The sequence below is a fragment of the Pseudomonas sp. 30_B genome, assembly GCF_017491605.1.
Classification (GTDB): Bacteria; Pseudomonadota; Gammaproteobacteria; order Pseudomonadales; family Pseudomonadaceae; genus Pseudomonas.
In genome coordinates this window covers 55,508-110,948 of sequence record NZ_JAFGYY010000016.1, presented here as the reverse complement: position 1 = coordinate 110,948, position 55,441 = coordinate 55,508, and the positions used below count along the sequence as shown (strand labels likewise).

Annotated in this window: 54 protein-coding genes (2 of these 54 cut by a window edge); 27 read left to right on the top strand and 27 right to left on the bottom strand. The window is 65.6% G+C overall.

Going from position 1 to position 55,441, the window contains the following annotated elements; all coding sequences use genetic code 11:
* On the bottom strand, positions 1–494 hold the 5' portion of the coding sequence (gene recG / locus J5M67_RS18455; protein WP_207886779.1) for an ATP-dependent DNA helicase RecG. Its footprint begins 1,582 nt before the window's first position; the window shows 494 of its 2,076 coding nt (coding positions 1–494); the start codon lies at positions 492–494; its stop codon lies beyond the left edge, outside the window.
* Complete coding sequence (gene oxyR / locus J5M67_RS18450; RefSeq protein WP_015479567.1) at positions 491–1,423, bottom strand: oxidative stress transcriptional regulator OxyR; 933 nt, start codon at positions 1,421–1,423, stop codon at positions 491–493. The genes recG and oxyR overlap by 4 nt, the downstream gene beginning before the upstream one ends.
* A 93-nt stretch (positions 1,424–1,516) precedes the next feature.
* On the opposite strand from oxyR, the gene J5M67_RS18445 reads away from it, so the two are divergent.
* The 3 genes from J5M67_RS18445 to J5M67_RS18435 all read left to right on the top strand — a co-directional run bounded on the left by J5M67_RS18445 (position 1,517) and on the right by J5M67_RS18435 (position 3,884).
* Positions 1,517–2,392 carry an NAD-dependent epimerase/dehydratase family protein gene (locus tag J5M67_RS18445; protein ID WP_207886778.1) on the top strand — a complete coding sequence of 292 codons (876 nt, stop codon included), beginning with the start codon at positions 1,517–1,519 and terminating at the stop codon, positions 2,390–2,392.
* A 1-nt stretch (position 2,393) separates the two neighbouring features.
* A complete protein-coding gene (locus tag J5M67_RS18440) occupies positions 2,394–3,194 on the top strand; it encodes an AraC family transcriptional regulator (RefSeq protein ID WP_207886777.1) in 801 nt (266 codons plus the stop codon).
* A gap of 66 nt (positions 3,195–3,260) precedes the next feature.
* Positions 3,261–3,884 carry a LysE family translocator gene (locus J5M67_RS18435; protein ID WP_207886776.1) on the top strand — a complete coding sequence of 208 codons (624 nt, stop codon included), beginning with the start codon at positions 3,261–3,263 and terminating at the stop codon, positions 3,882–3,884.
* Between the two features lie 161 nt (positions 3,885–4,045).
* Here the strand turns inward: J5M67_RS18435 and J5M67_RS18430 are convergent, their stop codons facing one another.
* From J5M67_RS18430 to J5M67_RS18405, 6 genes are all read right to left on the bottom strand, one after another.
* Complete coding sequence (locus J5M67_RS18430; protein ID WP_207886775.1) at positions 4,046–4,780, bottom strand: hypothetical protein; 735 nt, start codon at positions 4,778–4,780, stop codon at positions 4,046–4,048.
* Positions 4,781–4,838: 58 nt separating this feature from the next.
* Complete coding sequence (locus J5M67_RS18425; RefSeq protein WP_152227352.1) at positions 4,839–5,219, bottom strand: RidA family protein; 381 nt, start codon at positions 5,217–5,219, stop codon at positions 4,839–4,841.
* A gap of 20 nt (positions 5,220–5,239) precedes the next feature.
* Positions 5,240–7,351, bottom strand: coding sequence for a bifunctional GTP diphosphokinase/guanosine-3',5'-bis pyrophosphate 3'-pyrophosphohydrolase (gene spoT / locus J5M67_RS18420; protein ID WP_207886774.1), 2,112 nt, complete (start codon positions 7,349–7,351; stop codon positions 5,240–5,242).
* 60 nt (positions 7,352–7,411) lie between these two features.
* Positions 7,412–7,678 carry a DNA-directed RNA polymerase subunit omega gene (rpoZ, locus tag J5M67_RS18415; RefSeq protein WP_043256481.1) on the bottom strand — a complete coding sequence of 89 codons (267 nt, stop codon included), beginning with the start codon at positions 7,676–7,678 and terminating at the stop codon, positions 7,412–7,414.
* 99 nt (positions 7,679–7,777) lie between these two features.
* Positions 7,778–8,389 carry a guanylate kinase gene (gene gmk / locus J5M67_RS18410; RefSeq protein ID WP_207886773.1) on the bottom strand — a complete coding sequence of 204 codons (612 nt, stop codon included), beginning with the start codon at positions 8,387–8,389 and terminating at the stop codon, positions 7,778–7,780.
* Between the two features lie 52 nt (positions 8,390–8,441).
* Positions 8,442–9,305, bottom strand: coding sequence for a YicC/YloC family endoribonuclease (locus J5M67_RS18405; protein WP_207886772.1), 864 nt, complete (start codon positions 9,303–9,305; stop codon positions 8,442–8,444).
* 196 nt (positions 9,306–9,501) lie between these two features.
* Here J5M67_RS18405 and rph point away from each other — a divergent pair, with 196 nt between their 5' ends.
* Complete coding sequence (rph, locus tag J5M67_RS18400) at positions 9,502–10,221, top strand: ribonuclease PH (RefSeq protein WP_207886771.1); 720 nt, start codon at positions 9,502–9,504, stop codon at positions 10,219–10,221.
* Positions 10,222–10,270: 49 nt separating this feature from the next.
* Positions 10,271–10,642 (top strand): DUF4870 domain-containing protein, encoded by a 372-nt coding sequence (locus J5M67_RS18395; RefSeq protein WP_207886770.1) that lies wholly within the window; start codon positions 10,271–10,273, stop codon positions 10,640–10,642.
* A gap of 78 nt (positions 10,643–10,720) precedes the next feature.
* Here the strand turns inward: J5M67_RS18395 and J5M67_RS18390 are convergent, their stop codons facing one another.
* Positions 10,721–11,500 (bottom strand): exodeoxyribonuclease III, encoded by a 780-nt coding sequence (locus J5M67_RS18390; protein WP_207886769.1) that lies wholly within the window; start codon positions 11,498–11,500, stop codon positions 10,721–10,723.
* Positions 11,501–11,581: 81 nt separating this feature from the next.
* Between J5M67_RS18390 and pyrE the strand changes: the two genes are divergently transcribed.
* Positions 11,582–12,223: an orotate phosphoribosyltransferase gene (pyrE, locus tag J5M67_RS18385; protein WP_207886768.1), complete on the top strand. Its 642-nt coding sequence runs from the start codon at positions 11,582–11,584 to the stop codon at positions 12,221–12,223.
* Between the two features lie 73 nt (positions 12,224–12,296).
* Positions 12,297–12,857 (top strand): DUF4124 domain-containing protein, encoded by a 561-nt coding sequence (locus J5M67_RS18380; protein WP_207886800.1) that lies wholly within the window; start codon positions 12,297–12,299, stop codon positions 12,855–12,857.
* Between the two features lie 10 nt (positions 12,858–12,867).
* On the opposite strand, the gene J5M67_RS18375 is transcribed toward J5M67_RS18380, so the two are convergent.
* The 5 genes from J5M67_RS18375 to coaBC all read right to left on the bottom strand — a co-directional run bounded on the left by J5M67_RS18375 (position 12,868) and on the right by coaBC (position 18,627).
* Positions 12,868–13,314, bottom strand: coding sequence for a thioesterase family protein (locus J5M67_RS18375; protein ID WP_207886767.1), 447 nt, complete (start codon positions 13,312–13,314; stop codon positions 12,868–12,870).
* A 55-nt stretch (positions 13,315–13,369) separates the two neighbouring features.
* Positions 13,370–14,275 (bottom strand): acetylglutamate kinase, encoded by a 906-nt coding sequence (gene argB, locus J5M67_RS18370; protein ID WP_207886766.1) that lies wholly within the window; start codon positions 14,273–14,275, stop codon positions 13,370–13,372.
* A 27-nt stretch (positions 14,276–14,302) separates the two neighbouring features.
* Positions 14,303–15,694, bottom strand: a complete 1,392-nt coding sequence (gene algC, locus J5M67_RS18365; protein ID WP_207886799.1) for a phosphomannomutase/phosphoglucomutase — start codon at positions 15,692–15,694, stop codon at positions 14,303–14,305.
* Between the two features lie 1,261 nt (positions 15,695–16,955).
* On the bottom strand, positions 16,956–17,411 hold the full coding sequence (dut, locus tag J5M67_RS18360) for a dUTP diphosphatase (RefSeq protein WP_207886765.1): 456 nt from the start codon (positions 17,409–17,411) through the stop codon (positions 16,956–16,958).
* A 7-nt stretch (positions 17,412–17,418) separates the two neighbouring features.
* Complete coding sequence (gene coaBC, locus J5M67_RS18355) at positions 17,419–18,627, bottom strand: bifunctional phosphopantothenoylcysteine decarboxylase/phosphopantothenate--cysteine ligase CoaBC (RefSeq protein ID WP_207886764.1); 1,209 nt, start codon at positions 18,625–18,627, stop codon at positions 17,419–17,421.
* 141 nt (positions 18,628–18,768) lie between these two features.
* Between coaBC and radC the strand changes: the two genes are divergently transcribed.
* Positions 18,769–19,443, top strand: coding sequence for a DNA repair protein RadC (gene radC, locus J5M67_RS18350; protein ID WP_207886763.1), 675 nt, complete (start codon positions 18,769–18,771; stop codon positions 19,441–19,443).
* Here the strand turns inward: radC and J5M67_RS18345 are convergent.
* Both J5M67_RS18345 and J5M67_RS18340 read right to left on the bottom strand, forming a co-directional pair.
* Entirely contained in the window at positions 19,417–19,899 is a 483-nt protein-coding gene (locus J5M67_RS18345) for a hypothetical protein (protein ID WP_368735940.1), read from the bottom strand. The genes radC and J5M67_RS18345 overlap by 27 nt on opposite strands.
* A 95-nt stretch (positions 19,900–19,994) precedes the next feature.
* On the bottom strand, positions 19,995–21,566 hold the full coding sequence (locus J5M67_RS18340) for an ABC transporter substrate-binding protein (RefSeq protein ID WP_207886761.1): 1,572 nt from the start codon (positions 21,564–21,566) through the stop codon (positions 19,995–19,997).
* 365 nt (positions 21,567–21,931) lie between these two features.
* Here J5M67_RS18340 and rpmB point away from each other — a divergent pair, with 365 nt between their 5' ends.
* On the top strand, positions 21,932–22,168 hold the full coding sequence (gene rpmB / locus J5M67_RS18335; protein ID WP_009614118.1) for a 50S ribosomal protein L28: 237 nt from the start codon (positions 21,932–21,934) through the stop codon (positions 22,166–22,168).
* Between the two features lie 11 nt (positions 22,169–22,179).
* Positions 22,180–22,335: a 50S ribosomal protein L33 gene (gene rpmG / locus J5M67_RS18330; protein WP_017520721.1), complete on the top strand. Its 156-nt coding sequence runs from the start codon at positions 22,180–22,182 to the stop codon at positions 22,333–22,335.
* 125 nt (positions 22,336–22,460) lie between these two features.
* On the opposite strand, the gene J5M67_RS18325 is transcribed toward rpmG, so the two are convergent.
* Positions 22,461–22,823 carry a cupin domain-containing protein gene (locus tag J5M67_RS18325; protein ID WP_207886760.1) on the bottom strand — a complete coding sequence of 121 codons (363 nt, stop codon included), beginning with the start codon at positions 22,821–22,823 and terminating at the stop codon, positions 22,461–22,463.
* A 303-nt stretch (positions 22,824–23,126) separates the two neighbouring features.
* Between J5M67_RS18325 and J5M67_RS18320 the strand changes: the two genes are divergently transcribed.
* Together J5M67_RS18320 and J5M67_RS18315 are read left to right on the top strand one after the other, a co-directional pair.
* Entirely contained in the window at positions 23,127–24,620 is a 1,494-nt protein-coding gene (locus tag J5M67_RS18320; protein WP_207886759.1) for an aldehyde dehydrogenase, read from the top strand.
* 296 nt (positions 24,621–24,916) lie between these two features.
* The gene (locus J5M67_RS18315) at positions 24,917–26,086 is read left to right on the top strand and encodes an MFS transporter (RefSeq protein ID WP_207886758.1); all 1,170 of its coding nucleotides are present in this window, start codon (positions 24,917–24,919) and stop codon (positions 26,084–26,086) included.
* A gap of 46 nt (positions 26,087–26,132) precedes the next feature.
* Here the strand turns inward: J5M67_RS18315 and J5M67_RS18310 are convergent, their stop codons facing one another.
* The 3 genes from J5M67_RS18310 to dadR form a co-directional block, all read right to left on the bottom strand.
* Positions 26,133–27,683: a phospholipase D family protein gene (locus tag J5M67_RS18310; protein WP_207886757.1), complete on the bottom strand. Its 1,551-nt coding sequence runs from the start codon at positions 27,681–27,683 to the stop codon at positions 26,133–26,135.
* A 68-nt stretch (positions 27,684–27,751) separates the two neighbouring features.
* Positions 27,752–29,071, bottom strand: a complete 1,320-nt coding sequence (locus J5M67_RS18305) for an FAD-binding oxidoreductase (RefSeq protein WP_207886756.1) — start codon at positions 29,069–29,071, stop codon at positions 27,752–27,754.
* Positions 29,072–29,207: 136 nt separating this feature from the next.
* Entirely contained in the window at positions 29,208–29,696 is a 489-nt protein-coding gene (gene dadR / locus J5M67_RS18300) for a transcriptional regulator DadR (protein ID WP_015479539.1), read from the bottom strand.
* A gap of 169 nt (positions 29,697–29,865) precedes the next feature.
* Here dadR and J5M67_RS18295 point away from each other — a divergent pair, with 169 nt between their 5' ends.
* The 9 genes from J5M67_RS18295 to J5M67_RS18255 all read left to right on the top strand — a co-directional run bounded on the left by J5M67_RS18295 (position 29,866) and on the right by J5M67_RS18255 (position 39,487).
* Positions 29,866–32,427, top strand: a complete 2,562-nt coding sequence (locus tag J5M67_RS18295; RefSeq protein ID WP_207886755.1) for a YdbH domain-containing protein — start codon at positions 29,866–29,868, stop codon at positions 32,425–32,427.
* 17 nt (positions 32,428–32,444) lie between these two features.
* Positions 32,445–32,636 carry a YnbE family lipoprotein gene (locus tag J5M67_RS18290; protein WP_015479537.1) on the top strand — a complete coding sequence of 64 codons (192 nt, stop codon included), beginning with the start codon at positions 32,445–32,447 and terminating at the stop codon, positions 32,634–32,636.
* Positions 32,637–32,650: 14 nt separating this feature from the next.
* A complete protein-coding gene (locus J5M67_RS18285) occupies positions 32,651–32,995 on the top strand; it encodes a YdbL family protein (RefSeq protein WP_207886754.1) in 345 nt (114 codons plus the stop codon).
* A 361-nt stretch (positions 32,996–33,356) separates the two neighbouring features.
* On the top strand, positions 33,357–34,652 hold the full coding sequence (gene dadA, locus J5M67_RS18280; protein WP_207886753.1) for a D-amino acid dehydrogenase: 1,296 nt from the start codon (positions 33,357–33,359) through the stop codon (positions 34,650–34,652).
* A complete protein-coding gene (locus tag J5M67_RS18275) occupies positions 34,627–34,980 on the top strand; it encodes a RidA family protein (RefSeq protein ID WP_207886752.1) in 354 nt (117 codons plus the stop codon). Before dadA ends, J5M67_RS18275 begins: the two co-directional genes overlap by 26 nt.
* An 88-nt stretch (positions 34,981–35,068) precedes the next feature.
* On the top strand, positions 35,069–36,148 hold the full coding sequence (alr, locus tag J5M67_RS18270; protein ID WP_207886751.1) for an alanine racemase: 1,080 nt from the start codon (positions 35,069–35,071) through the stop codon (positions 36,146–36,148).
* A gap of 164 nt (positions 36,149–36,312) precedes the next feature.
* Entirely contained in the window at positions 36,313–36,861 is a 549-nt protein-coding gene (locus tag J5M67_RS18265; RefSeq protein ID WP_207886750.1) for a cupin domain-containing protein, read from the top strand.
* Between the two features lie 172 nt (positions 36,862–37,033).
* The gene (locus J5M67_RS18260) at positions 37,034–37,462 is read left to right on the top strand and encodes a cytochrome c5 family protein (RefSeq protein ID WP_347881004.1); all 429 of its coding nucleotides are present in this window, start codon (positions 37,034–37,036) and stop codon (positions 37,460–37,462) included.
* Positions 37,463–37,645: 183 nt separating this feature from the next.
* A complete protein-coding gene (locus J5M67_RS18255) occupies positions 37,646–39,487 on the top strand; it encodes an acetyl-CoA hydrolase/transferase C-terminal domain-containing protein (RefSeq protein ID WP_368735941.1) in 1,842 nt (613 codons plus the stop codon).
* Between the two features lie 75 nt (positions 39,488–39,562).
* Here the strand turns inward: J5M67_RS18255 and J5M67_RS18250 are convergent, their stop codons facing one another.
* Together J5M67_RS18250 and rep are read right to left on the bottom strand one after the other, a co-directional pair.
* Positions 39,563–40,138 (bottom strand): xanthine phosphoribosyltransferase, encoded by a 576-nt coding sequence (locus J5M67_RS18250; protein ID WP_207886748.1) that lies wholly within the window; start codon positions 40,136–40,138, stop codon positions 39,563–39,565.
* A gap of 285 nt (positions 40,139–40,423) precedes the next feature.
* Positions 40,424–42,433: a DNA helicase Rep gene (gene rep, locus J5M67_RS18245; protein WP_207886747.1), complete on the bottom strand. Its 2,010-nt coding sequence runs from the start codon at positions 42,431–42,433 to the stop codon at positions 40,424–40,426.
* A 287-nt stretch (positions 42,434–42,720) separates the two neighbouring features.
* On the opposite strand from rep, the gene J5M67_RS18240 reads away from it, so the two are divergent.
* Positions 42,721–44,400, top strand: coding sequence for an EAL domain-containing protein (locus J5M67_RS18240; RefSeq protein ID WP_207886746.1), 1,680 nt, complete (start codon positions 42,721–42,723; stop codon positions 44,398–44,400).
* On the opposite strand, the gene J5M67_RS18235 is transcribed toward J5M67_RS18240, so the two are convergent.
* Positions 44,390–45,781: a NorM family multidrug efflux MATE transporter gene (locus J5M67_RS18235; protein ID WP_207886745.1), complete on the bottom strand. Its 1,392-nt coding sequence runs from the start codon at positions 45,779–45,781 to the stop codon at positions 44,390–44,392. The two genes, J5M67_RS18240 and J5M67_RS18235, sit on opposite strands and share 11 nt — an antisense overlap.
* 148 nt (positions 45,782–45,929) lie before the next feature.
* On the opposite strand from J5M67_RS18235, the gene J5M67_RS18230 reads away from it, so the two are divergent.
* The 3 genes from J5M67_RS18230 (at position 45,930) to J5M67_RS18220 (ending at position 49,074) form a co-directional block, all read left to right on the top strand.
* Entirely contained in the window at positions 45,930–46,850 is a 921-nt protein-coding gene (locus J5M67_RS18230) for a LysR substrate-binding domain-containing protein (protein WP_207886797.1), read from the top strand.
* A 161-nt stretch (positions 46,851–47,011) separates the two neighbouring features.
* The gene (locus tag J5M67_RS18225; RefSeq protein WP_207886744.1) at positions 47,012–48,070 is read left to right on the top strand and encodes a haloacid dehalogenase-like hydrolase; all 1,059 of its coding nucleotides are present in this window, start codon (positions 47,012–47,014) and stop codon (positions 48,068–48,070) included.
* Positions 48,071–48,474: 404 nt separating this feature from the next.
* A complete protein-coding gene (locus J5M67_RS18220) occupies positions 48,475–49,074 on the top strand; it encodes a hypothetical protein (RefSeq protein ID WP_207886743.1) in 600 nt (199 codons plus the stop codon).
* Between the two features lie 217 nt (positions 49,075–49,291).
* Here the strand turns inward: J5M67_RS18220 and J5M67_RS18215 are convergent, their stop codons facing one another.
* The 3 genes from J5M67_RS18215 to J5M67_RS18205 form a co-directional block, all read right to left on the bottom strand.
* A complete protein-coding gene (locus J5M67_RS18215; RefSeq protein WP_207886742.1) occupies positions 49,292–50,329 on the bottom strand; it encodes a hypothetical protein in 1,038 nt (345 codons plus the stop codon).
* Between the two features lie 533 nt (positions 50,330–50,862).
* Entirely contained in the window at positions 50,863–51,666 is an 804-nt protein-coding gene (locus J5M67_RS18210; RefSeq protein ID WP_207886741.1) for a TlpA disulfide reductase family protein, read from the bottom strand.
* A gap of 97 nt (positions 51,667–51,763) precedes the next feature.
* Positions 51,764–53,212, bottom strand: a complete 1,449-nt coding sequence (locus J5M67_RS18205) for a PLP-dependent aminotransferase family protein (RefSeq protein ID WP_207886740.1) — start codon at positions 53,210–53,212, stop codon at positions 51,764–51,766.
* A 185-nt stretch (positions 53,213–53,397) separates the two neighbouring features.
* Here J5M67_RS18205 and J5M67_RS18200 point away from each other — a divergent pair, with 185 nt between their 5' ends.
* Both J5M67_RS18200 and J5M67_RS18195 read left to right on the top strand, forming a co-directional pair.
* On the top strand, positions 53,398–53,628 hold the full coding sequence (locus tag J5M67_RS18200) for a DUF1127 domain-containing protein (RefSeq protein WP_207886739.1): 231 nt from the start codon (positions 53,398–53,400) through the stop codon (positions 53,626–53,628).
* 28 nt (positions 53,629–53,656) lie between these two features.
* Positions 53,657–54,148 carry a RidA family protein gene (locus J5M67_RS18195; protein ID WP_207886738.1) on the top strand — a complete coding sequence of 164 codons (492 nt, stop codon included), beginning with the start codon at positions 53,657–53,659 and terminating at the stop codon, positions 54,146–54,148.
* Here J5M67_RS18195 and J5M67_RS18190 read toward each other — a convergent pair.
* On the bottom strand, positions 54,145–55,441 hold the 3' portion of the coding sequence (locus J5M67_RS18190) for a YifB family Mg chelatase-like AAA ATPase (RefSeq protein ID WP_207886737.1). Its footprint extends 194 nt past the window's final position; only the last 1,297 of its 1,491 coding nucleotides appear in the window; the start codon falls outside the window, past its right edge; the stop codon is at positions 54,145–54,147. The two genes, J5M67_RS18195 and J5M67_RS18190, sit on opposite strands and share 4 nt — an antisense overlap.

Sequence of the window (55,441 nt, the reverse complement as noted above, 5' to 3'; positions counted from 1 at the left end):
CTGAGCTGGCGCAGGCGCTGCTGGGTGAGGCCTTCGGTGGTCGGGTAGATCGGCGTCAGCGTCTGCTCCACCGGCGCGGCGGCGGCATCGGTGAGCGAGCGGTATTCCGGGTGGTAGATCTCCAGGCCCGAAGCGCCCGGGCGCGCTTCGCCGTAGCAGCGCAGGTGCGTGCCGCGCTTGAGGTTTTCCTTCTGCGCCTGGCTGAAGTGGTAGAAGCGCAGGCTCAGGGTGCCGGTGCCGTCCTGCAGGCGCACCAGCAGGCTGCGGCGCTTGCCCATCACCACGTCGGCGCCGGAGACCACGCCTTCGACCACGGCATCCTGCCCCGGGCGCAGGGCGCCGATGGGGGTGATGCGGGTGCGGTCCTGGTAGCGCAGCGGCAGGTGGAAGAGGATGTCCTGGAGGTTCTCCAGGCCGACCTTCGCCAGCTTCTCCTCCAGCGCGGCGCCCACGCCCTTGAGCGCGGTGACCGGGACGTTCGACAGATCGGTCATGCCGGCTCGGCTTCACCCTTGACGGTCGGCTTGGCGACCGAGCACAGGCGGATCGAGTCGGCCAGCACCTCGATGGCGCGCGGCCGCGGGAAGCTGGCGCGCCAGGCGATGGCGACGGTGCGGAAGGGGACCGGTGCGGTGAACGGGCGGACCTCGATCACGCCCGGCGCGTAGTGGTGGCTGTCCACGGCGGAGAAGGGCAGCACGGACACGCCAAGGCCCGAGGCGACCATGTGGCGGATGGTTTCCAGCGAGCTGGACTCCACCGTGGTGTGCTTGTTCTCGTCGCCCTTGCGGGTGGTCGGGCAGGCTTCCAGCACCTGGTCGCGGAAGCAGTGGCCCTCACCGAGCAGCAGCAGGCTCTTGTCGTTGAGCAGTTCGGCATCGATGCTCGGCTTCGCCGTCCAGGCGTGGTCGGCGGGCATCAGCACATAGAACGGCTCGTCGAACAGCGGCAGGGTCAGCACGTCGGCTTCCTGGAACGGCAGGGCGATGATGATCGCGTCCAGCTCGCCGGTGCGCAGCTTGTCGCGCAGGATGTGGGTGAAGTTTTCCTCGATGTACAGCGGCATCTGCGGGGCGACCCGGTGCAGCTGCGGAATCAGGTGCGGGAACAGGTATGGGCCGATGGTATAGATGGCGCCGACCTTCAGCGGCGAGGTCAGCTGGTTCTTGCCGGCCTGGGCCAGTTCGCGGATGCCCTGGGCCTGCTCCAGCACCTTCTGCGCCTGCGCGACGATGCCTTCGCCGACCGGGGTCAGGCGCACGGCGCTCTTGCTGCGCTCGAAGATCAGCACGCCGAGCTCGTCTTCCAGCTTCTTCACGCCCACCGACAGGGTCGGCTGGCTGACGTGGCAGCGCTCGGCGGCGCGGCCGAAATGTTGCTCCTGGGCAAGCGTGACGATATAGCGCAGTTCGGTAAGGGTCATGGCACTGAATCCGTTGAGGTGGCCCAAGCATAGCGGCTGCACCGCTGCGAACCAACCGCGCTAAACTCGCAGGCCCGATTCACGGAGCCAAGCATGAGTACGAGCACCTTCCCGAGCCTGATGATCGTCGGTTGCGGCGACGTCGGCAGCCGTCTGGGACGCCAGCTGGCCGCGCGCGACTGGCGCGTCCATGGCCTGCGCCGCAACATCGCCGCGCTGCCCTTCGAGGTGCTGCCGGTGTCCGGCGATCTGGCACAGCTCGAATGCCCGGACACCTGGCCGGTGGGCAAGCTGGATTACCTGGTGTTCTGCGCCGCCGCGACCCAGCACGACGAGGCGGGTTATCGCGCCGCCTATGTCGACGGCCTGCGCAACACCCTCGGCTGGCTGCAACAGCGCGGGCAGGTGCCCAGGCGCCTGCTGTTCGTTTCCAGCAGCGGCGTGTACGCCCAGCGCGATGGCGAGTGGATCGACGAGACTTCCCCGGCCGAAGCGCAGAGCTACTCCGGCAGCGTGATGCTCGAAGCCGAGCGCCTGGCGCTGGAGAGCGGCATTCCCGCCAGCGTGGTGCGCCTGACCGGCATCTACGGCCCCGGCCGTGAGTGGCTGCTCAAGCAGGTTCGCGAGGGCTACCGGGTGGCCAGCGAGCCGCCGCTCTACACCAACCGCATCCATGCCGAAGACGCCGCCGGACTGCTGGCCGCGCTGCTGGAAGCCGACCGCAGCGGCGTGGCGCTGGAGGCGTGCTACCTCGGCGCCGACAACGAACCGGCGGCACTGCATGAGGTCGTCGGCTGGCTGCGCGAGCAGTTAGGCGTCACCCACTGGTCCGACGAACAGAGCGTGCGCCGCGCCGGCAGCAAGCGCTGCAGCAACGCCCGCGCCCGCGCCCGCGCGCTGGGCTGGGCACCGCGCTACCCGAGCTTCCGCGAAGGCTACGCGGCGATCCTCGCCGGTAAAGACGACTGAGATGGACGCCAACCGGCTGCTGGCGCGCCCCTGGTTGCCGGGGGTGGAGTTGTTCCACGCGGACTTCTCCGGGCAGCCGTTCGGCCGTCACAGCCACGATGCCTTCGCCATCGGCGCCATCCTTCATGGCGCCGGAGGCTATCAGTGCCGCGGCGCGCACCACGTGCTGCCCGCCGGCACCCTGTCGCTGATGAACCCGGAGGAGCCGCATACCGGCAATGCCGAGTCCGAGCGGCTGGTCTATCGGATGCTCTACATCGAGGAATCGCGCCTGCTCCCGCTGCTCGGCCGCAAGCAGTTGCCGCGCGGCTTCCAGGCGCTCAATCCGCACGACGACGGGCAGGTGGCGGAGGCGCTGCGGCGTGTGGCCACGGAGTTCGAGCGCAACGATGCGCTGGCGCTGGAAAGCGAATTGCTGGCGCTGCTGGAGCTGGTGTTCGTCCGCCACGGCGGTATGCGGCCGACTGCGTCGGCAGCCCGCGACGGCGGCGTCACCGCGAAACTGCGCGACTACCTGGAAGCGCATTACCGCGAGGCCGTGAGCCTCGAAGAGCTGGCTGCTCTGCTGCAACGCCACCCGCGCCATCTGATCGAAGCCTTCCGCAATGCCTATGGCGTGCCGCCGCATACCTACCTGCTGCAACGGCGCATCCGCGAGGCCAAGCGCCTGCTGGTGGCCGGCGAGAAGTCGCTGGAGGTCGCGCTGGCGCTGGGATTCTACGACCAGGCGCATTTCTCCGGCACCTTCCGCCGCTTCACCGGTGTCACGCCGGGACGCTTCCTGCGCGCCACGCGTACCTGAGTTTCTTCCAAGACTGCCCGAGGCCGGCCCTTCCAGACTGCGCGACGCCGCATTCGGGAGATCGCCATGTTCGCCGCCTTCGCGCTGGTCGCCAGCACCCACTTCGCCGCCCTGCTGTCACCGGGGCCGGATTTCTTCCTGCTGATCCGTGCCGCGCTGCTGCGTGGTCGCCGCCATGCCGACGGCTGCGCGGCGGGCATCGCCCTGGCCAATCTGGCGAGCATGCTGCTGGTACTGTTCGTCCTTGGCCTGTTGCCGGACGTGGCAAGCCACGGGCTGCGGATGGTGCAGCTGGTGGGCGGTGCGTACTTCGTCTGGCTCGGCGCGCAGGCCATATTGGCGCGGCGCGAGCTGGAGATTCCCACGCAGATGGGCGGTCACAGGGCCGGAGGTTTCCTGCGCGGCGTGCGCGAGGGCTTTCTGGCCAGCAGCCTGAATCCTAAGCTACCGATCTTCTACACCGGGCTGTTCGGCGTGCTCGGCCAGTTCCATCTGCCCGTTTGGGCGCTGGGTGTCTGCGTGCTGTGGATGGGGGCGGTGGTGCTGCTGTGGGATATGTTGCTGGTGCGCCTGTTGGATCGACCGCGCTGGCGCGGCTGGCTGAAGCGCCGGGTGACGGCGCTGGACCGCCTGTGCGGCGGCTTGTTGCTGGCGCTGGGTAGTTGGTTGCTATGGAGCGGGCTGCGCTGAGCACCTGCATACGATCTGCTGCGCGTCGGCTGGAGGGCGTTGGAAAGTGCCCTCAGATGCTCATTTACAGCCGTAAACTCCGCTCTTCGGGCGCTTTCCGCCTACTCCAGCGCTAGCTCGCGAGATCGTAAGCAGGCACAGAGTCTGCCCGCTCGTGCGGATCAGTCGCGTTCCAGCGTCCAGACCTTGTTGCCGGGTTCGTAGCTGGGCATTTCATCGGCCTGGGCGCGGTTCACCGCTTCGAACAGCTCAAGCCTGTCGCCATCGCGCTCGAACAGGTACTCGCGACCCTGCTGCCCCTGTTGCAGCCAGATGCTGTCGTTGTCGCCGCTCATGGCCGCGCAGTCGCCGGCCAGGCACAAGGCATAGCGGTCGGCGCCGGGCATGCCTTCGAGGCTGCCGTTGGGCAGGAACTTCACTTCGCTGCCCTTGCCCTGGCCTTCCTCGATGATCCAGGTGCCCTTGAGATAGGCCTCGTACAGCGCGGTCTGGAAGGTGCTGCCGGCCGGGCTCTGGGCGGCGGGCTGCTGCTTCGGGCGGACGAAACGCTGCTCGGGCCAGTTGTCGCTGCCCACCTGCACCAGCTCCTTGCCGTCCAGCTCCAGGCTTTCCTGGTTGCTGCCGTAGAAGTCGACGCGGTAATGCTTGGGGTCCTCGGCGGTCAGCTGGCCTTCACCCAGCTCGAAGCCGTTGCTGAATATGGCCTGGCTGGCCTTGGTGTCCAGCTTCCATTCCAGGTTCGGACCGTAGGCCAGCAGCGCTTCGCGCAGCTTGCCGCCCTTGCCGGCGGCATCGATGGCAGCCTGGTTGACCCAGACGCCGGAAGGGTCGGAAGGGGTGCCGGCGCAGCCGGTGAGCAGGCCGATCAGGGCGCTCAGGATCAGGGCGCGACGCATGTTTGCTCCTTGCAGACAAAAGAACGGGGCCCTGAAGGCCCCGTTCGGGAGGTACGGCTTATTCCAGGACGACGATGGCGTCCATCTCGACCTGGGCACCCTTCGGCAGGGCGGCAACGCCGATGGCGGCGCGGGCCGGGTAGGGCTGGGTGAAGTACTTGCCCATGATCTCGTTGACCTTGGCGAAGTGCGACAGGTCGGTGAGGAAGATGTTCAGCTTGGCCACGTCGTGCAGGTAGCCGCCGGACGCCTCGATCACCGCTTTCAGGTTCTCGAAGACCTGGACGGTCTGCTCTTCGAAGCCCTCGACCAGTTCCATGGTCTGCGGGTTCAGCGGGATCTGACCGGAGACATACACGGTGTTGCCAGCCTTGATCGCCTGGGAGTAGGTGCCGATGGCGGCCGGGGCTTTGTCGGTGTGGATAACGGTCTTGGTCATGTCGACTCCTTAGGGTGGGATCAGCTGCGCATGCGGGTGATGCGAATCACGCCCTTGAGCGCGCGCAGCTTCTTGATGACGCGGGCCAGGTGCACGCGGTCGTGCACGCTGACGACCAGCTGGACCACGCTGATGCGACCATCGCGTTCGTCCATGCTGATCTTTTCGATGTTGCCGTCGGCGGCGTTGACGCTGGTGGCGAGCAGGGCGATCAGGCCGCGCTGGTGCTCCAGTTCGACGCGCAGTTCGACGTTGAACTCCCCGGTGACATCCTTGGCCCAGCTGAGCTGGATGCATTTTTCCGGGTTGTGGCGAATCTCGCTGATGTTCTTGCAGCTTTCCAGGTGCACCACCATGCCCTTGCCGGCGGACAGGTGGCCGACGATCGGGTCGCCCGGGATCGGCGTGCAGCACTTGGCGTAGCTGAGCACCAGGCCCTCGGTCCCGCGGATCGCCAGCGGCCCTTCGCTGCTCGGCGTGGCGCTCTCGCCCTCGCTGGACAGCAGGCGACGCGCGACCACATAGGCCATGCGGTTGCCCAGGCCGATCTCTTCCAGCAGGTCCTCGAAGACCTCCATGCGGTACTCGTTGAGCACGCCCTGGATGCGTTCCTGCGGAATCTTCTCCAGGTGGCTGTCGAAGCCGGCGAGGGTCTTGTTCAGCAGGCGCTCGCCGAGGTTGATCGACTCGGAACGGCGCTGCAGCTTGAGCGCGTGGCGGATGTGCGTGCGCGCCTTGCCGGTGACCACGAAGTTGAGCCAGGCCGGGTTCGGCCGGGTGCCCGGAGCGGTGACGATCTCCACCGTCGCGCCGCTCTGCAGCGGTTCGGACAGCGGCGCCAGGCGGCGGTTGATGCGGCAGGCGATGCAGCTGTTGCCGACGTCGGTGTGTACCGCATAGGCGAAGTCGACCGCCGTGGAGCCCTTGGGCAACTCCATGATGCGGCCCTTGGGCGTGAAGACGTAGACCTCGTCCGGGAACAGGTCGATCTTCACGTTCTCGATGAACTCCAGCGAGTTGCCGGCGCGTTGCTGCAGTTCGAGGATGCCCTTCACCCACTGGCGGGCGCGGGCGTGCGTGCCCTTCTGGGCTTCCTCTTCACTGGACTTGTACAGCCAGTGCGCGGCGATCCCGTGGTTGGCCATCTCCTCCATCTCGCGGGTGCGGATCTGGATTTCGATGGGCACGCCGTGCATGCCGAACAGCGTGGTGTGCAACGACTGGTAGCCGTTGGCCTTGGGAATCGCGATGTAATCCTTGAAGCGACCGGGGAACGGCTTGTACAGGTTGTGCACGGCGCCGAGCACGCGGTAGCAGGTGTCGACTTTGTCGACGATGATGCGGAAGGCGTAGACGTCCATGATCTCGTTGAACGCCTTGCGCTTGCCGCGCATCTTCTTATAGATGCTGAACAGGTGCTTCTCGCGGCCCAGGACCTGGCCTTCCATGCCTTCGCGGGCGAGGCAGTTGACCAGCGACTCCTGGATCTTGCCGACGATCTCGCGGCGGTTGCCGCGGGCCTTCTTCACCGCCTGGCGGATGCGCTCGGAGCGCATCGGGTGCATGGCCTTGAAGCCCAGGTCCTCGAATTCCACGCGCATGCTGTGCATGCCCAGCCGGTTGGCGATGGGGGCGTAGATTTCCAGGGTTTCCTTGGCGATGCGGCGGCGCTTCTCGCCCGACAGCACTTCCAGGGTGCGCATGTTGTGCAGGCGGTCGGCCAGCTTGACCAGGATCACGCGGATGTCGCGCGCCATGGCCATGGCCATCTTCTGGAAGTTCTCGGCCTGCGCCTCGGCCTTGGACTCGAAGTTCATCTGGGTCAGCTTGCTGACCCCGTCCACGAGTTCCGAGACGGTCTCGCCGAACTGCGCGGTGAGCGCTTCCTTGGCGATGCCGGTGTCCTCGATCACGTCGTGCAGCATGGCCGCCATCAGGCTCTGATGGTCCATGTGCATGTCGGCGAGGATGTTGGCGACGGCGAGCGGATGGGTGACGTAGGCCTCGCCGCTGCGGCGGCGCTGCCCGTCATGGGCCTGCTCGGCGTAGTAATAGGCGCGGCGGACCAGGTTGACCTGGTCCGGGCCCAGATAGCTCGACAGTCGGTCGGCGAATGCATCTATGCCCGGCATGGGTTCACCCCCTGCCGAGCAGTCTGTCGCGGCGCGCCTTTTCGTCGGCCCGACATCGACTTACAGGGCCTCGTTGTTGGCCTCGTCTTCGAATGCAGCGAACAGCGGCTCTTCTTCAACCACGTCCTCCTGCTGAACGATTTCAGCGTCCACCAGGCCCGAGGCGATCTCGCGCAGAGCGACGACGGTGGGCTTGTCGTTTTCCCAGGCTACCTTCGGCTCCTTGCCGCCGGTGGCCAGCTGGCGAGCGCGCTTGGTGGCGAGCATGACCAGCTCGAAACGGTTATCGACGTTGTCCAGGCAGTCTTCAACGGTGACGCGGGCCATGGTGTTCCTCGTTACGAAAATGGATGCCCGGAAATACCGGGCGGACTGAATAGTCTAAAAAATCGCCAATCTTTATGGAAGAGCCTTCGCGCTTCCCGTTCAGGCCAGCAATCGTTGCAGCAGTTCGGTGTGCCGCTGCTGCTGGGCGTCCTGGCGCAGCTGGCGGGCGCGGAAGATCGCCTTGAGGTCTTCCAGCGCATGGGCGAAGTCGTCGTTGATCACCAGGTGATCGTACTCGACGTAGTGGCTCATCTCGCTGACGGCTTCCTGCATGCGTCGCTCGATTACCTCGTCGGTGTCCTGGCCACGGTTGGTCAGGCGCTGACGCAGGGCCTCCTGGCTCGGCGGCAGGATGAAGATCGACTGCGCCTGGGGCATCAGCCGGCGCACCTGCTGCGCGCCCTGCCAGTCGATCTCGAGGATCAGGTCGAGACCTTCCTTCAGGGTCTTTTCCACCCAGCGCTGCGAGGTGCCGTAGAGGTTGCCGAAGACTTCCGCGTGCTCGAGGAACTCGTCGCGCTCGAGCATGGCGGTGAAGGTGTCGCGGCCGACGAAGTGGTAGTTCACCCCGTCCACTTCGCCCGGGCGCATGCCGCGGGTGGTGTGGGAGACGGAGACGCGCACGGCGGGCATGGCGTCGAGCAGCGCCTTGACCAGGCTGGTCTTGCCGGCGCCGGACGGGGCGGAAACGATGTACAGAGTGCCGGACATGGCGCTTTCCTGGAGTTGCGGTTGACGGTTGGGTAGCCGGGAGACCCCCGGTTTACTCGATATTCTGGACCTGTTCGCGCATCTGCTCGATCAGCACCTTGAGGTTGACCGCGGCCTGGGTGGAGCGCGGGTCGAACGCCTTCGAGCCCAGCGTATTGGCCTCGCGGTTGAGTTCCTGCATCAGGAAGTCCAGGCGTCGACCGGCGGCACCGCCGGCCTTGAGCACGCGGCGCACTTCGGTGACGTGGGTGGTCAGGCGGTCGAGCTCTTCGGCGACGTCGCTCTTCTGCGCCAGCAGGACCATTTCCTGCTCCAGGCGCTGCGGGTCGAGTTCGGCCTTCATTTCGAGGAAGCGGTCGAGGATCTTCTGCCGCTGGTTGGCCAGCATCTCCGGCACCAGCTGGCGCAGGTTGACGACTTCTTCCAGCATCGATGCCAGGCGTTCGTCGATGATCTTCGCCAGTTCCGCACCTTCGCGGGCGCGGCCGGCCTTGAGCTCGTCGAGGGCTTGGTTGAAGGCGGCGATGGCGGCGGCGTTGAGCGCCTGCGGATCGGCGACGTCGGCCACCAGCACGCCCGGCCAGGCCAGCACGGCCAGCGGGTCGAGCGGGGCGGGCTGCTGGATCAGGCCGGCAACGGTCTCGGCGGCGGCGACCAGCTGGGCGGCGCGTTCGCGGTCCACCTGCAGCGTCTTGCTGGCGTTCTCCTCGACGAAACGCAGGGTGCACTCGACCTTGCCGCGCGACAGGCCCTGGCGCAGGGCTTCGCGTACCGTGCCTTCGAGGTCGCGGAAGGCCTCGGGCAGGCGCAGGTTCGGCTCGAGGTAGCGATGGTTGACCGAGCGCAGCTCCCAGCTGAGGGTCCCATGGGTACCGGCCCGCTCGACGCGGGCGAAGGCGGTCATGCTGTGCACCATGGGGTTACCTCGCAGGCTGTTCGTGACTGGGAATCCGAGGCTCGCAGTCCGAAGAAAATGGGCCGACAGGTCGTCGGAAACCGGCAATTGTACCCCAGCGCGGCGCGCCGCCGCACGCCGGCGGTGGTTGCGTCCGTCCGCTGGCCTCTATAATGGCGGTCATTCCCCCGCCAGCAACTCTGTACAGGATGCCTCCATGAACCGTCCCAGTGGCCGCGTCGCCGACCAACTGCGCCCGATCCGTATCACCCGCCATTACACCAAGCACGCCGAGGGCTCCGTGCTGGTCGAGTTCGGCGATACCAAGGTGATCTGCACCGTCAGCGCCGAATCCGGTGTGCCGCGCTTCCTCAAGGGCCAGGGCCAGGGCTGGCTGACCGCCGAATACGGCATGCTGCCGCGCTCCACCGGCGAGCGTAACCAGCGTGAAGCCGCGCGCGGCAAGCAGGGTGGCCGCACCCTGGAGATCCAGCGCCTGATCGGCCGTTCCCTGCGCGCCGCGCTGGACCTGACCAAGCTGGGCGAGAACACCCTGTACATCGACTGCGACGTGATCCAGGCCGATGGCGGCACCCGCACCGCCTCGATCACCGGCGCCACCGTGGCGCTGATCGACGCGCTGGCCGTGCTGAAGAAGCGCGGCGCGCTCAAGGGCAATCCGCTCAAGCAGATGGTCGCCGCCGTGTCCGTGGGCATGTACCAGGGCGAGCCGGTGTTGGACCTGGACTATCTGGAAGACTCCGCCGCCGAGACCGACCTGAACGTGGTCATGACCGATGCCGGCGGTTTCATCGAAGTCCAGGGCACCGCCGAGGGCGTACCCTTCCAGCCGGCCGAGCTGAATGCCATGCTGGAACTGGCGCAGCAGGGCCTGCGCGAGCTGTTCGAGCTGCAGCGCGCCGCACTGGCCGACTGAGCCGACGAACGGCGACCCCGCCCGGTCTTCAACTGCAAGGAGCGAGAGGATGAGCGACGAAATGCCGGTGCAACACAGCGAGCCGGGCCGCGAAGCCCGGCAATGGGCGATGTTCTGCCATTTTGCCGCCTTCCTCTGCCTCGTCTTTCCCTTCGGCAACCTGATCGGGCCGCTGATCGTCTGGCAGATCAAGCGTGAGTCGGACCCCTTCGTGGACCGGCAGGGCAAGGAAGCGATGAACTTCCAGATCACCGTCAGCCTGGCAGTCGTGGTCAGTTGCCTGCTGATGCTGGTAGTGGTCGGCTTCTTCCTGCTGGGGCTGGTCAGCGTCGGTGCGCTGGTGCTGACCATCATCGCCGGGATCAAGGCCAATGAAGGGGTGGAGTACCGCTATCCCTTCACCTGGCGGCCGATCAAGTAGCCGCCCTGCGGACATGAAAAAGCCGGCTCGAAGCCGGCTTTTTTCTGGCTGCACTCAATGCAGCTTACGAGAGGGGTGTCAGATACTGAGCGCCCAGTCGTAGTCCACGATCAGCGGCGCATGCTGGGAGAAGCGCGGCTGACGCGGCAGCTTGGCACCGCGCACGAAGCGGCGCAGACCCGGCGTGAGGATCTGATAGTCGAAGCGCCAGCCCAGGTTGAGCATCTCGGCCTGTTCGCTGTCCGGCCACCAGCTGTACTGGTCACCTTCGCGATTGACCTCGCGCAGGGCGTCGACATAGCCCATGGTGCCGAACACTTCATCCATCCAGCCGCGCTCCGGTGCCATGAAGCCGGGCATCTGCTGGCATTCGCGCCAGTTCTTCACATCCAGCTTCTGGTGCGCGACGTAGAGCGAGCCGCAATAGATGTATTCGCGGCGCTTGCGGCGCTGCTTGTTCAGGTACTGGGCGAAATCGTCCATGAACTTGAACTTGTGGTTCAGGTTCTCGTCCCCTTCCTGCCCGGTAGGCAGCAGGAGAGTGGCAATACTCACCTTATCGAAATCGGCTTGCAGGTAGCGCCCGTAACGATCGGCCATCTCGAAACCCAGCCCGCTTATGACGGCCTTGGGTTGCAGACGGCTATAGATTGCGACGCCACCCTGACTGGGCACTTCGGCATCGCAGGCGTACAGGAAGTAGCCATCCAGTTGGTAGGATGGGTCATCCAGATCGAAAGCGGAGGCGCGGGTATCCTGCAAGCAGATCACGTCGGCATTCTGGGCTTGCAGCCAACTGAGCAATCCACGCTCGGCTGCAGCCTGAATACCATTCACGTTCACACTGATGATCCGCATAAATGGCCCCCAAAATCACGTGTGTGTATGATACCCGAGCTCAAACGGTTTAGCTAAATTCATACCGGCCGGTTCTCTCCCATGCAGCCATATCAACGCGATTTCATCCGCTTCGCCATCGAGCGCGGCGTACTGCGCTTCGGCGAATTCACCCTCAAATCCGGGCGCACCAGTCCCTATTTCTTCAACGCAGGCCTGTTCAACACAGGCGTGGCGCTGGCCCAGCTGGGACGTTTCTACGCCAGCGCGGTGGTCGACAGTGGCATCTCCTTCGATGTGCTGTTCGGCCCGGCCTATAAAGGCATCCCGCTGGCGGCCGCCACCGCCATTGCGCTGGCCGAACAGCATGGCCGCGACCTGCCCTGGTGCTTCAACCGCAAGGAAGCCAAGGACCATGGCGAAGGCGGCACGTTGGTTGGTGCGCCGCTGACCGGCCGCGCGCTGATCATCGACGACGTGATCACCGCCGGCACCGCCATCCGCGAAGTCATGCAGATCATCGATGCGCAGGGCGCCCAGGCGGCCGGCGTACTGATCGCGCTGAACCGTCAGGAACGCGGCAAGGGCGAGCTGTCGGCGATCCAGGAGGTCGAACGCGACTTTTCGATCCCGGTCGTCAGCATTGTGTCGCTGGAGCAAGTGCTGGAATATCTTGCTGGTGATGCGCAGCTGAAACAGCACCTGGCTGCTGTCGAGGCGTATCGCGCGCAGTACGGTATCTAACCGCAACAAGGTGTCAGGCATGGCCGAGCAGGGTGCGTTCAGCTACAGGATATTGATCGGACTTCTGGGGGCCATGCTCGCTGGTCAGGCGCTGGCCGCCGGAGATTCGAAGGAGATGTACCGCTACATCGATGACAAGGGCGGGATCGTCATCGACCGGCAGGGTGTGCCCTCGGAGTTCATCGGCAAGGGTTACGAGGTGCTCAACGACCAGGGGCGCGTGGTCCGCGTGGTGCCCCCGGCGCCGACGCCCGCCGAGATCGCGCAACGCAAGGCCGATGCCGCGCAGGCCAGTTCCGATGCGCAGCTGCTGCGCCTGTACACCAGCGTGAACGACGTGGATCTTGCGCGAGACCGCAAGCTGACGGAGCTGGACGCCCTGAGTGGCGTGACCAAGGGTAATCTGCAGGCGCTCAAGAACCAGCAGGCCGCCTTGCAGGCCCGGGCTGCCGACCAGGAGCGCGCCGGCCGCCAGGTGCCGGCTGACCTGGAAGCCCAGCTATCCAACCTGCGCGATGAAGCGAAGCGCCTGGACCAGGACCTCGACCGCTACAAGCAACTGCGTGAGCGTGCCATGTCGAGCTTCGCGGCCGACCGCGCGCGCGTGGCGCAACTGCTCGGCACGTCGCGCTGAGCCCGGCGGTTCACTGCTCCGGCGTACGCCTTTCGAATTCGTTGATCTTCCCGCGCAGCCAGTCCGGCAAGGGTTGGCTGGTGCGGTCCTCGCCGGCATAGGCGTAGATCAGTTCCCCCAGCGTCAGCAAGCGCTCGTCGCACCAGATTCCCACCTGGAAGGTCAGGCTGCTGCGGCCCAGGCGGCTCACCCGCACGCCCAGCTCCAGCCAGTCGTCGAAGTGCGCCGGCGCCAGGTACTCCAGGGTGGTTTTCACCGCGAACAGATCACCGCCGCCGCGCAGCAGGTCGGCCGGGTAGCTTACGCCCAGGTGGCGGTAGTACTCGGTGGTGGCGACGTCGGCGTAGGTCAGGTAATTGCCGTTGAAGACGATTCCCTGTGGGTCGACCTCCGACCAGCGCACGCGCAGGCCATGGAAGAAGCTGAAATCGTTGCGGGCGACGGGAGAGGTAGCCATACAAAACTCCAGGCAAAAAAACACCCGCGAGGATCGCTCCTGGCGGGTGTCTTGATCAGTGCTTCCTGCGGTTGGTGATAAGGGTGCCGACGCCGCTGTCGGTGAAGATCTCCAGCAGCACGGCGTTGGGCACGCGTCCATCGATGATGTGCGCGCTGGTCACCCCGCCCTGGACCGCTTCCAGGGCGCAGCGGATCTTCGGCAGCATGCCGCCGTAGATGGTGCCGTCGGCGATCAGCTCGTTGACCTGCTCGGTGGTCAGGCCGGTGAGCACCTCGCCCTGCTTGTCCATCAGGCCGGCGATGTTGGTGAGCAGCATCAGCTTCTCGGCCTTCAGCGCCTCGGCCACCTTGCCGGCCACCAGGTCGGCGTTGATGTTGTAGGACTCGCCGTTGGCGCCCACGCCGATCGGCGCGATCACCGGGATGAAGTCGCCCTGCACCAGCATGTTCAGCAGGTCGGTGTTGACGCTCACCACTTCGCCCACATGGCCGATGTCGATGATTTCCGGCGTGGTCATCTCCGGGGTCTGGCGAGTGACGGTGAGCTTCTTCGCGCGGATCAGCTCGGCGTCCTTGCCGGTCAGGCCGATGGCGCTGCCGCCATGACGGTTGATCAGGTTGACGATGTCCTTGTTCACCTGGCCGCCGAGAACCATCTCCACCACGTCCATGGTCTGCGCGTCGGTGACGCGCATGCCATCGATGAAGTGGCTCTCGATCGACAGGCGCTTGAGCAGGTCGCCGATCTGCGGCCCGCCACCATGAACCACCACGGGGTTGATGCCGACGGCCTTCATCAGCACCACATCGCGGGCGAAGCTGTTCTTCAGCTCGTCCGTTTCCATGGCGTTGCCGCCGTACTTGATCACCAGCGTCTTGCCGACGAACCGGCGGATATAGGGCAGGGCTTCGGCAAGGACGCGGGCAACCTGGGCGGCGTCATCGCGGCTCTGGGTCATGGTGGGCTCCGGCTAAGTGCTACAGGGTCAGAAGGGCAGGCTGAGGGCGGGGTCGACCGCTTTCAGCTGGGTACGGAACACTTCCTTGATGCGTTCCAGTTCGTCCTGGGAGTCCGCCTCGAAACGCAGGACCAGCACCGGCGTGGTGTTGGACGCGCGAACCAGGCCCCAGCCTTTGGGATAATCCACACGCACGCCGTCGAGGGTGGTGAGGTTGGCTTCGCCCCACTGGCCGCGGGCCTGCAGCGCCTCGATCAGGGCGAACTTGCCCTCGTCGGTGACGGTGATGTTGATTTCCGGGGTGGAGATGTCCAGCGGGAACGCGGAGAAGACGCGCTCGGCGTCGCGCTTGTCCAGGCTGATGATTTCCAGCAGTCGAGCGGCGCTGTAGATGCCGTCGTCGAAGCCGTACCAGCGTTCCTTGAAGAAGATGTGGCCGCTCATCTCGCCGGCGAGCAGGGCGCCGGTTTCCTTCATCTTCTTCTTGATCAGCGAGTGGCCGGTCTTCCACATCACCGGACGACCGCCGTAGCCGCTGATCAGGGAGATCAGGCGACGGGTGCATTTCACGTCGAAGATGATGTCGGCGCCCGGGTTGCGGGAGACCACGTCCTTGGCGAACAGCATCAGCAGGCGGTCCGGATAGATGATGGTGCCTTCATTGGTCACCACGCCCACGCGGTCGCCGTCGCCGTCGAAGGCCAGGCCGATATCGGCGCCGGTCTCTTTCACCTTGGCGATCAGGTCTTCCAGGTTCTCGGGCTTGCCCGGGTCCGGGTGGTGGTTGGGGAAGGTGCCGTCGACGTCGCAGTACAGCGGGATCACGGTGCAGCCCAGGGCTTCGATCAGCTGCGGGGCGATCACGCCGGCCACGCCGTTGCCGCAGTCCACCACGACCTTCAGCGGACGGGCGACGGCGATGTCGTCGCGGATCTGCTGGAAGTAGCGCGGCAGGATGTCGAGTTGCTGCACGCTGCCCACGCCGGTGGCCAGGTCGTTGTTCTCGATGCGCTCGCGCAGGGCCTGGATCTGTTCGTTGGCCAGGGTTTCTCCGGCGACGACGATCTTGAAGCCGTTGTAGTTCGGCGGGTTGTGGCTGCCGGTGAGCATCACGCCCGACTTGCCTTCCAGCACGTTGGCCGCGTAGTACAGCACCGGGGTCGGCACCATGCCGATGTCGGTGACGTTGCAGCCGCAATCGAGCAGGCCCTGGATCAGTTGCTGCACCAGCTCGGGGCCGGACAGGCGGCCGTCGCGGCCGACGCTGACGTTCGGTTCGCCGCGCGCCAGGCTCTCGGAGCCGATGGCACGACCCACCCAGTAGGCGGTCTCGGCGGTCAGGGTGTCACCGACAACGCCGCGGATGTCGTAGGCGCGGAAGATGCTGGCGGGCAGTTGCGGGGCTTTTGGCGTGCTCATAGCGGTGGTTTGCTCCAATCCCAGGAGATCCTGGTCTTCATCAAGTATGTCGATATCCAGCGTGTCGGAATTCTGGAACAGCGGATCGACCAATGGCGTCTCGGTGGCAGCCGGGGCGCGCGCCGGGGTAGCCATGGGGGCCGCCTGGGCGGGTGCGTCGGGGCTGCTGGCACCGGGGGTTTCGGCCTTGCGGCGTGGTTGGCGGGCCAGCGCCTGAGCCACCGCCTGCAGGCTTGCAAGGCTCAGCTCAGGAGCTTTGGCAATGCGGCCGCCGGCGAGTTCCTGAGCGAACTGGCCGAGGATCTGGGCATCCTTGTTCACCCGGCGCTGCAAACCGCTCTGCGCCAGATAGGCGCCGAGCAGCGAGCCGGCCAGCGCGAGCAGGGCGGCCAGGCCCAGCAGTACGGGGGAATACAGCGGGGCGACCAGTGCCGGCCCCGGGGTGAAGCTGAGTTTCCAGTTCGGATTGCCACTGCCCAGTGGTTGCGCCGGAGCGTTGGCGGCCTGGCCGGATTGCAGCAGCATCTGCGCCGGCGAATTGCCGAACTGCTGGGCCAGCTGCAATTGGCCGACATCGACGGGCATCGACGGCAGTGCCCCCAGCAGGCGTTGCAGGTCGAGTACCAGCAGCAGGCTGCCCTGGATCGAATTGTCCGCGGCGCGCAGCGCGGTGGCGCTGTACAGCAGCCAGCGCTGGCCGACCTTGTAGGCCTCCGGGGTGACGACCTGGCCGGCCTCGACGCGGTGCAGCATGTCCAGCGCCGCATAGTTGAGCGGGCCGGGCCGTTGCGTGTCCTGCACGGCCTGGCCGTTGGCGTTCAGGTGGACGTCCACCAGGCCATCCATGTGCCATTGCGCGAGGGATTTCTCCAGCGCGGCGATGCGGGTGGGGTCGTTGCTCTGCAGTGTCGGCAGCAGTTCCGGGTTGCCGGCAACGGTGCGATTGTCGGCGGCCAGCTGATTCAGCGCCTGGCGCAGGGCGCCGGCCTGGTTTTCCGACCAGGCGCTGGCCAGTTGCTGGCGATGCACCTGTTCGGCGCTGCCGAACAGGCTGAACCAGAGCAGGGCGCCCGCGGCGGCGACGCCAGCAGTGGCGACCACCAGTGCCGGCAGCAGCGGCCTCAGATCGACCTTCGCGGCGGCCAGGCGCCTGCCGGACTTGCCTGCCGGTGCGATCTCCGGCAGGTCACCTGCATCCTTGGCGGTGCGTTGGAAAAGTTTCATGCAACGTCTCCTCGGCGATTCATCCTGAAGTGAGCGATCAGTGGCTGCCCGAATGTCCGAAGCCGCCGGCGCCGCGCTGGGTTTCGTCGAAGGACTCGACCAGCTCGAAATGCGCCTGCACCACTGGCACCAGCACCAGTTGAGCGATGCGTTCGCCCACGGCGATGTTGAAAGCAGTCTGGCCGCGGTTCCAGCAGGAGACCATCAGCTCGCCCTGGTAGTCCGAGTCGATCAGGCCGACCAGGTTGCCCAGCACGATGCCGTGCTTATGGCCCAGGCCCGAACGCGGCAGGATCATCGCGGCCAGGCCCGGATCGGCGATGTAGATCGACAGTCCGGTGGGGATCAGCACGGTCTGGCCCGGTTCGAGGAGCAGGTCCTCCTTGAGCATGGCGCGCAGGTCGAGGCCGGCGGAACCGGGGGTGGCGTACTGCGGCAGCGGGAATTCGTTGCCCAGGCGGGAGTCGAGGATCTTGGCTTGCAGAGAGTGCATTGAGTTCTCAGTGTCGTTTGGTGCGGTCAGCGATGAAGGCGATCAACTGGCGGGCGATCTTGCCCTTGCTGGTCTGGGCGAACGCAGTTTCGTGCAGCTCGCGGTCGATGACCGTGATGGCGTTCTCTTCACTGTTGAAGCCGATCGACGGGTTCGCCACGTCGTTGGCCACGATCAGGTCGAGATTCTTGTCCTTGAGCTTGCGCGAGGCGTATTCGAGCAGGTTCTCGGTCTCGGCGGCGAAGCCGACGCTGAACGGGCGGTCGCTGCGCTGCGCGAGGGTGGCGAGGATGTCGGGGTTGCGCACCAGCTGCAACAGCAGGCCGTCGCCTTTGGTGGGGTCTTTCTTGAGCTTCTGCGAGGCGACCACTTCCGGGCGGTAGTCGGCCACGGCGGCGGCGGCGATCAGGATATCCGCCGGCATCGCGGCTTCGCAGGCGGCGAGCATGTCGCGGGCGCTGACCACGTCGACGCGGTTGACCCGGTCGGGCGTGGGCAGGTGCACCGGGCCGGTCACCAAGGTGACGCGCGCACCGGCTTCGGCGGCCGCCTCGGCCAGGGCGAAGCCCATCTTGCCGGAGCTGTGGTTGGTGATGTAGCGCACCGGGTCGATGTTTTCCTGGGTCGGGCCTGCGGTGATCAGCACGTGCTGGCCGGTCAGGTCCTTGAACTCGAAGCAGTCGGCGGCGCGTTGCGCCAGCTCTTCGGCTTCCAGCATGCGGCCGGGGCCGACATCGCCACAGGCCTGGCTGCCGGCGGCGGGGCCGAAGAAGTGCAGGCCGCGCGAGCGCAGCAGTTCGGCGTTGACCTGGGTGGCCGGGTCGCGCCACATGGCCTGGTTCATGGCCGGGGCGAGGGCGATCTGCGCATCGGTGGCGAGCACCAGGGTGGTCAGCAGGTCGTTGGCGATGCCCTGGGCCAGGCGCGCCATCAGGTCGGCGGTGGCGGGGGCGATCAGTACCAGGTCGGCCCAGCGGGCCAGCTCGATGTGGCCCATGGCCGCTTCGGCAGCGGGGTCGAGCAGGTCCAGGTGCACCGGATGGCCGGACAGCGCCTGAAGAGTGAGCGGGGTGATGAACTCGCGGCCGCCCTGGGTCATCACGACACGCACCTCGGCGCCCTGGTCGCGCAGGCGGCGAACCAGTTCGGCGCTCTTATAGGCAGCGATGCCGCCGCCGACGCCCAGGACGATGCGTTTACGATAGAGCCGCTGCATAGGTCGCCTTGATTTACGGAAATGGATGACGCGCGCTGAAGCCGGCGACGCCTCCCCAGGCCCCCGGCTGCGCGAAGCGAGGGGGCTAAGATAGCACAGCGCCCGCAGGGGAACAGCGGGCCCGCGTGACTGGGAGGTCCTGTGAGCATTCGTGATTGGCCCGCGGCGGAGCGCCCGCGGGAAAAACTCCTCGAACGAGGTGCGGCAAGCCTGAGCGACGCCGAACTGCTGGCCATCTTCCTGCGCACCGGTGTGGCCGGTTGCAGCGCGGTCGATCTGGCGCGGCGGCTGCTGGGCGAATTCGGCAGCCTGCGTGCACTGCTGGAGGCCGACCTGGAATCCTTCTGCAGCCACCTGGGCCTGGGGGTCGCCAAGTTCGTGCAGTTGCAGGCCGTGCTGGAGATTGCCCGGCGCCACCTCGCCGAGCAGCTGAGCCGCGACTCGGCGCTGGAAAGCCCGCAGGCGGTCCGTGACTTCCTCAAGGCACGGCTGCGCCACGAGCCCCACGAGGTGTTCGCCTGCCTGTTCATGGACAACCGGCACCGGGTGCTGAGCTTCGAGGTGCTGTTCCACGGCTCCATCGACAGCGCCAGCGTCTATCCCCGGCAGATCGTCAAGCGCGCGCTGGCGCACAATGCCGCGGCACTGATCCTCACGCACAACCATCCCTCGGGGATCGCCGAGCCGAGCCAGTCCGACCGCCTGCTGACCCGGCGCATCATCGATGCGCTGGCGCTGATCGACGTGCGCGTGCTCGATCACTTCATCGTCGGCGATGGCGAGCCGCAATCAATGGCTGAGCTGGGGATGCTCTGAGACGCGCCGCTGGATGTCGCGCAGCAGGCGCCGGCGGATCAAGCCGCTGACCGGGCGGATGGCCAGCCAGTAGGGGGTGAACAGCAGGCGGCTGCTGCGGTCCGGGCAGTGCACGCGGGTTTCCGTTCGAACCTGGGTATAGCCGTCCCGGTCGGCTGGCTCGCAGGAGAAGTGCAGCATCAGCCTGGCCGTGCCGGGCTCGGCGAAGCGTCGGAAGTCTTCGCCGTCGGCACACGGGCGCAGGCCTAAATCGCTGCGCCAGAAGCGCCCGACCAGCCCGTAGGCGATTTCCTGGTCGGCGTGGCGACCCAGCAGGGTGAACTCATGCAGGCCGAAACGCGGGCGATCCGCCAGCGCATTACGCAGCCCCAGGCGCAGCGCGACCCGCGCCGGCGCCTCGCGGATCTGCAGGAAACGCTGTACCAGCGGGTCGTGCTCGGCGGTGAGCTGGCTCACGGCGTCCAGCACCTGTCCGGGCGAAGCCCGCATGGTCAGCGAGTGCCGCTCGGAGAACTGGAACTCCGGCAGCAGTCTTTCAAGCAGTTCGCCGCTCAGAGCTGCACCTTGGAGTAGTCCTGGCGGCCGAACGGGCTCACCGCATAGCCCTTCACGTCCTTGCGGGTGATGGCCGAGGCGGTCGGGTGGGCTAGCGGCAGCCACAGCGCCTGCTCGTGGATGATCTGCTGCGCCTGGTGATACAGCTCGCTGCGCTTGGCCTGGTCGGCCACTGCCTTGCCCTGGCTGATCAGGCCGTCCAGTTTCTCGTCGCAGTAGCGGGCGAAGTTGAGTCCGGACTTGACGCTGGCGCAGGAGAATTGCGGAGTGAGGAAGTTGTCCGGGTCGCCATTGTCGCCGGCCCAGCCCATGAACAGCAGGTCATGCTCGCCGGCCTTGGCACGGCGGATCAGCTCGCCCCATTCGATGACGCGAATCTCTGCCTGGATGCCGACCTTCGCCAGGTCCGACTGCAGCAACTGCGCGCCGGTGCTGGGGTTGGGGTTGAGCAGGCTGCCGGAGGGGCGGGTCCAGATGGTGGTCTTGAAACCGTCCTTCAGCCCGGCCTCGGCCAGCAGCGCACGGGCTTTGGCCGGGTCGTGCGGGTAGCCGGGGATGTCCTTGGCATAGCTCCAGGTGTTCGGCGGGTAGACGCCGTCGGCTTCGGTCGCGCTGCCGGCGAAGACCGCCTGCAGGTAGCTGCGCTTGTCGAAGGCCAGGTTGATCGCCTGGCGCACCTTGGGGTTGTCCAGCGGTGCGTGCTGGCTGTTGATGCCGACGAAGGCGGTCATGAAGGCCGGGGTCTGCTCGATCTTCAGGTCGGCATTCTTCGCCGCGGCTTCCACGTCCACCGGCTTGGGCGACAGGGCGATCTGGCATTCGCCCTGCTTGAGCTTCTGGATGCGCACGGCGGCGTCCGGAGTGATGGCGAACACCAGGTTATCCACAGCCGGCTTGCCGCCGAAGTACTCGGCGTTGGCTGCGTAGCGCACCACGGCGTCCTTCTGGAAGCGCTTGAAGACGAAGGGGCCGGTGCCGATCGGCTGGGCGTTGAGCTTCTCCGGGGTGCCGGCCTTCATCAGCTGGTCGGCGTACTCGGCGGAATAGATGGAGGCGAAGCCCATGCTCAGCATCGGCAGGAAGGTGGCGTCGGGATGGTTCAGGCGGAAGCGCACGTGGTGGGCGTCGACCTTCTCCACGGCCTTGACCAGGCTTGGCAGCTGCATCGACTGGGCGTGGGGGAAGCCGCTCTGCGCCACCTTGTGCCAGGGCTGCGCGGGGTCGAGCATGCGCTGGAAGCTGAACACCACGTCGTCGGCGTCGAGTGCGCGGCTGGGCTTGAAGTAGTCGGTGTGGTGGAACTTCACCGCTTCGCGCAGCTGGAAGTCGTAAGTCAGGCCGTCGGCGGAGACCGTCCAGCGCTCGGCGAGGCTCGGCACCAGTTCGCCACGGTGGGCGTCAAAGTCCACCAGGCGGTTCATCAGCACGTCGGCCGAGGCGTTGGTGGTGGTCAGCGAGTTGTACTGGACCACGTCGAAACCTTCGGGACTGGCTTCGGTGCACACGCTCAGCGAGGCGGCGCTGGCGAGGGCGGGGGAAAGAAGGAGGGCGAGAAGGGCGAGACGCATGACGGACTCCGTGTGAGCTGGCAAGATGCCCATCCGCGAGGCTGGGCAGGTCATGCAAGGCTGTTGGCAGCCTCGAAGGAGCTACCCTAGACCAAGCCGCCGGCTGTCACAACGATGACAGGCGACGAACGGCACGGGTGCCACGCCCCACGGGGGCTGGCGTCAGGTTTTCCGAGTCATGCTTTCCCTTGCAGCGCAAAGTGACTTTCTGATATAAAGCTGCGCTCTTTTCTGGGGCCCTGCTCTGATCCTGCGACCCGATCGCGGCGAAGCGGCAGTTAAGACCCCGGTGAAACTGAGAATCCAATTGAGTTAAGCAGCCAACCCATGCCGGGTTTGGCATGTGGTTTACAGAGGGCTGAGCCATGTCGAGAGTTTGCCAAGTGACCGGTAAGGGTCCGGTTACCGGGAACAACATTTCCCACGCACACAACAAAACCCGCCGCCGTTTCCTGCCGAACCTGCAGCACCACCGTTTCTGGGTTGAATCCGAGAAGCGCTTCGTGCGTCTGCGCGTTTCCGCCAAAGGCATGCGTATCATCGACAAGCGTGGCATCGAGGCCGTTCTGAACGACCTGCGCGCCCGCGGCGAAAAATTCTAAGGAGCACCGTCATGCGCGAACTGATCCGTCTGGTGTCCAGCGCCGGTACCGGCCACTTCTACACCACCGACAAGAACAAGCGTACCAAGCCTGAGAAAATCGAGATCAAGAAATACGATCCGGTTGTTCGCAAGCACGTAATCTACAAGGAAGCCAAGATCAAGTAATTGATCTTCGCCCTTGTGAAGAAACCCGCCCCTCGTGGCGGGTTTTTTCTTGCCCGCTGTTTGCCCCGCACCGCTGCGGGCACAAAAAAGCCCGCCGATTGGCGGGCTTTTTCACATCGGGCCGATCAGGCCTTCTGCTCGAAGATCACATAGACCTTGCGGCAGGGCTCCAGCACCTCCCAGGTGCCGCTGAAGCCGGCCGGGATCACGAAGCGGTCGCCCACGCGCACGGTCTTGGCGCCGCCGTCGGCATCGCGGATCACCGACACGCCCTGGAGAATCTCGCAGTATTCGTGCTCGGTGTAGCTGACGTTCCAGTGGCCCGGCTCGCCTTCCCAGATACCCACGTTGAACTGGCCGCAGGGGCTGGCGTAGTGGTTGCGCACGTTCTGCGCCGGGTCGCCCTTGATGATGCGGTCCGGGGCGGGGCGGTAGTGTTCCGGGGCGGTGGTGGCCTGGGCGAAATCGACGATCTGATCGACTTTCATGACGGTCTCGATTCTTGTGTGTTGTTGGCGAGCGGGGCGCCTGCACGCGGGGCGCCGTTGGATATTTCGTTCGGCGCTGGCTGCGGATGAGCTTCGGGCACCGATCAGGGGGAGTCTATGTTTAATAAAACGAACGTGACAAGGCTGTTTTGCCGTCTAGTGTAAAAAATATTGAAAATTACCGCCCTCCGGTTTAGGGTGGCGGACAGCATGCATTTGCTCCACCTTGCGGAATATTTGACAGCGCGCCCGCACCGGGCGCCTGGACCTTAGATAAGTACATTAATAAGAGGACACGTTGTCATGGGTACCCTCACTCGCGCCGATTGGGAAGCTCGCGCCAAGGATCTGAAGATCGAAGGCCGCGCCTTCGTCAACGGTGAATACGTCGACGCCGTATCCGGCGCCACCTTCGATTGTATCAGCCCCGTGGATGGCCGCTTCCTGGCCAAGGTCGCCAGTTGCGACCTCGCCGATGCCGAGCGTGCCGTGCAGGTCGCCCGTGCCACCTTCGAGTCCGGCGTGTGGTCGCGCCTGGCCCCGGCCCAGCGCAAGAAAGTGATGATCCGCTTCTCCGAGCTGCTGCTGGCGAACGCCCACGAGCTGGCCCTGCTGGAAACCCTGGACATGGGCAAGCCGATCAGCGACTCGCTGAGCATCGACGTGAACAGCGCCGCCAACAGCCTGCGCTGGAGCGGTGAAGCGATCGACAAGATCTACGACGAAGTCGCCGCCACTCCGCACAACGAACTGGGCCTGGTCACCCGCGAGCCGGTCGGCGTCGTCGCCGCCATCGTGCCGTGGAACTTCCCCCTGCTGATGACCTGCTGGAAACTCGGCCCGGCGCTGTCCACCGGTAACTCGGTGATCTTGAAGCCGTCCGAGAAGTCCCCGCTGACCGGTATCCGCATCGCCCAACTGGCCATCGAGGCCGGTATCCCGAAAGGCGTGTTCAACGTCCTGCCGGGCTTCGGCCACACCGTGGGCAAGGCCCTGGCCCTGCACATGGACGTCGATACCCTGGTGTTCACCGGTTCGACCAAGATCGCCAAGCAGCTGATGGTCTACGCCGGCGAATCCAACATGAAGCGCGTCTGGCTGGAAGCCGGTGGCAAGAGCCCGAACATCGTCTTCGCTGACGCGCCGGACCTGAAAGCCGCTGCCGAAGCCGCCGCCAGCGCCATCGCCTTCAACCAGGGCGAAGTCTGCACCGCTGGCTCGCGCCTGCTGGTGGAGAAGTCGATCAAGGCCGAGTTCGTGCCGCTGGTGGTCGAAGCCATCAAGGCCTGGAAGCCGGGCAACCCGCTGGATCCGGAAACCAACGTCGGTGCGCTGGTCGACACCACCCAGATGAACAACGTGCTGAGCTACATCCAGGCGGGCCACGACGACGGCGCCAAGCTGGTGGCCGGCGGCAAGCGCACCCTGGAAGAGACCGGCGGCACCTACGTCGAGCCGACCATCTTCGACGGCGTGACCAATGCCATGCGCATCGCCCGTGAAGAAATCTTCGGCCCGGTACTGTCGGTCATCGAGTTCAGCGATGCCGAAGAAGCCGTGCGCATTGCCAACGACACCCCGTACGGCCTGGCCGCCGCGGTGTGGACCAGCGACCTGTCCAAGGCCCACCTGACCGCCAAGGCGCTGCGCGCCGGCAGCGTGTGGGTGAACCAGTACGACGGCGGCGACATGACCGCGCCGTTCGGTGGCTTCAAGCAGTCCGGCAACGGCCGCGACAAGTCGCTGCACGCGTTCGACAAGTACACTGAACTGAAAGCCACCTGGATCAAACTCTAAGGACGGTTCGTAGGGGCTGCGCGTCGGCCATGCTGCGTTGAGAACGAATTTTGGCTGCTCATTTACAGAAGTAAATTCCGCACCAAAATTCGCTCTCGCCTTGCCTGGCTCTAGCTCGCGCCCTCCGTGGCGAACTTGGCGATTCAAGTGTTTTTAGGTCGGCTCCGTTTGGGGCCGCTCTGACAAGAGCCAAACCTGCGGCCGGGTTTCCCTAGGGAAGCCTGGCCGCTTTTGCATTGCGCATCGGGCTTCTTCATCAGCCCGGAGTGCGCTCCGGATGGAACAGGAGAAAGACAATGCGTTGGGGTGCTTATTCTGCCGTCTGCCTGTCGGTCATCAGCATCGGCCTGGCCCTCGGCCTGACCATGCCATTGGTATCGCTGCGCCTGGATGGCTGGGGTTATGGCAGCTTCGCCATCGGTGTGATGGCGGCAACGCCTGCGGCCGGCGTGCTGCTGGGCGCGGTGATCGCCGGCCGGCTCGCGGCGCGTCTCGGTACGCGACGGGTGATGCAGCTCTGCCTGATTTCGGGAGCCTTCTCGGTCGGCCTGCTGGCGCTGCTGCAGAACTATCCGGTGTGGCTGGTGCTGCGCCTGCTGATCGGTGTGCAACTGACTGTGGTGTTCATCCTCGGCGAGAGCTGGATCAACCAGCTGGCGATCGAGAAATGGCGCGGTCGCCTGGTCGCCCTGTATGGCACCGGTTATGCGCTGAGCCAGCTGTCCGGCCCGGTGCTGCTGACCTTCATCGGCACCGATGACGACCGCGGCTTCTGGTTCGCCGTGTGCCTGCTCATCGGCGGCTCCCTGCTTCTGCTGGGCCGTGGCGGCGCACCCAAGGTCGACCCGCACAGCGCTTCCGGGCGCGGCCTGTTCGCCTTCTGCGCCAAGCTGCCGGCCATCGCCTGGGCGGTGGTGCTGTTCGCCGGCTTCGAAGCGATGATCCTCACTCTGCTGCCGGTCTACGGCGTGCAACAGGGCTTCACCCAGGCGGTGGCGCTGGCGATGGTCAGCACCGTGGTCATCGGCGATGCCTTGCTGCAGTTGCCGATCGGCTGGCTGGCCGACCGTATCTCCCGGCAGACCTTGTTCAAGGGCTGCGGCTCGGTGTTGCTGGCGAGCAGCCTGGGCATTCCGCTGCTGTTGCACAGCCCGGCGATCTGGCCGGTGCTGGTGCTGTTCGGCGCCAGTGCGGGCGGGCTGTTCACCCTGTCGCTGATCCTCATCGGCGAGCGCTATCGGGACGATGCCCTGGTTCGCGCCAACGCCCACATCGCCCAGCTCTGGGGCATCGGCTGCCTGATCGGGCCGCTGACCACGGGTGCCGCGAGCCAATGGATCAGCGGCCATGCACTGCCGATGGTGATGGCGCTGGGGGCGGCGGGCTTCGTCGTGCTGGTGTCCTACCGTGGCTTGCCGCCGGTGATGCAGACGACCGACGCCGAGCTGCAGCAGGAGCGCTCCTAGTGGCCTGTGCGGTTGATGGGATTCACTGAATCAACCCAACAGGCCGCTACAGCATCTTCTCCAGCCCGATGGCGCCGGCGAGCCAGGCATTGAAGCGACGCCACGGGCTGCCGGGCTCGTGGTGCCGCGTATGGCGCTGGCCGTCACGCTCGTTGATCCAGACCAGTCGCGGCTTGCTGCCGCTGCGGTCGATCTCCACCTGGTAGCTGACGTTCGGCGACATGCCGGCCAGCGCCAGGCTGCGCACCTGTTCGGCCAGCTCCGGGCTGTCGACGATGACCCCGACCTCGGTGTTCCACAGCACCGAGCGCGGGTCGAAGTTCAGCGAGCCGACGAACACCCGCTGGCGGTCGAACACCGCCGCCTTGCTGTGCAGGCTGGCGCTGCTGGAGCCGCGCACCATCCAGGGCGCGCCGTCGATGCGCTGGTCCGGTTCGGCGCGCAGCTCGTAGAGCTTCACACCGTGCTCCAGCAGGGCCATGCGATACGGCGCATAGCCGGCGTGCACGGCGGGCACGTCGGTGGCCTCCAGCGAATTGGTCAGCAGGCGCACGCTGACGCCCTGGTCGGCGCGCTGGGTCAGATAATCGAGTCCGGCGCGGGTGGGTACGAAATACGCCGAGACCAGGATCAGCTCATGGGAAACCCCGTCGAACAGCGGCTCGAGCTGGGTGCTCAGCATCTGGCCGGGCCTGGGCTCGTCCTGGTTGAGCACTTTCAGCGGGTCGTCCCATATCGCGCGGGCCGGTGCCCAGACCAGGTCGTCCAGCCAGTTGTCCAGGTGCGGTCGGTTGCTGTTGCGGTTGAGCCGCGCGACATAGCCCGAGCGTTTGACCTTGGCACGCGCCAGGTAGCGGTCGATCCGGCGCCGCATTCGGTCCAGCTCGCTCTTGTCCGGCTTGTCCCACAAGTAGTCGTCGATGGGGCGGCTCAGGGCGCTGTTCCAGTACTGGTCGAAGCTCATTCCGAGGGACTGGGCGACGGGACCGACGCCGAGCAGGTCGAGGTCGCTGAAGTTCATCTCGGCCTTGGCGTCGAAGTACTCATCCCCCAGGTTCCGACCGCCGACGATGGCCACGCTGTCGTCCGCCAGCCACAGCTTGTTGTGCATGCGCCGGTGTTGCTCGGAGAGGTTGAGCAGGCGCCCCACGTTGCGGGTGAAGCCGGTGCTGCGGCCCAGGTGCAGCGGGTTGAACAGGCGGATCTGGATGTTCGGGTGGGCGGCGAGGGTGCCCAGCTCGTAGTCCCAGCCGTCGCTGCTGGTGTCGTCGATCAGCACGCGCACGCGCACGCCCCGGTCGGCGGCATGCAGGAGCTCGCGGATCAGCGCGCGGGTGGTGAGGCCGTCGTGGACGATGTAGTACTGGATGTCGAGGCTGCGCTGGGCCTTGCGGATCAGCTCGGCACGGGCGAGGAAGGCGTCGATGCTCGAGGCCAGCAGGTGGAAGCCGGATTGCCCCGGGTGGGCGACGGCGCGCTCGCGCACGGCGCTGTCCAGCGCGGTGCCTTGCGCGGGGAGGGTGTGCGACGGTGTGGGCGGTGTGCTGGCGCAGCCGCCAAGTACCAGCAATGCCAGCAGCAACAGGCGTGAAAGCAAGAAAGGGTCTCCGACAGGCCGCCCAGGGCGGACTGCCGGAGATTCTAGCCGTTGCCCGGCGCGGACGGTCAGCTGGAGAGCGCTTCCTTGAAGCGGTACCAGGCCATGCCCATGGCCAGCAGTGGCGAGCGCAGCAGCCTGCCGCCGGGGAAGGTTATGTGCGGCACCTTGGCGAACAGCTCGAAGCCGTTGCTGTGCTGGCCGGCGATGGCCTCGGCGAGCAGGCGGCCGGCCAGGTGCGTGGCGTTCACTCCGTGGCCGGCATAGGCCTGGGCGAAGTACACGTTGGGCTGGTCGGGCAGGCGGCCGATCTGCGGCAGGCGGTTGGCGCCGATGCCGATCATGCCGCCCCACTGGTAGTCGATGCGCACGTTGGCCAGGTGCGGGAACACCTTGAGCATCTTCGGCCGCATGTAGGCGGCGATGTCCGCCGGGTCGCGGCCCGAATAATGGCAGGCGCCGCCGAACAGCAGGCGGTTGTCGGCGGAGAGGCGGTAGTAATCCAGGGCCACGCGCTGGTCGCACACCGCCATGTTCTGCGGCAGCAGGGCGCTGGCCTGCTCGGCGGACAGCGGCTCGGTGGCGATCACGTAGCTGCCGGCGGGCAGAACCTTGCCGTCGAGATAGGGGTTCAGGCCGTTCTGGTAGGCGTTGCAGGCGATTACCAGGGTCTTGGCGCGCACGCTGCCGCCGGCGGTGCGCACGCAGACTTCACGACCGTAGTCGACCGAGATCACCTTCGAGTTCTCGAACAGGCGTGCGCCCAGGCTCTGCGCCACGGCGGCCTCGCCCAGGGCGAGGTTGAGCGGGTGCAGGTGGCCGGAGCCCATGTCCACCATGCCGCCGACATAGAGGTCGGAGCCGACGATGGAGCGCATCTGCTCTTTGGGCACCATGCGCAGCTCGTGGCGGTAGCCCAGGCTTTTCAGTTCGTCGAAATCTTCCTGGAAGCCTTCGACGTCGGAAGGCTTGTTGGCCAGGTCGCAGTAGCCCCAGGTCAGGTCGCAGTCGATGCCGTACTGCTCGACGCGGCGACGGACGATTTCCACCGCTTCCAGGCCCATCAGCTTGAGCTGGCGCACGCCCTCGGCGCCGATCACCGGCTCGAACTGCTCGACGCCGTGGCCGACACCGCGGATCAGTTGCCCGCCGTTGCGACCGCTGGCGCCCCAGCCGATCCGGTGGGCTTCCAGGAGCACCACCGAGAGGCCGCGCTCGGCCAGCTCGATGGCGGTGTTCAGCCCGGAGAAGCCGCCACCGATGATGCACACGTCGGCCTTCTCCTCGCCGGCCAGGGGCGGCACTTCGAGGCGTCGGTTGACGCTCGCGGCGTAATAGGAAGGGGCATGATGGTCGGTGTGCACCGGCTGGTGAACGCGGGCGTTCATGTGCGATATCCTGATTTTTGTGTTGTTAAAATTTTACGCAGGATAAACGCCGACTTCCCGCCACGCCAATAGCTGGAGCCGTAAAAAGAAGCCGAAAGTTGTAAAAGTCCGGCAGGTTGCGGCGATCAAGCGGAATTCAATCCGGAATCGGCAAAGTCAGGCTTTCTTTTACTTCTTCCATGACGATGTAGCTCTTGGATTCGCGCACGTGCGGCAGCTTGAGCAGGATGTCGCCCAGCAGCTTGCGGTAGGAGGCCATTTCCGAGATACGTGCCTTCACCAGGTAGTCGAAGTGGCCCGAGACGAGGTGGCATTCCAGCACGTGGGGCAGCTTGAGCACCGAGCGGCGGAAGTCCTCGAAGGTATCCCCGGACTTGTAGTCCAGGCTGATCTCGACGAACACCAGCAGGCTGGCCTTGAGGTACTGCGGGTTGAGGCGGGCGTTGTAGCCCATGATGATCCCCTCGCGCTCCAGCCGTCGCACCCGCTCGGTGCAGGGCGTGGTGGACAGGCCGACCCGCTCGCCCAGTTCGGTGAAGGAGATCCGGCCTTCCTCCTGCAGGATGCGCAGGATGTTGCGGTCGATCTTGTCCAGTTCGCGGCGGCTTTGGTGCTGGGTTCTCATCGGAGTAACTCGGACGGCGAGCGTCGGCTTTGGGGGAATGTCGGCAATATAGTCGGTTGCGCAGGGAATATCACTGGCAGCGCTTGAACTTCCGCCGGCCGTTGGCCAGCCTGTACACCCATGCTCCCGCCGCAAGGTCCGGAGCCAGACGTCTTTCCCGGAGCCCGGCATGTCGCTACCGCGCCTGCGCACTGTCCTTCTTCTGCTGTTGCTGATCCTGGCGCTGGCTGCGGGCGGGCTGTGGCTGGCCGTGCCCCGGTTGCTGGCCGGCGCGGGCGTGAGCATCGAGCAGTGGCAGGGCCTGGGCGTTTCCCGCGCGGGGCTCCTGTTGGAGCACCTTGCAGTGCAGCGACAGACCCCGGAGGGCGGACGCCTCGCGGTGCGCCTGGAAAGCCTGCGAGTGGGCTGGCCGCAATATGCAGACGGCCGCTGGCGCTTGGCGGAAGTGTCTGCCGAAACCGTCGATGTCCGGCAGTGGCCGGAGGTGGGCGCAGCAGGGGGCGGTGCATTGCCTGCGCCGGAGCAACTGGCGCGCTGGCTGGCGCTGCTGCCCGGTCGCCTGGCGCTGGAGCGGGTGAGCGTCGAACTGCCCTGCGCCCGCGAGCAGCGCTGCACGCTGAACGGCAGCGCGCATTGGGAACAATTGCAAGGTGGTGCCGCCGCGCTGGGTGGGGAGTTGCGCCAAGGGGGCCAGCAACTCGCCTTCAACGGACTGCTGCAGCCCGGTGACGGGCAGTGGCGGCTGCAACTGGACAGCTACCTGGACAACCAGCCGCTGTTGTCCCTCGAATCGAGCTGGGCACCGGCCAATCGCCAGTTGACCGGAACCCTGGCCAGCCCCGCGGTGCCGCCGATCCAGGCGGTGCGCAACTGGTTCGGCATGTGGCTGCCCACCCCGGACCTGCCGCTGCCGATCCCCGAGGCCGGACGCCTGCGCCTGGTCTGGGACACCACGCTGGCCGGCGATGCGGCGTGGCCGGACTGGCCGGGGCTGCGCGATGGGCGGGGCAGTGTCGATCTTGCCCTGCAACTCTCCCAGCCCTGGCCGCTGCCCGGCCTGGGCAACCTGCAGGGCGATCTGCGGCTGGTCGCCAATGGCAGTGCGCTGGGTTGGCGTCCCTCGGTGGTCGGCGGCGACCTGCGCCTGTCCGATCTCTACGGCGACTGGCTGCAGGCGCTGCCGGTCGGCCTGCGCCCGGCGCGCCTGACGTTGCACCTGGAGCCCGGCGTGGACGACGAGGCCGGCAGCGTGCGCGCCGACCTGCGTGCCGTGGGCGCCGCCGACCTGCGCCTGCGCTCGCGGGTGGCGCTGCTGGAGACGATCCCGCTGGCGCTGCAATTGAACGACGCGCGATTGGAGGGCACGGTCCCGCACCTGGAGCTGCCTGGCTTGCGGGCGGATAACAGCCGCATCGATCTGCGTTTCGACGGCCGTGCGGACGACCAGGCGGCGACCCTGGCCTTCGCCGCTGGCGCGAAACTGCAAGTCGGCACCCTGAATGGGACGCAGGGACTCAAGGTCAGCAAGCTCAATGCCACACTCGGCAAGGGGGCTCTCAATCTGGCCTATCCCGCTGGCGCGCCGCTCAACCTGCAACTGACGGCGCCGCTGCAACTGGCGCTGGGCGAATTGCGCCAGGCACACCTCAAGCCGCTGACCTGGAGCGCGAACGGCGAGCTGTCCGTCAGCCTCGATGCTCAGCAGTTCAAGGGCCAGCTGCAGAACGGCGGCGGCCTGAATGCCACGGTCGACCTGAGCAATGCCGCCGGCAAGGGCTTGAGCCTCGGCGCACGCCTGCCGGAGTTCTTCCTGCGTACCGGCAACCCGCTGGAGAAATCCCTGGCCGACTGGCCGCCGCTGCTCAGCCTGAACAACGGCAAGGCGAGCCTGGACTTGAACTGGCGCCTGCCGCCCGGCAGCGCGTCGCAGAGCCTTGACCTGAACCTGCGCGGGCAGGGGCTGGAGGGCGTCTACGACCGCAGCGAAGTCCACGGGCTGGACCTGCAGGCGAAGCTCGGCCTGAACGGCTCGCAGCTGGCGCTGCAATTGCCGCAACTGAAGGTCGCCGGACTCAATCCCGGCGTGCCCCTCGGGCCGCTGTCCCTGCAGGGCAGCTACAAGGCTTCGCTAAATGCGCCCATGGCCGGCCGCGTGGACTGGCAGCAGGCCGAGTTGACGCTGTTCGATGGTCGCGCCTGGTTGCCGGCGGGGGCGGTGGATCTTTCCGCACCCGGCCAGAGTCAGATGCTCAGGTTGGAAGGCCTGTCGCTGGAGGCGATCCTCAAGGCCTATCCGGCCGAAGGGCTGACCGGCACCGGAACCATCGACGGTACGCTGCCGCTGCGCCTGGAGAAGGGAAAACTGAATATTCACGGTGGGCAGGTCGCCGCGCGCGAGCCAGGCGTATTGCAGTTCCGCTCGGAAAAGATCCGCTCGCTGGGGCAGAGCAATCCGGCCATGCAGCTGCTGGCGACCGCCATCGACGATTTCCGCTACGACAAGCTGTCCAGCTCGGTGGATTATGATGACACCGGCAAGCTGCTGCTCGCCCTGAGCCTGAGCGGGCGCAATCCCGAGCTGGAGCAGGGCCGGCCGATCAACCTCAACGTCAACCTGGAGGAGAACGTGCCCAAGCTGCTCACCAGCCTGCAACTGAGCGACCGGGTCAGCGACACCATCCGCAAGCGCGTGCAGGAACGCCTGCGCAATGACCCGGCCGCCGCGCCATGACCGCAAGGAGAACCCCGATGCGCCTCCGCGCCTTACTTCCCTTCCTGCTCCTGGCGGGCCTCGCCCAGGGCTGCACACCCACCGTGCAACTGGCCGCGCCCAAGGAGCCGATCAACATCAACCTCAACGTGAAGATCGAGCACGAGATCTATATCAAGGTCGACAAGGCGCTCGACGGCATCATCAACGAGAACAGCGGACTGTTCTGAGAAGGAGCCTTTTCATGAGATTGCACCGCAAACTGGGCGCCGCGCTGGTCGCCCTCTGCCTGAGCCTGCCGGTCATGGCGATGAGCCTGGAGCAGGCCATGTCCGCCCTGGGCGGCGCCAAGTCCCAGGGCCTGGTCGGCGAGCAGGCCGACGGCTACCTGGGCGTGGTCAGCAACGGTGGCCAGGCCGCCGACATCGCCGCGCAGATCAACGCTGCGCGCCGCGCCGAATACCAGAAGGTCGCCAGCCAGAGTGGCGCCACGCTGAAGGACGTGGAGGCCCTGGCCGGCAAGAAGGCCATCGAGCGTACGCCGTCCGGGCAGTACGTGCAGGTCAACGGCCAGTGGGTGCGCAAGTAGGTATTCCAAGGGAATTTCCCTGTGCTCCGGCGTTCGCGGCGGGGCGCAGGGGGATGGCCGCCGGAGGCAGGTAAATCGTGCCGGCAGGATGCCTGGCGAGAGAAGTTCCGGTAGATCGACCTCCGTTCGATATTTCTTCCTGTTCTGGTGAAATTTTCGCCAGATCCTCGACCATTCGGTCTAGGGCGAAAATGCCCTGATCCTGGTGGATGTCCCTCCGCTAAAGGGCGTTTTGCCAGGATTTTTCGTCAAATAGACACTTTTAAATAGTGAATATTTCTGACGCTGCCTTCCTATACTGCCCGCATCTACGTTCAGAATAAAAAACGTCCGTGTCCCTGATACGGCGTAGGAGGCAAGAATGCGTGTTCTGGTGCTTGGCAGCGGTGTGATCGGTACCGCCAGTGCTTACTATCTCGCCCGTGCCGGCTTCGAAGTGGTCGTGGTCGACCGTCAGCCTGGCCCGGCCCTGGAAACCAGCTTCGCCAACGCCGGCCAGGTCTCCCCTGGCTATGCCTCGCCCTGGGCCGCCCCGGGCATCCCGCTCAAGGCCATGAAGTGGCTGATGCAGACCCACGCCCCCCTGGCCATCAAGCTGACCGGCGACCCGAGCCAGTACACCTGGATGTGGCAGATGCTGCGCAACTGCAACGCCAAGAGCTACGCGGTGAACAAGGAGCGCATGGTGCGCCTGTCCGAGTACAGCCGCGACTGCCTCGACGAACTGCGCGCCGAGACCGGCATTTCCTACGAAGGCCGCTCCCTGGGCACCACCCAGCTGTTCCGCACCCAGGCCCAGCTGGACTCCGCCGCCAAGGACATCGCCGTCCTGGAAAGCACCGGCGTCCCCTATGAAGTGCTCGACCGCGCCGGCATCGCCCGCGTCGAGCCGGCCCTGGCCAAGGTAGCCGACAAGCTGGTCGGCGCCCTGCGCCTGCCGAACGACCAGACCGGCGACTGCCAGATGTTCACCACCAAGCTGGCCGAGATGGCCAAGGCCCTGGGTGTGGAATTCCGCTTCGGCCAGGACATCCAGCGCCTGGACTTCGCCGGTGACCGCATCAACGGCGTGTGGGTCGATGGCCAACTGGTCACCGCCGACCGCTACGTGCTGGCGCTGGGCAGCTACTCGCCGCAGATGCTCAAGCCGCTGGGCATCGACGCCCCGGTCTACCCGCTCAAGGGTTACTCGCTGACCGTGCCGATCACCAACCCGGACATGGCGCCGACCTCGACCATCCTCGACGAGACCTACAAGGTCGCGATCACCCGTTTCGACCAGCGCATCCGCGTCGGCGGCATGGCGGAAATCGCCGGCTTCGACCTGTCGCTGAACCCGCGTCGCCGCGCCACCCTGGAAATGATCACCACCGACCTGTACCCGGAAGGCGGCGACGTCAGCAAGGCCGAGTTCTGGACCGGCCTGCGCCCGGCGACCCCGGATGGCACCCCGATCGTCGGCGCCACTCGCTACCGCAACCTGTTCCTCAACACCGGCCACGGCACCCTCGGCTGGACCATGGCGTGCGGCTCGGGCCGCTACCTCGCCGACCTGATGGCGAAGAAGCGCCCGCAGATCAGCACCGAAGGTCTGGACATTTCCCGCTACGGCTCTGCCTCGGAGGCCCAGAATGGCCATCCTGCGCCTGCACACTAACCAGCGGATGAGCCAGATCGTCACCCACAACGGCACGGTGTACCTCGCCGGCCAGGTGGCAGACGATCTCTCCGCCGGCGTCGAACAGCAGACCCGCGAAGTCCTGGCCAGCATCGAGCGCCTGCTCGATGAAGCCGGCACCGACAAGTCGCGGATCCTTTTGGCAACCATCTACCTGAAGGACGTCGCCGCCGACTTCGCCGGCATGAACGGCGTCTGGGACCAGTGGGTCCCGCAGGGCTGCGCCCCGGCGCGCGCCACCGTCCAGGCGGCGCTGTGCTACCCGGAGATTCTCGTCGAGATCTCCATCGTCGCCGCACTGCCCTGATTGTTTTTTGCGTGGCCCGGCCGTAGCGCCGGGTTTTTTTCGCTCGCTTTATCCGCGTCTCGTTTCAACCTAAAAAGAGAGTCTCGCCATGCGTCCCGCCCGTGCCCTGATCGATCTTGCCGCCCTGCGCCACAACTACCGTCTGGCCCGTGAAGTCAGCGGCGCCCGAGCGCTGGCGGTGGTCAAGGCCGATGCCTACGGTCATGGCGCGGTGGTCTGCGCCCGCGCGCTGGAAGGCGAGGCCGACGGTTTCGCCGTGGCCTGCATCGAAGAGGCACTGGAGCTGCGCGAAGCCGACATCCGCGCGCCGATCCTGCTGCTGGAAGGCTTCTTCGAAGCCAGCGAGCTGGAGCTGATCGAGGCGCATGATTTCTGGTGCGTGGTGCACTCGGCCTGGCAACTGGAAGCCATCGAGCGCGCCCGCCCGGGCAAGCCGCTGACCGTATGGCTGAAGATGGACTCGGGCATGCACCGCGTCGGCTTCTTCCCGCAGGACTACGCCGCCGCCCTGGCGCGCCTGAAGGCGCTGCCGCACGTGGCCAAGGTCGTGCTGATGAGCCACTTCGCCCGCGCCGACGAGCTGGACTGCCCGCGCACCGAAGAGCAGGTTGCCGCCTTCCAGGCCGTGCGCGAAGCCGCTGGCCAGGGCCATGAAGTCAGCCTGCGCAACTCCCCCGGCATCCTCGGCTGGTCCGAGGTGCCCAGCGACTGGGTACGCCCCGGTATCATGCTCTATGGCGCCACCCCGTTCGAGCAGGCGCACCCGCTGGCCGACCAGCTGCGCCCGGTGATGACCCTGGAGTCCAAGGTCATCAGCATCCGTGAACTGCCGGCCGGCGAGCCGGTGGGCTACGGCGCACGCTTCATCGCCGACCGCCCGGTGCGCGTCGGCGTGGTCGCCATGGGTTACGCTGACGGCTATCCGCGCCATGCGCCGGACGGCACCCCGGTGTTCATCGATGGCAAGCCGAGCCGCATCATCGGCCGCGTCTCCATGGACATGCTCACCGTCGATCTGACCGACCTGCCGACTGCCGGCCTGGGCAGCCGCGTCGAACTCTGGGGGCCGAACGTTCCCGCCAGCGAGCTCGCCGCACTCTGCGGCAGCATTCCCTACCAGCTGTTCTGCAACCTCAAGCGCGTGCCGCGGGTCTATAGCGGCGAGTGACGGAGACCGTCCGTAAAGTTTGCGCAGGATCGACAGCCGATCTGTTGTAAATACTGAACGGTGTTGCCATGATACGTGGCACTTGGAACCCGCTCGGCTCAAGCCGTTGGCGGGTTCTGCCTTTCAGAGCCTGCCTGAACACAAGAATAAGGAGGACCCAGCCCTTGGACGTCGGTGCTCGTCTGCAAGCCATCCGTAAGCTCAAAGGTTTGTCCCAGCGCGAACTCGCCAAACGGGCGGGTGTGACCAACAGCACGATCTCGATGATCGAGAAGAACAGCGTCAGCCCCTCCATCAGCTCGCTGAAGAAAGTGCTGGGTGGTATTCCGATGTCTCTGGTCGAGTTCTTCTCCCTGGACCTGGAGCAGAACAGCAACACCCCGGTGGTCTACAAGGCAGACGAACTCAGCGACCTGTCCAGCGGCTCGATCATCATGAAACTGGTCGGCAAGGACTATCCCAGCCGCGCCATCACCCTGCTCGACGAGACCTATCCGCCAGGCTCCGACACCGGCGACGACATGTACGCCCACGAAGGCGAAGAGACCGGCGTGCTGGTCGAAGGCCGACTGGAGCTGACCGTCGGCGACGAGACCTTCGTGCTCGAACGCGGCGACAGCTACTATTTCGACAGCACCAAGCCCCACCGCTTCCGCAATCCGTTCGATGCCCCGGCGCGGCTGATCAGTGCCACCACACCGGCAAATTTTTGAACAGCCGGTAGGACCGGCCAGACCAGCTGCGACCTAATGCCGCAAGACCCGGCAAGGTGGAGCAATTGTTTCGAGCTAGCGGGCTTTGCCGTTATACTTGCGCCCGCTCGCGCGGCCCGAGACTGTGACTGCACCGCGACCGGGCGTGATAAGCCACGATGAGGGTGAAAGGGTGAACCTGATTAAAAAAATGCTGGTAGCTCAAGCTGCCGTGCTGGCCCTGTGGGCAGTAAGCGCTCAGGCCGCGACCAACGATGACGCCATTGCCAAGCGTCTCGAGCCAGTGGGGAAAGTCTGCGTACAGGGTCAGGAATGCGCGGGCGTTGGCGCCGTGGCTTCGGCCGGTGGCGGCGGTGCTCCGCGTTCGGGCGAAGAGATCGTCGGCAAGGTCTGCACCAACTGCCACGGCACCGGCCTGCTGGGCTCGCCGAAAGTGGGCGACAAGGCTGACTGGGGCAAGCGCGCGAAAGAGCAGGGCGGCCTCGACGGCCTGCTGGCCAAGGCCATCTCCGGCATCAACGCCATGCCGCCGAAGGGCACTTGCGCTGACTGCACCGATGACGAGTTGAAAGCCGCGATTCGCCACATGTCCGGCCTGTAATCGCCGACCTGTGCCGAAAAAGCCGCCTCCGGGCGGCTTTTTCATGCCTGCGATTTGCCGGAGCACTGTGCGGCGAAACAGGGTCCAAACTCCTGTCGTGGACGAACCAGGAGGGAAAACCCCGTGCAATCCTGCTCACTCGATAGCGCCGTCGAACAACTGCTCCAGCGCCTGGAGGGGCACATCCGCCTCGGCCTGCCGCTGGGTCTGGGCAAGCCCAACCAGTTGACCAATGCACTGTACCGGCACATCCGCGAGAACCCGCGCCGGCAGCTGACGCTCTATACCGCGCTGTCCCTGGGTCGCCCGCTGGCCGGCGGCGAATTGCAGCGGCGCTTCCTCGAGCCCTTCGTCGAGCGCATCTACGGCGACTACCCCGAACTGGACTACCTGCACGACCTGCGCAACGGCTCGCTGCCGGAGAACATCCGTGTCGAGGAGTTCTACCTGCAGCCCGGCAGCCTGCTCGACAGCGCACCGGCGCAGCAGAACTACATCAGCTGCAACTACAGCCACGTCGCGCGGGACATCAACGCCAAGGGCGTCAATGCCATCGCCCAACTGGTGGCCCGTGATCCGTCGCGGCCGGGCAAGCTGAGCCTGGCCTGCAACCCGGACATCACCCTCGACCTGCTGCCGATGCTGCAGCGCCGACGCGCTGCGGGCGAGATCATCGTCACCATCGGCGTGGTCCACGACCAACTGCCCTACATGCCCGGCGACGCCGAAGTGGACGAGGACGTCTTCGACCTGCTGGTCGATGCGCCGGGTGACAGCAGCACGCTGTTCTCCACACCCAACCTGCCGGTGGGGTTGCAGGATCACTGTATCGGCCTGCACGCCAGCACCCTGGTGCGCGACGGTGGCACCCTGCAGATCGGCATCGGCGCGATGGGCGACGCGCTCACTTCGGCACTGCTCACCCGCCAACGTGACAACACCGCGTACCGCGAACTGCTGGAGCGCATCGACACCAGCACACGGTACGCCGGGCTGATCGAGCGGGATGGCGGCACCGACACCTTCGCCAAGGGCCTGTACGGCTGCAGCGAAATGTTCGTGCCCGGCCTGCTGGCGCTGGCCGAGGCCGGGGTGCTCAAACGGCGGGTGGCCGCAAGGCCTGGAGCGGCACCGACCGAGCCGGGCGTGTGGCTGCATGGCGGTTTCTTCCTCGGGCCGCAGGCGTTCTACCAGCGCCTGCGCGAGATGCCCCATGAAGAACGGGCAGGCATCGGCATGACCGGCATCGGCTTCGTCAACAACCTGTACCGCGACGAGGCGCTCAAGCGCGAGCAGCGCCGCGATGCGCGCTTCATCAACAGCGCCTTCACCGTCACCCTGCTGGGCGCCGGTGTGGCCGACCAGCTGGAAGACGGCCGGGTGCTCAGCGGCGTTGGCGGACAGTACAACTTCGTCGCCCAGGCCCATGAGCTGGAGGGCGGGCGTTCCATCCTGATGCTGCGCAGCTGGCGCGAGTCCGAGGGCGAGCTGAGCTCCAACATCGTCTGGAGCTATGGCCACACCACCATCCCGCGTCACCTGCGCGACATGGTGGTGACCGAGTACGGTATTGCCGACCTGCGCGGCAAGAGCGACGCTGAGGTGATCGCGGCGATGCTGTCCATCGCCGACTCGCGCTTCCAGGACGGGCTGATCGCCCAGGCGAAGGACGCCGGCAAGCTGCCAAAGGATTTCGAGCTGGACGCGCGCTACCGCGACAACACCCCGGAACGCCTGTGCGAAGCGACTCGCGGACTGCGTCGGCTGCTGCCGGAGTTCCCGCTGGGCTGCGACTTCACCGCGGAGGAGCGCGACCTGCTGCGGGCGCTGGGCTGGTTGAAGAGCAAGCTGCGCCTGAGCGAAATCCTCGAGCTGGGCAAGGCGACACTCGATGCGCCGGAGCCCGAGGCCTTCCCGGTGCATCTGGAGCGGATGGGGCTGGCGAAGCCGGACGGGATGCGGGAGGAGTTGTATCAGCGGCTCGTGCTGGCGGGGCTGAAGGCCAGCGCGGAGCCCGATGCATGATGGGGCGCTCCCTGTAGGAGCGCGCCATGCGCGCGATCGCGGGCATGGCCCGCTCCTACAGAGGGAGTCGTGGGATCAGTCCTCGAGGAACTCGACCTTGCCGCTCGCCAGGGACTTCACCCGGGCCAGGGATTCCACGCGGTAGCCTTCGCTTTCCAGCAGGGCGCGGCCTTCCTGGAAGGACTTCTCGATGACGATGCCCAGGCCGGCGATGCTGGCGCCTGCCTGCTGGATCAGGTCGATCAGCGCCTTGGCGGCGTGGCCGTTGGCGAGGAAGTCATCGATTACCAGCACATGGTCGGCGGCGGTCAGGTGCTTGGCGGAGATGGCGATGGTGCTTTCGGTCTGCTTGGTGAAGGAGAAGACCTTGGAGATCAGCAGGTCGTTCTTCAGCGTCAGCGACTGGAACTTGCGGGCGAAGATCACCGGGATGCCCAGCTCGAGGCCGGCCATGACCGCCGGGGCGATGCCCGAGGCTTCGATGGTGACGATCTTGGTGATGCCCTGATTCTTGAAGCGTTCGGCGAACTCGTGGCCGATCTGCTTCATCAGCGCCGGGTCGATCTGGTGGTTGAGGAAGGCGTCTACCTTGAGGACCTGTTCGGAAAGAACGATGCCTTCGCTGCGAATTTTGTCTTTGAGAGTGTTCACGGGGGGTGCTTCCGGAGCGGCTGCCGCTGATGAAGCGCGTAATTCTACAACGCCAGTGGCCTTCTGCGCGACGTTCCGACCAATGCAATTGCTGATCGATTGGACAGTTTTTCGATGGGTGGAAAGGCACACCTCGACGTAGGAGCGGATTTATCCGCGATCCGGCCGGTAGGCCGGTGGCCGCCGGGTGACAATCGCGGATGGAGTCCGCTCCTACGCTCCAGCCCGCAATAGACGTAGGGCGAATAACCCGGGACGGGTTATCCGCCGTAGGAAAAACCCGGCTCAGCGCTTGAGCATCGCCCGGATATCTGCCAGCGCGGAATTGCCCTTGGCCACCTTGACCTCCTGCGGCGCGTCTTCCTGGCCTTCCCAGACCAGGTCCTCGGGCGGCAGCTCGTCGAGGAAGCGGCTGGGCGAGCAGTCGATGATCTCGCCGTACTGCTTGCGCTTGGCGGCGAAGGTCATGGCCAGGTTCTTCTTCGCCCGGGTGATGCCCACATAGGCCAGGCGCCGCTCTTCCTCGATGGTGTCGGCTTCGATGCTGGAGCGGTGCGGGAGGATTTCCTCTTCCACGCCGAGAATGAACACGTAGGGGAATTCCAGCCCCTTGGAGGCGTGCAGGGTCATCATCTGCACGCCGTCGGCGCCTTCTTCCTCTTCCTGCTGGCGCTCCAGCATGTCGCGCAGCACCAGCTTGGCGATGGCCTGCTCGATGGTCATGTCGCCTTCTTCGTCGCGCTCCAGGGTGTTCTTCAGCGCGTCGATGAGGAACCAGACGTTGCCCATGCGGAAATCGGCGACCTTGTCGCTGGACGCGTTCTGCCGCAGCCAGTTCTCGTAGTCGATGTCCATCACCATGCTGCGCAGCGCGCCGATCGGGTCATTGCCGGCGCACTGCTCGCGGACCTTGTCGATGAAACGCTTGAAGCGTTGCAGGCGCTCGACGTAGCGGGCATCCAGGCGTTCGGACAGGCCCATCTCCTCGATGGCATTGAACATCGAGCAGCCGCGCTCGGTGGCGTAGTTGCCGAGCTTCTCCAGGGTAGTGGAGCCGATTTCCCGGCGCGGCACGTTGATCACCCGGAGGAAGGCGTTGTCATCGTCCGGGTTCACCAGCAGGCGGAAGTAGGACATCAGGTCCTTCACTTCCTGGCGTCCGAAGAAGCTGGTGCCGCCTGACAGGTGATAGGGAATCTGGTGGTGCTGAAGTTTCAGCTCGATCAGCTTCGCCTGATAGTTGCCCCGGTAGAGGATGGCGAATTCGCTGTAGGGCCGCTGCGTCTTCAGGTGGATGGTGAGGATTTCCATCGCCACCCGCTCGGCCTCGGCTTCTTCGTTGCGGCAACGGATCACCCGGATCGGGTCGCCTTCGCCCATCTCGCTCCACAGCTGCTTCTCGAACACGTGGGGGTTGTTGGCGATGAGGATGTTGGCGCATTTGAGGATGCGGCTGGTGGAGCGGTAGTTCTGCTCCAGCATCACCACCTTCAGCGAGGGGAAGTCTTCCTTGAGCTGCATCAGGTTTTCCGGGCGCGCGCCGCGCCAGGCGTAGATCGACTGGTCGTCGTCGCCCACCACGGTGAAGTGCGCGCGCTGCTGCACCAGCATCTTCACCAGCAGGTACTGGCTGGCGTTGGTGTCCTGGTATTCGTCCACCAGCATGTAGCGCACGCGGTTGCGCCACTTGTCGAGGATCTCCGGGTGCTCCTGGAACAGCTTCACCGGCTGCAGGATGAGATCATCGAAGTCCACCGCGTTGTACGCCTTGAGCGTGCGCTGGTAATGCAGGTAGACCATCGCGGCGGTCTGTTCCTTGGGGTTGCGCGCCTTTTCCAGCGCCTCTTCCGGAAGGATCAGATCGTTTTTCCAGCCGCCGATCAGGTTCTTGATCTCGTCCAGACCGTCATCGCCGGAATATTCCTTCTGCATGATGTCGGTCATCAGCGCCTTCACATCGCTCTCGTCGAAGATCGAGAAGCCGGGCTTGTAGCCCAGGGCCGCGTGTTCCTTGCGGATGATGTTCAGGCCCAGGTTGTGGAAGGTCGAGACGGTCAGGCCCTTGCCCTCGCCGGGGCGCAGCAGGGTGCTGACGCGCTCCTTCATCTCGCGGGCGGCCTTGTTGGTGAAGGTCACGGCGACGATGTACTGGGCGCGGATGCCGCACTGCTGCACGAGGTAGGCGATCTTGCGGGTGATCACGCTGGTCTTGCCGGAGCCGGCGCCGGCCAGCACCAGGAGCGGGCCGCCGACGTAGTTCACGGCCTCTTGCTGCCGGGGATTGAGTCGGGACATGAAGGGCGGGGTCTGTAGCGAAGCGGGCGCGTATTCTAGCAGGCCGTGCCGGGCGTCGGGGTGCCGCTCGGAATAGCGACGAAGTGTGACGGGATCGTGCTTCCTGGTTTTGGATAAATCCGTACATGTATTAGGCTTGTGTGAGCAATACTTGAAGAAAACTCTTAAGAGTTTCTCTGAAGTGTCGTTTGTGCCCGGGGAGCCGGATGCGACGAAGGCTTCACAACCGGAAGGACGGGCACAGGGATGGCGCCAGGTTGCTTCCATCGCATGAACACGGGGGTCGCGTGGTAGCGTCGGTTGAACCAGCGCGCCTGCTCCTGCTGGCGGAAGCGCCGCAGTGGGCCCAGTTGCTTCGCGGACATCTGGACGCGTTGGGACAGGGCTATTCCCTGATCACGGCGCCGTCCTGGCAGGCCGCCAGCAGCCTGTTCGACGAAGGCCGGGTCGGCCTGGTCCTGGCCACCCCCGACAAGCTGCCATCTTCCCATCAGTGCCACCTGCCGCGGGTCCTGCTGCTCGAACGCGAGCCCGCGCAGGAACCCATGGGGGTCACCGACTGGCTGGTCGCGGAGAGCCTCAACACCGAAGTGCTGCGCCGCTGCCTACGCTACGTGCGCGAGCGCGCCTCGTTGCAGAGCACGCTTCAGGTCCTGGCCGAACAGGACCCGCTCACCGGCATCGCCAACCGCCAGGGCTTCCAGACCCTGCTCGCCGCCCGTCTGAACGAGTGCGGCGGCCATGGTCTCGCGCTCGGACACCTGGACCTGGACAACTTCCGCCACGTCAACGACGCCCTCGGCCACCAGGGCGGCGACCGGCTGATCCTGCAGGTGGTCGACCGCCTCAAGGCGCAATTGGACAACGGCGACCTCATCGCCCGCCTGGGCAGCGATGAATTCGCCCTGCTGCTGGATACCCGCCGCGATCCGGCGCGGGTGGAGTGGGTCGCCGAACGCATCATCGAGGTCCTTGGCGAGCCCTACCGGGTGGAGGGTGAAAGCCTGCTGCTGGGTTGCAGCCTGGGCATGGCCCACGCCAACGCCGGCGATGGCGCCGACCCACTGATGTGGCACGCACACATCGCCATGCAGCAGGCCAAGGCCCGTCAGGGCTGCACCTTCCATGTGTTCGACGAGCGCATCAACCGTGGCGCGCGCAGCCTCGCGGACCTTGAGAGCGAACTGCGCCGGGCGCTGCGCCGCGACGAGCTGGAGCTGCACTACCAGCCACGCCTGGACCTGAAGGCGGGCCGCATCGTGGGGCTGGAAGCGCTGGTGCGCTGGCGTCACCCCGAACGCGGTCTGCTGACGCCGGGGGATTTCGTGCCGCTGGCGGAGGAAAGCGGGTTGATCGTACCGCTCGGCTACTGGGTGATCTCCCGCGCCCTGCGCGACATGCAGTGGCTGCGCGGACGCGGCCTGCCGCCGCTGCACATGGCGATCAACCTGTCGTTCCGCCAGTTCCAGGACGGCCAGCTGCTGCCCACCCTGGAGCGGCTGATCCGCCTGCGCGGCGTGGATGCCCGCTGGCTGGAGTTCGAACTCACCGAAACCGCCGTGATGCGTCGCAGCGACAAGGTACTGCAGACCATGCAGGTCCTCGGCCGGCTGGGCGTGCGCTTCTCGCTGGACGACTTTGGCACCGGCTTCTCCTCTTTCGTGCACCTCAGCAGCCTGCCGATCACCCTGCTGAAGATCGACAAGAGTTTCGTCGGCGACATGCACGAGAGCCCGGAAAGCCTGCAACTGGTGCGGGCCATGATCAACCTGGCGCACAACCTCAACCTCGAGGTGGTGGCCGAAGGCGTCGAGACCGCCGAGCAGCAGGAGCAGCTGAATCAGTTCGGCTGCGACCAGGTCCAGGGCTACGGGATCAGCCGACCGCTGCCGCTGGCGGAGCTGGCGCGCTTCCTGGTGTTCGGCGGTACCCGCGCGCTGCGCCTGCAGGATTCGATCAACAGCTGACCGGCACCGGGGCGGCGCTTGTTGCCTGTGGACGCAACAGCCGGGCCGTCTTCGCCTCGAACGCCAGGCACAGACCGATCGCCGCGCACGCCAGCCCCGAGGCCAGCCCCCACCACACGCCGCTGGGCCCCCAGCCGAGCGGGAAGGCCAGCAGCAACGCCATCGGCACCCCGACCAGCCAATAACCGGCCAGCCCGACCAGGAAGGTGGTGCGCGCATCCTTCAGGCCGCGGATCGCGCCCATGGCGATGCTCTGGGTGCCATCGAACAGCTCGAACCAGGCGGCGATCGCCAGCAGGCTGACGGCCAGTTGCACCACCTCCTGGTTGGCCGGGTCGTCATGGTCGAGGAACAGGCCGATGACCAGGCCCGGCGCCAGCCAGAACAGCGCGGCGAAGGCGAACATGCAGGCGGCGCCGAAGCCGATCCCCAGGCGTCCGGCGCGACGCGCGTCGACCAGCCGGCCGGCGCCGTAGTGCTGGCCGATGCGGAACGTCACCGCATAGGAAATCCCCACCGGCACCATGAAGGCCACGTACACCGACTGGATGGCGATCTGGTGCGCGGCCAGCGCGGTGCTGCCGATGGCGCCCATGCAGAGCGTGGCCACGGTGAACATCCCCGACTCCACCGCGTAGGTGCCGCCGATGGACAGGCCCAGGCGCAGGGACTCGCCGATCACCCGCCAGTCCGGCCGCGACAGCCCGCGCAGCAGCGGGTAGGCGCGGTAAGCCGGGTGCCAGCGCAGGTACAGTGCAAGGATCACCGGCAGCGCGTTCATCACCACGGCGGTGACCAGGCCGATCCCCGCCAGCCCCAGGCGCGGCAGGCCGAACAGGCCCTCGATGAAGGCGTAGTTCAGGGCGAAGTTGGCCAGCGCGCCGAGCACGCTGATCGCCATCACCGGGCCGCTGCGCTCGATGGCGCTGGTGAAGCCGCGCAGCACCATGAAGATCATGTAGCCGGGCAGCGCGAAGACGATGCTGCGCAGGAAGCTCATCGTCCCGGCGACGGTTTCCGGGGCCTGGCCGAAGGTCAGCAGGAGCGGTCCCAGGTTCCACAGCAGCAGTCCCGCCAGCAGTGACAGCGCCAGGCCGATCCACAGGCCGGCCTGGGTCGCCTGGACTACTCCAGCGCTGTCCCGTGCGCCGTGGCGGATCGCGACCAGGTTGCCGGTGGCGGCCACCACGCCGACGCAGAAGGTCGAGATCAGTGCGTAGCTGGACGCGCCCAGGCCGCCGCTGGCCAGCGCCTCGCGGCCGAGCTTGCCCATCATCACGGTGTCGGTGAACACCATGGCCACGTAGGCCAGCTGGGCGGCGATCAGTGGGCCGGCCAGGCGGAGGATGGCGGTGAGTTCGTCGCGGTACAGGCGTTTCATGAGTCAGGCTCAGTCTGCGGCGGCCCGCAGCGGGGCCTTCCGAATGGAAAGTGCCTCATTCTCTGGTGTCTGTACGGGCGGGCACAAAAGGAAAAAAACGATGCGATTCATGAGTCATACTCATGCCAGGATGAATCCGGAGTCCGCCATGAACCGCCAGTTGCCGCCCCTCTATGCCCTGCGTGCCTTCGAGGCCGCCGCCCGGCATGCGTCCTTCACCCGTGCCGCCGAGGAGCTGGCGATCACCCAGAGTGCGGTGAGCCGGCACATCAAGACATTGGAAGAGCACTTCGCCTGCCGCCTGTTCCAGCGGCGCGGCCGGCAACTGGAACTGACCGAGCCGGCGCGCCTGCTGCTGCCCGGCCTGCGCGATGGCTTCGATTCGCTGGAGCGCGCCTGTTCCAGCCTGCGGGCGGAAGAGGGCGTGCTGCGCCTGAAGGCACCCTCGACCATGACCATGCGCTGGCTGCTGTCACGGCTTAGCAACTTCCGCATGCGCAACACCGACATCGAGGTGCAGCTGACCAGCGCCTGGATGGACGTGGACCAGGTGGATTTTCTCAATGAGCCTTTCGACTGCGCCGTATTGCTCAGTACCGGGCACTTCCCGCCGGACTGGGAAGGCACCCTGCTGTTCCCCGAGTGGCTGATTCCGGTGGGTTCGCCGGCGCTGCTCGACGATGGCCCGTGGGACGCCGAGCGCCTGGCCGGCGCCGAACTGCTGCACCCCACGCTGGACCGCCGCGACTGGCGTCGCTGGCTGCAGCGCATGGGGCTGAGCGAGCAGGTTTCGCTCAAGGGCGGGCAGGTCTTCGACACCCTGGAACTGGGTATCGTCGCCGCGACGCGGGGCTACGGCGTGTCCATCGGCGACCTGGTGATGGTCGCCGAAGACGCCAACCAGGGCCGGCTGGCGCTGCCCTGGCCGAGCGCGGTGGCCAGCGGCGAGAGCTACTACCTGGTCTGGCCCCGCGCGCGCCGGCAGCAGGAACGCCTGCGCCGGCTGCGTGACTTCCTCCTGGCCGAGGTGCAGGCCATGCAATTGCCGCCGGTGGCGCTTCTCGACTAGTGCTGCCGCGAACAGACAAGTCCTGGCGTGGACACGATGTTTCACGTCGGCCTTGGTAGCCGAGTTGAAACAAGGCTTTGCTAGGGTCAGTGGTGGACTAGTCCAGGGGAGGGCCCGCAACGGGTTTTCCCCAACCCAAAAGACCACCTCGGGGGAACCCCATGAAGCCCATGCGTACTCTGCTCGCCAGCCTGCTTCTCGCCAGCACCGCCGTTGCCGCCACCGCTAACGCCGCCACGGAGCTCAAGCACTGGCCGGAGCCGGCCGCGAAACAGCTCGACGCCCTGATCGCCGCCAACGCCAACAAGGGCGCCTTCGCGGTCTTCGACATGGACAACACCAGCTACCGCTACGACCTGGAAGAGTCGCTGCTGCCCTTCCTGGAAATGAAGGGCCTGCTGACCCGCGAGAAGCTCGACCCCTCGCTCAAGCTGATCCCGTTCAAGGACGTGAACGGTCACAAGGAGAGCCTCAACAGCTACTACTACCGGCTCTGCGAAATCGACGACATGGTCTGCTACCCCTGGGTCGCCCAGGTGTTCTCCGGCTTCACCCTCAAGGAACTCAAGGGCTACGTCGACGAGCTGATGGCCTACGGCAAGCCGATCCCCAGCACCTATTACGAAGGTGATGCGGTCAAGACCATCGAGATCAACCCGCCCAAGGTCTTCACCGGCCAGACCGAGCTGTACAACAAGCTGATGGAGAACGGCATCGAGGTCTACGTGATGACCGCCGCCCATGAAGAGCTGGTGCGCATGGTCGCCTCCGATCCGAAGTACGGCTACAACGTGAAGCCGGAGAACGTCATCGGCGTCACCACCCTGCTCAAGGACCGCAAGAGCGGCGAGCTGACCACCGCACGCAAGCAGATCACCGCCGGCAAGTACGATCCCAAGGCCAACCTGGACCTGGAAGTCACGCCCTACCTGTGGACTCCGGCGACCTGGATGGCCGGCAAGCAGGCCGCGATCCTCACCTACATCGACCAGTGGAAGCGCCCGATCCTGGTCGGCGGCGACACCCCCAGCAGCGACGGCTACATGCTGTTCAACGGGACTGCCGACAACGGCATCCACCTGTGGGTCAATCGCAAGCCCAAGTACATGGACCAGCTCAACGGCATGATCAAGAAGAACGCCGAGACCCAGGCCAAGCTGGGCCAGACGGTCACCGCCGACAAGAACTGGGTGATCGTGAAGCCTGAAGATATCCAGTAACCCCGCTCTGCTTTCGCAGGAGTGGACTCCGTCCGCGATCCCCCTTTGCGCGGGGCTCGTCGCGGATGAAGTCCGCTTCTGCACAAGAGCAGCCTGCGCTCTGGTAGGGCGGATAACCTGTTCCAGGTTATGCGTCCTACGACGCTCGGTAGCGTACGTGGGACGGCGTGGAGCTGGCACCGTGCTTCACTTGCAGGTCCTGTAATCGACTGTTGCATCAGCTAAGCGTTTTCCTAGGATTTTGAACAAACTGCCAGACACTTCTGGCACGAATCACGGCCAATGTCTTTCGTCTCATCGCATAACCTGCCTCGCCGTCGAGTCGATCACTTCTTACGCGAACAGTCTTCCGGTGAGCCTTCGAAACGCTCCCCAGGCATTCGATTACCTACTCATGCTGCGCGGTGGCGGTGGTCTTTCGGCATTACCCACTCTCCCTTTACCAGGAGCCCGGGCTGACCGGCTTCGAATGGCTGTGGCGGCCCTTTGGTTATGTGCCGATGCTGCGGTTCTTCTGCCTGAGCGGCTTTCTCATCACCCAGGGCTTTGCCCGTCGCCGCTACGATGTCGGTTCGCTGACCGATCTGCACTGCTACTACGTCAATCGAATCCTGCGGGTGGTGCCGCTGTATTACCTGTCGATCCTGTTCTGCCTCTACCTCTTTTGGCCGAGTGCGCAGGCGCGCCTGGACGAGGTCGCTGCGCTGTTCTGGTTTACCGGCGCCTACAAGGTGGAAGGTGAGGTGGTCTTCAAGCATGTGTACTGGAGCCTGCCGATAGGGGTGGCGTTCTTCGCGCTGGCGCCACTGGTCTACCTGCTCTGCAGTACGTGCTACCGCTACCTCGGCCTGCTCGGTTCCTTGTGCCTGGTCATCCTGGGTTACAGCTGGCTGAGCGTGGATCTGTTCGGTGGCCTTGGGACACTGGGCCTACGCCTTGTATCTGCCGCATATGCCTGTACTTGCGCTGGTTGGCTTCACCGGCTGGTTTGCCTCACGGGATGAGTTGCTTGGCCCCGCTGTCCTGCTGGCTGCGCTGCTGCTGTCCGCCGCATCCTCGAGCTGTCCAGTCCGTAATCCTGGTTGGCTGAGGGAGCTAAGCGTGGCCATCTGACTCGTTCTGTCGGCTATCGCGAAAACACAAGCGCCCGGCGGTTCATGCCGGGCGCTTGTGCATTTTCCATGTAATGACCATGTCGCGGTGGCGACGCATCACTATGCTTTAGACCAAGGCTGTCTCGTGCTGCAAGGGCAGGATGGAGTGAATCTCCGCTGCGTTGCTGAACAGAGGCAGATGCACATTACCCTCGGTGCCACTCACATTCAGTGCGTGGTTGCCTGAGAACTCGATGGCTTCCTGACCCACTTGCAGCAGATCCGAGACTTTGAGTGTGGCAAGTTTCTGTGCGTTCTGAACGAGCATGCCGATATCAGTCTGTGCTGCTGCACCCGTATTGTCAGCGGCAAACAGAGATGCGCCAGCAAAGTTGAATTTGCTCAGCGGGTCCTGGCTCTGCGCCTCCAGGCCCGTCTTGCCGACAAAGGAGAGACTGTCTGCGCTGAACATGTTGTTGAACAGTACGGCAGTTGTCTTGGTACCGTTCAGGATGGCCAGACCCAGATCGGTCTTGCCAGCAGCGCCATCCTTGTTCGCCTCGAAGACCGAGCTGTTGGCGAAGTCGAAGGCCTTGCTCAGGCCGTCCTGAACCTTGACGCCCAGGTCTGCTTGACCCGCAGCACCGTCCTTGCCAATCGCGGCGATGCCGTCGAAAAGGGCGGTAGCGGTCTTGGTGCCGTTCTGGATGGCCAGACCCAGGTCGGTCTTGCCAGTAGCGCCATCCTTGTTGGCGCCGAAGATCGAGTTGGCAGCGAAATCGAGAGATTTGTTCAGGCCGTCCTGTGCCTTGACACCCAGATTCACCTGACCGGCAAGGCCACTCTTACTGGCGTCAAAAACGCTGCTGAATACCGAAGTGGATGTCTTGGCGTCTGTTTGCGTGGCAACACTCAGATCAGTTTTGCCAAGGATACCGGTCGAAGTCTTGTTCAGTAGTGAGTTCACCGCGAGATCAAGGGTTTTTCCGGTCGTGTCTTGTGTCTTTACGACCATGCCCAGTTGTGCCGAGCCAACGGATTTATCTACGGCACTTCCGATAGAAACCTCCGTTGCCTTGGTCGCAACGTTCAGGTTGAGATTTATCGTGGTTGAACTGGTGCTTTGTACGCTGTTTCCAAAACCTAGCTTGCTGAGCAGACCCATTTTGAATCTCCATTCAGATGTATGCGAAGGTGCCGTTTGCGAGCATTCGCAGGTACGGCAAGTCATCAGTGAATTGATGCTGCGTAAATCATACTGAGTGGCCTGATGGAGAATGAGTGGGCTAATAATGGCTAGGAATTTTCCTTGGAAGGTTCCGACTTTTCTGGGTTTTTTGAGCCCGCTCTTCAAGAGGCTCCGTATTCGTCGGTGGATTGTCTATGAGTGTATGAATATGTAATTTCAAGATTAATGTTTTGAATGTTTAAATTCTGTGTTTGGTGTATTTGGTCTTGAATTTCTTTTTGATTGTTGGTGAATTTTTATCCAGATTTAATTGGGGGGTAAGTATTTCATTTGTTCTTTTTGAGTGGGTGGTGTCCGCGAAATAGAAGTTGAAACTAACTACTATTGCGCACATCGAGTTAACTCGGGCCTGATTCATTCGGGAGCACAGCACGCGTTGGGATCGACTAGGCAGGCAAAGTTGAAGGGCAGGACAAGGTCAGGTGCGCCCGCCGAAATGCGGGGGGAAATCAGTCCTTGAGCCGCCCCAGCCCGTACTCCAGGCTGGCGGCGGAAAGTTCGCCCATCTGGCTGTGCTTCAGGCGGCCCTGGGCGTCGTAGAACAGTGTGGTGGGCATGCCGTAGGCGCCGGTGGCCTGGCCCAGGTGGTTTCCGCTGTCGAGCAGCACCGCCGCCTCGCTCAGGCCCTGGTCGCGGAGGAAGCGCTGCACTGCCTCGGCGGACTCGCCCTGGTTGACCAGCAGGAAGCGCACGTCGCTGCGTTGCCGCTGCGCGGCCTCCAGCACGGGCATCTCGCGCCGGCAGGGTGGGCACCAGCTGGCCCAGAGATTGACCACCAGCGGCCGGCCATCCAGGGTGCGCAGGTCCACCGGCTGGCCGCGCAGGTCCTGCACCGTCAGTGCGGGAATCTGCTGGCTGCGGTCCAGCGCCGAAACCACGGCATTGCCGCCGCCCCAGACGCAGGCACCGACCACCGCAGCCACCGCCAATGGCCGGCGCAGCGCGACCTTGCGCCAGGCCAGCAGCCCACCGATCAGCGCCGCCGCCAGGATGCCCGGCAGGGCGAGGAAGCCTCCGTCGCGGATATCCACGATGCCCAGCGGCGTGGCGGCGTACTGCTCGGCGTAGCGGGCGACGAAGGCCAGCCGCGCCACCAGCAGGCCGCCAAGGAGCATGCTGAACAACGCCCCCTCGGGGTTGGCGCCACGCTTGTGTCCGACCAGCCAGCCGGCGAAGAGCGCGACGAAGAAGCCGAGGTAGAGCAGCACGTGGGGCAGGGGAATGGCCAGGGAGCCGAGGGTGAGACTGGTCAACGCGAGCGCCTTGAATCGAAGTGCCTTGCAGAAGGAAGGGAAGGTACAGCAGCCTGGCGCCGCGCGGCAGCGCCAGGCTGTGGATAAATGTTTCCCCTCAGGCCGGCAGCAGTTCCTCGTCCTGCGCGCGGCGCTCGGCGGTCAGCCGGGTGGCGCAGGCGCCGACCTTGCGCACGGCGTCCTCGATGCGCGCCAGGTCGCGGCTGGAGTAGTTCATGCGGATGCAATTGCGGTACTTGCCGGAGGCGGAAAAGATGTTGCCCGCCGCCACCTGCACGTTGTCGCGGCGCAGCTCCTGGTTGAGCCGCACGCTGTCGAACTGCTCGTCCATCTCCACCCAGAGCATGAAACCGCCGCGCGGCCGACTGGCCAGCGTGCCTTCGGGGAAATAGCGGCCGACCCATTCGGTCATCAGGTCGCGGTGGCGCTGGTACTGGGCGCGCATCCGGCGGATGTGCGGCTCGTAGTGGCCGCCGCCGACGAACTCGGCCAGGGCCATCTGCGGCTGCGGCGCGCAGGTGCCGCTGGCGATGTACTTGAAGTGCAGGATGCGGTCCAGGTAGCGCCCCGGCACCACCCAGCCGGTACGCAGGCCCGGCGCCACGGTCTTGGAGAAGGAGCTGGCGAGCAGCACGCGGTCGTCGGCGTCGAAGGACTTGATGCTGCGTGGGCGGGGGAAGGCATAGGCCAGCTCGCCGTAGACGTCGTCTTCCAGGATCGGCACGTCGTAGCGCGCTGCCAGGGACAGCAGGGCGCGCTTGCGCGCGTCGGGCATGATGTAGCCCAGCGGGTTGTTGCAGTTGGGGGTGAGCAGGATCAGCTTCACCGGCCACTGTTCCATGGCCAGCTCCAGCGCCTCCAGGCTGACGCCGTTGACCGGGTCGGTGGGGATTTCCAGCGCCTTCAGGCCGTACGCCTTGAGCGCCTGCATGGCGCCGTGGAAGCTCGGCGAGTCGATGGCGACGATGTCCCCTGGCTGGCAGATGGCGCGCAGGGTGATCGCCAGCGCCTCCTGGCAACCGGTGGTGACGACGATCTCGCTGGGCGGCACCTGGCAGCCGGAATCGAGCATCAGCCGGGCGATCTGCTCGCGCAGATCCAATGAACCCTGGATGCCTTCGTAGCCGAGGCTGTGCATGTCGGTGCGCCGGGCGGCATGGACCATGGCGCGCTGCAGCGGTTTGAGCGAGGGGCTGGAGATATCCGGCGTACCGCGCCCGAGCTGGATGAAGTCGCTGCCGGGCGCGCGCCGTACCTGTTCCAGCACCTGGTCCCATTGCGAGACGTCCACCGGTCGTTGCGCCGGCCGGGTCATGGCCGGCAACGGCGGCAGGTGGCGGCGTTCGGGCACGAAGTAACCGGACTTTGGCCGCGGCTCCACCAATCCCGAATCTTCCAGCACGCGATAGGCCTGCTGCACCGTGCTGATGCTGACGCCATGCTCCTCGCTCAACGCACGCACCGAGGGCAGGCGGTCGCCGGGGCGATACAACCCCTGCTCGATGCGTTCGCCAAGCGTGGCGGCGAGCTGCGCATAGCGCTTCATGACAGATCTCCAGAATCGGGCGTGGCTGGATGAGTGCAGTACAGATCGAACAAAAATACGCCATTCAGAGGTTTTTCGCGTCCTTCTGTATGGAGAAAATTCACAGGTGTTGAATCTGTAATGATTTTTGCCGATTCGTCAGGCTAGTCCCACATCCGGTGAACCCGAACGTGGAGGACGACGACATGACCGGCATGAGCGATGTGCGCCTGACCCTTTACCAACAGGAACTGCTGGGCCTTCCCGAGGCTCGCGTGATTCCGTGCGGCCCGCAGGAAAGCCGCTGGCAGCAGTTCTGGCGTCGCGTGCGCACCCGCAAGCAATTGCTGGAGCTCAGTGACGAGCAGCTTCGCGATATCGGCATCAGCCGCGAGCAGGCGAAGCTCGAAGCGATGCGACCGTTCTGGCGCTGCTGATCACCAACTGAGCATTCAGGGAGTACTTATGAGCGATACGCGCGCTGTCGCGTTTGAACGGATCGCCCGCGAACTCGGCTACGACTTCGGGGGCGAGATCAGGATCGGCGGAAATTATGTGCCGTTCCTGATCGAGGGAAACCAGGTGCATGTCAGCGGGCAGATTCCTCGCGTGGGTAACGAGGTCGTCGTCACCGGCCGGGCGGGCGGCGATGCGTCATTGGCCGACGCTCAGCTCGCCGCCAAGGTCTGCGTGATGCGGGCGCTGGCGTTGCTGCGGCAGGCGCTGGGCGATCTCGAACGCGTCCGCAAGGTGCTGCAACTCAATGTGTTCGTGCAGTCAGCCGAGAACTTCACGCAACAGAGCGAGGTGGCCGATGCGGCATCTGCTGTGCTGTACGAAGTGCTGGGCGATGCCGGCGTGCACACGCGCACCTCCGTTGGTGTCTATCAGCTGCCGAAGAATGCGACGGTCGAGCTGAATCTCGTTGCCGTTGCCGTTGCCGTTGCCGAGGGCTAGTGCCCCGCGCGGTACTGCAAGGCTTCAGCCAGGTGCGCCCGGCCGATGGCCTGTGCCTGCTGCAGGTCGGCCAGGGTGCGCGCCACCTTGAGAATCCGGTGCAGGGCGCGCAGTGACAGGTTCAGGCGCTCGCCGGCCTTCTCCAGCCAGGCCTGGTCTTCCGGGCTCAGCGCACAGTATTGGTGCATCTTCTTCAGGTCGAGGAAGGCATTCGCGCAGCCCTGCCGGTCCAGCTGGCGCTGGCGCGCGGCGGCGACCTGCACCGCCAGCTCGGCGCTGCTGGTGCTGGGGCCATTGGGCGCAAGGCTGGTGCTCTCGCGGCTGACGGTCAGGTGCAGATCGATGCGGTCCAGCAGCGGCCCGGAGAGCTTGGCGCGGTAGCGCTGGATCTGCTCCGGCGTGCAGCGGCAGCGGCCGCTGGGGTCGCCGAGATAGCCGCACGGGCAGGGGTTCATCGCCGCCACCAGCTGGAAGCGCGCCGGGAAGCGGACCCGGCCGTTGGCGCGGGCAATGACGATCTCGCCGCCTTCGAGTGGCTCGCGCAGGACCTCCAGCACTTTTCGATCGAATTCCGGCAGCTCATCGAGGAACAGTACGCCTTCGTGGGCCAGGGTGATCTCGCCCGGCTGCGGGCGACTGCCACCACCGACCAATGCTGGCGCCGACGCCGTATGGTGCGGCTGGCGGAAGGGACGCTGTGGCCAGTGGGTCAGCGGGCCGCGTCCGGCGACGGAGTGGATGGCTGCCACCTGCAAGGCTTCGTCCTCGTCCAGCGGCGGCATCAGGCCCGGCAGACGGCTGGCCAGCAGCGTCTTGCCGGTGCCGGGCGGGCCGCTGAGCAGCAGGTTGTGCGCCCCCGCGGCGGCCACCAGCAGGGCACGCTTGGCGGCGGCCTGGCCCTGCACTTCGGCGAGATCGGGGTAGGGCGGCGTGCTGCGCAGCAGGCCGTTCGCCTCGTAGGGGCGCAGACGCTCCTGGCCGCTGAAGTGCGCGGCCAGCTCCAGCAGATGGCCGACCGCATAGACCGTCAGCCCGCTGGCGAGGCTGGCTTCCTCGGCATTCTCCCTCGGTACCACCAGCGCCCGTCCGGCGGCGCGGGCGGCCAGGGCTGCGGGCAAGACGCCGGGGACCGGGCGCAGGGTGCCGGAGAGCGCCAGTTCGCCCAGGCATTCCAGATCATCCAGGCCGCTCGCATCGGCAAGCTGCCCGCTGGCGGCGAGGATGCCCAGGGCGATGGCGAGGTCGAAGCGCCCGCCGTCCTTCGGCAGGTCGGCCGGGGCGAGGTTGAGCGTG

What these genes read in the sequence shown, in the direction of transcription:
- rph (WP_207886771.1), top strand. Translation starts at nt 9,502, where the DNA reads ATGAACCGTCCCAGTGGCCGCGTCGCCGACCAACTGCGCCCGATCCGT.
- rpmB (WP_009614118.1), top strand. Translation starts at nt 21,932, where the DNA reads ATGTCGAGAGTTTGCCAAGTGACCGGTAAGGGTCCGGTTACCGGGAAC.
- J5M67_RS18230 (WP_207886797.1), top strand. Translation starts at nt 45,930, where the DNA reads ATGAACCGCCAGTTGCCGCCCCTCTATGCCCTGCGTGCCTTCGAGGCC.
- J5M67_RS18380 (WP_207886800.1), top strand. Translation starts at nt 12,297, where the DNA reads ATGCTCGCTGGTCAGGCGCTGGCCGCCGGAGATTCGAAGGAGATGTAC.
- J5M67_RS18440 (WP_207886777.1), top strand. Translation starts at nt 2,394, where the DNA reads ATGGACGCCAACCGGCTGCTGGCGCGCCCCTGGTTGCCGGGGGTGGAG.
- algC (WP_207886799.1), bottom strand. Translation starts at nt 15,694, where the DNA reads ATGAGCACGCCAAAAGCCCCGCAACTGCCCGCCAGCATCTTCCGCGCC.
- rpmG (WP_017520721.1), top strand. Translation starts at nt 22,180, where the DNA reads ATGCGCGAACTGATCCGTCTGGTGTCCAGCGCCGGTACCGGCCACTTC.
- J5M67_RS18195 (WP_207886738.1), top strand. Translation starts at nt 53,657, where the DNA reads ATGAGCGATACGCGCGCTGTCGCGTTTGAACGGATCGCCCGCGAACTC.
- J5M67_RS18425 (WP_152227352.1), bottom strand. Translation starts at nt 5,219, where the DNA reads ATGACCAAGACCGTTATCCACACCGACAAAGCCCCGGCCGCCATCGGC.
- alr (WP_207886751.1), top strand. Translation starts at nt 35,069, where the DNA reads ATGCGTCCCGCCCGTGCCCTGATCGATCTTGCCGCCCTGCGCCACAAC.
- J5M67_RS18205 (WP_207886740.1), bottom strand. Translation starts at nt 53,212, where the DNA reads ATGAAGCGCTATGCGCAGCTCGCCGCCACGCTTGGCGAACGCATCGAG.
- pyrE (WP_207886768.1), top strand. Translation starts at nt 11,582, where the DNA reads ATGCAGCCATATCAACGCGATTTCATCCGCTTCGCCATCGAGCGCGGC.
- J5M67_RS18275 (WP_207886752.1), top strand. Translation starts at nt 34,627, where the DNA reads ATGGCCATCCTGCGCCTGCACACTAACCAGCGGATGAGCCAGATCGTC.
- J5M67_RS18375 (WP_207886767.1), bottom strand. Translation starts at nt 13,314, where the DNA reads ATGGCTACCTCTCCCGTCGCCCGCAACGATTTCAGCTTCTTCCATGGC.
- dadR (WP_015479539.1), bottom strand. Translation starts at nt 29,696, where the DNA reads ATGAGAACCCAGCACCAAAGCCGCCGCGAACTGGACAAGATCGACCGC.
- J5M67_RS18295 (WP_207886755.1), top strand. Translation starts at nt 29,866, where the DNA reads ATGTCGCTACCGCGCCTGCGCACTGTCCTTCTTCTGCTGTTGCTGATC.
- J5M67_RS18225 (WP_207886744.1), top strand. Translation starts at nt 47,012, where the DNA reads ATGAAGCCCATGCGTACTCTGCTCGCCAGCCTGCTTCTCGCCAGCACC.
- J5M67_RS18290 (WP_015479537.1), top strand. Translation starts at nt 32,445, where the DNA reads ATGCGCCTCCGCGCCTTACTTCCCTTCCTGCTCCTGGCGGGCCTCGCC.
- J5M67_RS18340 (WP_207886761.1), bottom strand. Translation starts at nt 21,566, where the DNA reads ATGCGTCTCGCCCTTCTCGCCCTCCTTCTTTCCCCCGCCCTCGCCAGC.
- J5M67_RS18390 (WP_207886769.1), bottom strand. Translation starts at nt 11,500, where the DNA reads ATGCGGATCATCAGTGTGAACGTGAATGGTATTCAGGCTGCAGCCGAG.
- oxyR (WP_015479567.1), bottom strand. Translation starts at nt 1,423, where the DNA reads ATGACCCTTACCGAACTGCGCTATATCGTCACGCTTGCCCAGGAGCAA.
- J5M67_RS18445 (WP_207886778.1), top strand. Translation starts at nt 1,517, where the DNA reads ATGAGTACGAGCACCTTCCCGAGCCTGATGATCGTCGGTTGCGGCGAC.
- J5M67_RS18215 (WP_207886742.1), bottom strand. Translation starts at nt 50,329, where the DNA reads ATGGGTCTGCTCAGCAAGCTAGGTTTTGGAAACAGCGTACAAAGCACC.
- spoT (WP_207886774.1), bottom strand. Translation starts at nt 7,351, where the DNA reads ATGCCGGGCATAGATGCATTCGCCGACCGACTGTCGAGCTATCTGGGC.
- J5M67_RS18315 (WP_207886758.1), top strand. Translation starts at nt 24,917, where the DNA reads ATGCGTTGGGGTGCTTATTCTGCCGTCTGCCTGTCGGTCATCAGCATC.
- J5M67_RS18435 (WP_207886776.1), top strand. Translation starts at nt 3,261, where the DNA reads ATGTTCGCCGCCTTCGCGCTGGTCGCCAGCACCCACTTCGCCGCCCTG.
- argB (WP_207886766.1), bottom strand. Translation starts at nt 14,275, where the DNA reads ATGACCCAGAGCCGCGATGACGCCGCCCAGGTTGCCCGCGTCCTTGCC.
- dut (WP_207886765.1), bottom strand. Translation starts at nt 17,411, where the DNA reads ATGCACTCTCTGCAAGCCAAGATCCTCGACTCCCGCCTGGGCAACGAA.
- J5M67_RS18305 (WP_207886756.1), bottom strand. Translation starts at nt 29,071, where the DNA reads ATGAACGCCCGCGTTCACCAGCCGGTGCACACCGACCATCATGCCCCT.
- rep (WP_207886747.1), bottom strand. Translation starts at nt 42,433, where the DNA reads ATGTCCCGACTCAATCCCCGGCAGCAAGAGGCCGTGAACTACGTCGGC.
- gmk (WP_207886773.1), bottom strand. Translation starts at nt 8,389, where the DNA reads ATGTCCGGCACTCTGTACATCGTTTCCGCCCCGTCCGGCGCCGGCAAG.
- J5M67_RS18320 (WP_207886759.1), top strand. Translation starts at nt 23,127, where the DNA reads ATGGGTACCCTCACTCGCGCCGATTGGGAAGCTCGCGCCAAGGATCTG.
- J5M67_RS18285 (WP_207886754.1), top strand. Translation starts at nt 32,651, where the DNA reads ATGAGATTGCACCGCAAACTGGGCGCCGCGCTGGTCGCCCTCTGCCTG.
- rpoZ (WP_043256481.1), bottom strand. Translation starts at nt 7,678, where the DNA reads ATGGCCCGCGTCACCGTTGAAGACTGCCTGGACAACGTCGATAACCGT.
- J5M67_RS18395 (WP_207886770.1), top strand. Translation starts at nt 10,271, where the DNA reads ATGAGCGACGAAATGCCGGTGCAACACAGCGAGCCGGGCCGCGAAGCC.
- J5M67_RS18325 (WP_207886760.1), bottom strand. Translation starts at nt 22,823, where the DNA reads ATGAAAGTCGATCAGATCGTCGATTTCGCCCAGGCCACCACCGCCCCG.
- J5M67_RS18405 (WP_207886772.1), bottom strand. Translation starts at nt 9,305, where the DNA reads ATGGTGCACAGCATGACCGCCTTCGCCCGCGTCGAGCGGGCCGGTACC.
- J5M67_RS18430 (WP_207886775.1), bottom strand. Translation starts at nt 4,780, where the DNA reads ATGCGTCGCGCCCTGATCCTGAGCGCCCTGATCGGCCTGCTCACCGGC.
- coaBC (WP_207886764.1), bottom strand. Translation starts at nt 18,627, where the DNA reads ATGCAGCGGCTCTATCGTAAACGCATCGTCCTGGGCGTCGGCGGCGGC.
- J5M67_RS18235 (WP_207886745.1), bottom strand. Translation starts at nt 45,781, where the DNA reads ATGAAACGCCTGTACCGCGACGAACTCACCGCCATCCTCCGCCTGGCC.
- dadA (WP_207886753.1), top strand. Translation starts at nt 33,357, where the DNA reads ATGCGTGTTCTGGTGCTTGGCAGCGGTGTGATCGGTACCGCCAGTGCT.
- J5M67_RS18200 (WP_207886739.1), top strand. Translation starts at nt 53,398, where the DNA reads ATGACCGGCATGAGCGATGTGCGCCTGACCCTTTACCAACAGGAACTG.